The organism is Streptomyces sp. NPDC056734 (genome assembly GCF_042790455.1).
Classification (GTDB): Bacteria; Actinomycetota; Actinomycetes; order Streptomycetales; family Streptomycetaceae; genus Streptomyces.
The window spans coordinates 8,103-65,773 of the sequence record NZ_JBHTZD010000009.1 but is presented as its reverse complement, the minus strand read 5'-3'; the positions used below and the strand labels follow the sequence as shown (position 1 = coordinate 65,773).

The following is a 57,671-nucleotide window of genomic DNA, read 5'->3' as shown; positions in this document are numbered from 1 at the left end:
TCCCTGTACGGCCTGATCACCCTGCTGGTGGTGCTGCCCTTCGCCCGGATCGGCGGCTGGCTGCCGTACGCCCGCGCCCTGCTCACCGCCCGCCGGGAGCGGCAGCCGGTCGCCGGGCCCGTCGAGCCGCCCCGCTCGCAGTGGCCCGAGCTGCGCCGCGCCGGACAGCGCCAGGCGGCCGACCTGCTCACCGCCGAGGTCCACACCGGCCGGATGAACGACGTCGACTGTGCCCGTGTCGACCGTGCCTGGACCCGCGCCGGGAAGGACGGCACCGGCCAGGCGGCGTTCACGGACACGGTGCTCCGGCACGGCGCCGCCGCCTGGGCGCACCCCTCCGGCGCCCGCGACCTCCCGGGCCGTACCGTCCCGCACGATCCGCTCGCGGGGCAGGTACGGATCGGGCGGTGGAGCACCGGGGACCGGGTCCCGGCCGCCTACCGGGGCGCGGGCGCCGCGCTCGGCCCGGATGTGCTGGCCACGTCCCTGCTGGTGGTCGGCCCGTCCGGCGCGGGCAAGACCCGGCGGCTGATCGAGCCGGTCGTCGAGTCCCTCGCGCTCGGCGCGCTCACCGGCGCCGGCTCCGTCGTCGCCGTCTCGGCCGCGGGCACCCGGCTCGGCCCCGACACGTCGTACGACGTCGTGGTACGGATCGGCGACCCCGCCTCCCTGCACGACCTGGACCCCTACGCCGAGGCCGACGACCCCGACGACGCGGCCGGGATCCTCGCCGAGGCGCTCGTCGGCGACGTGGAGGCGATCGGCAACCAGAGCGCCGCCACCGCCCTCGCCCAGCTCCTCGGCCCGTACCGCGCGGTGCACGGCCGCTTCCCGCCGCTGCCGGTGCTGCGCGAACTGCTCGACGGCGAGCCCGCCGCCCTCACCGCGCTGCGGGACGCGCTGCCCGGCGAGGGACACCCGGTCATGCGGCGCGAACTGGACGCCCGGATCCGGCAGAGCGGCACGGCCGCCGACGTCGGCCCGGCCCTCGCCGGCCGGCTGGCCCTGCTGGACCGCCCGGTGTTCGCGAACTTCTTCGGCGCGGGCGGCCCAGGCGGCGAGGGTGGCCGGGGCGGCCCAGGCGGCGCCACCCCCCGCCCCTTCTCCCTGCGGGCCGTCGCCCACCACCCCCTCCGGGTCCGTATCGACCTCCCCGAACGCGGCCACGAGGAGGCGTCCCGGCTGCTCACCCGCCTGGTCCTCGCCCAGTTCACGGCGGTCGTACGGGACGGGCGGCGCGCGCACTTCGCCGCCCTGGTCCTGGACGACGCCACCGGCACGGTCACCGCCGAGTCGGTCCGCCGCGTCCAGCGGCTGCGGTCGCAGAACGCCGGGGTGGTGCTGGCGCTGCGCACCATCGGCGACGTACCGGAGCCGCTGCACGGTCCGCTGTTCGCGGCCGTCGGCTGCCGGATGGCGTTCTCCGGGGTGAGCACCTGGGACGGCGGCCGGTTCGCGCAGGCGTGGGGCACCGAGTGGGTGGAGACCCGCGAGGTCGCCAAGCACACCGTCTTCGCCGACCAGCCGATGACCCGCGCGATCCACGCCCTGCGCAAACTGGTCACCGGCCGGGCGGTCACCACGGACGCGGTCACCGTCCGCCAGGTGGAACGCGAACGCTGGTCCGCGTCCCAGCTCGCCCATGAGCTGCCCCCCGGCCACGCGGTGCTGTCCCTGACCGACGCCCGCGGCGAACACGCGCCCCCGGGCCTGGTGGAGCTGGGAGCCTGACCGGCGGCGGGGCGGGGGGCGTCTTACCGGTTGTCCTACTGGTTGTCCGGTGGGGTTGTCTTCAGGGCCAGCCAGAGTTCCATGCGGACGTCCGGGTCGTCCAAGGAGCGGCCCAGGATCTCTTCCACCCGGCGCATGCGGTAGCGCAGGGTGTGGCGGTGGACGCCCAGGTCGGCGGCGGCGGCGTCCCATTGGCCGTGGTGGGAGAGCCAGGCACGGAGAGAGGCCACCAGGTCGCCCCGGCCGGTGGCGTCGTGGTCGCGGAGGGCGCGCAGCAGGCCGTCGGCGAAGGCTCGTACGGCGTCGTCGGCCAGGAGGGGGAGGACCGAGCCCGCCGCCAGCTGGTCGTGTTCGACCAGGGTCCTGCCCCGGCGCCGGGCGACGGACAGGGCCTGCTCGGCCTGTTTGTACGCCGTGGCCGTGGCCGTGGGGCCGGTGGGGGCCGACATGCCGATGGACAGCACGGCGTCCTCGTCCCGGGCGCCGCCCACCTGGTCCGCGCAGGACGTCGCCACCACGCCCCCGTCCGCCGCGAGGACCACCAGACGCTCCCCCTCGGGGACCACGAGGATCACCTCACCGGCGTGCGCGGCGGCCGTCTCCAGGGCTTCGGGGAGCGGGGCGATGGAGGCAGGCGGGCCCTCCGCCAGGAGGAGGCGGAAGGGGGCGTCCAGGAGTGGGCCGTACAGGTCGCCCGCCACCGCCCGGGCGTGGTCCGGTTCGCCCGCCAGGAGCATGCGCAGGACCGCCGTGCCTATGCGCTGCTCCGCCGCGTGCAGGGCGCGGGAGCGTTCCGTGGTGAGGGTGAGCAGGGCGATGGCCGAGTGGACCGCGTAACGCTCGGCCGTGCCCAGGGCGGCGGCCGTGCCGACGGCGAGGGCGGCGTGCGGGCGGCGGCCGGTGCCCAGGGAGTGGAGTTCGACGCGGTCCTCGTGCTCGGGACCGCCGACGACCGCGCTCGCGGGGGCCGGGCGGTCGCGCAGGCGTTCGACGTCGGCGGTGAGCCGGGCCGCCCGGCGCCCCGCCCACCTCGGGGCCACGGCGACGACGGCGCCCGAGGCGTCGTACAGCGCCGCCCACCCGTCCAGCTGGCCCGCGAGGGCGGCGAGCAGGCCCTCGGGGCCGCCGGACAGGGCCTGGCGGGTCAGTTCGCGCTGGGCGGCGAAGCCCGCGGTGACCGCCCGGTACTGGTCAGCGGCGAGGGCCGCCGACACCGCCTTGGTGATCGCCACGAAGGGGGTACGGCGCGGCACCTCCAGCAACGGCAGCCCCTCCCGCTCGGCGGCGTCGAGCAGGGCCGGGGGGACCTCGTCGTAGTTCACGCCGACCGCGAAGCCCAGGCCGACCACACCCGCGCCGACCAGCCGGCGCACATACCGGGTCATGGCCTCCGGGTTCTCCGCGTCCAGCTTGAGGGCGGTGACCAGCAGCAGCTCGCCGCCCTCCATGTACGGCACCGGATCGGCCAGCTCACTGACATGCGCCCAGCGCACAGGGACGTCCAGCCGATCCTGCCCGGCCCGCACGGTCAGCCGGAGCGCGGAGTGCTGGGCAAGGGAGGCGAGCGTCGGTGGCATCCGGGGCCTGGCCTTCAGATCGGCGACGGGCAAGCGGTCAGCGATTGACGATTAGCCGTCATGTACGAACGACCACCCCCAATTCTGCCTCACCGTACGATCCCCCCAACCCCTCACAAGCCCACCCTGCCCCCCCCGGCTCACCCCCACCCCCTCAGGGGCGCGGGGAACTGCGCGACCAGCCCCCACGGCCCCGCACCCACACAACGACCGGCCCCCCCTCGGAGCCCGACCCCGGCTAGCCCTGAAAACCCCCGCTCACCCCACCCCCCCAGGGGCGCGGGGAACTGCGCGACCAGCCCCCACCCACCCGCACCCACCCCACAACCCACCCCACCCCCCACCCCCAGCTCCCCACCCATACGACATTCCGGCACACCCCCCACCCCCACCACTACACATCGGACAACCACCGCCCCCCACCCCCCACCCCTACGGTGGAAGCACCACGCGCACAACCCCATTCGCGGAAGGGCCGGACCCCACAATGACCGCCACGCACACCTTCTGGCTCGCCGGCCGCGAGGCCACCGGCGAAGACACCTTCGCCGTCACCTCCCCCTGGGACAACCGAACCGTCGGCACGGTCAGCATCCCCACCGACGCCCAGACAGAAGAGGCCGTAGCCACCGCCCACGCCGTCCGCGAGGACTTCGCCGCCACCCCGGCCCACGTACGCGCCACCGCCCTCGACCACGTGAGCCGCCGCCTGGCAACCCGCGCCGAGGAGATCGCGCAGCTCATCACCGCCGAGAACGGCAAGCCCCTCAAGTGGGCCCGAGGCGAGGTCGGCCGCGCCATCTCCGTCTTCCGCCTCGCCGCCGAAGAGGCCCGCCGCTTCAACGGCGGAGACGCCCAGCGCCTCGACACCGACGCCGGCGGCCAGGGCCGCCTCGCCCTGACCCGCCGCTTCCCCAAGGGCGTCGTCCTCGGCATCGCGCCCTTCAACTTCCCCCTCAACCTGTGCGCCCACAAGATCGCCCCGGCCATCGCCGCAGGCGTCCCGATCATCCTCAAGCCCGCCCCGGCCACCCCCCTCTCCGGCCTGATCCTCGGCGAACTCCTCGCCGAGACCGACCTCCCGGCCGGCTCCTGGAGCATCCTCCCGGTCCCCAACGACCGCATGCCCGCCCTGGTCCAGGACGAGCGCCTCCCGGTGATCTCCTTCACCGGCTCCGAGCAGGTCGGCTACGCGATCATGGACAGCGTGCCCCGCAAGCACTGCACCCTGGAGCTGGGCGGCAACGGCGCGGCCGTCGTGCTCGCCGATTACGCCTCCGAGGCCGATCTGGACTGGGCCGCGACCCGCATCGCGACCTTCTCCAACTACCAGGGCGGCCAGTCCTGCATCTCCGTGCAGCGCGTGATCGCCGACAGCGCGGTGTACGACCGTCTCCTCCCGAAGATCGTCGCCGCCGTCGAGGCCCAGGTCACCGGCGACCCCTCCGACGACACCACCGACGTCGGCCCGCTGGTCAGCGAGGACGCCGCCAGGCGCGTCGAGTCCTGGGTCGACGAGGCCGTCCAGAAGGGCGCGACCCTGCTCACCGGCGGCAAGCGCGACGGCGCCTCGTACGCGCCGACCGTCCTCACCGACGTACCGGCGGACGCCACCCTCGCCCGCGAGGAGATCTTCGGCCCGGTCCTCACCGTCCAGAGGACCGACGGCGAGACCGAGGCATTCACGGCCGTCAACTCCTCCAAGTACGGCCTCCAGGCCGGCGTCTTCACCCACGACGTCCAGACCGCCTTCCGCGCCCACCGCGCCCTGGAGGTCGGCGGCGTGATCATCGGCGACATCCCCTCCTACCGGGCCGACCAGATGCCGTACGGCGGCGCCAAGCTCTCCGGCGTCGGCCGCGAGGGCGTCCGCTACGCGATGGACGACTACACCTACGAGCGCGTCCTGGTCCTCACCGGCCTGGCCCTCTGACGCCCACCCCACCCCACGGCCGGAGCCCACTGTGCGGGGGCTCCGGCCGCACCCGTTTCCGCGCCCCCACCCCCGCGCGGCGGCCCGCGGACATCGGCCGAACGGCCCCGCGCAAGGTGGCCGCCCGGCCCGGGATCAGGTACCACGAACGGGTAGCACCCGTCGGTGACCCCATGGGGTCACAGCCCGCCCCATGGACCGAGATCCCGATGCACGGCGAGGTGAGCGTCATGTCCGCAGCCCCCACCCGGCCCACAGACCCCACCGATCCCACAGATCCCACCGGACCCAAAGGTCCCACCCAGCCCCCAGGACCCACCGGCCCCACCGACCCCACCGGCCCCACCGGCCCCACCCAACCCACCGTCTCCGAGCGCGAGGCCCGTCAGGTGGCGGAGGCGGCCCGGGAGCAGGACTGGCGCAGACCCAGCTTCGCCAAGGAACTCTTCCTCGGCCGCTTCCGCCTCGACCTCATCCACCCCCACCCGCTCCCGGACGACGACGACGTCCGCCGCGGCGAGCGCTTCCTCGCCGACCTGCGCACCTTCTGCGAGACCCGGATCGACCCCGCCGTCATCGAACGGGACGCCCGCATCCCGGACGAGGTAGTGAACGGCCTCAAGGAACTCGGCGCCCTCGGCATGAAGATCGACACCGAGTACGGCGGTCTGGGCCTCACCCAGCTCCACTACAACAAGGCCCTCGCCCTGGTCGGCTCCACCAGCCCGGCACTGGGCGCGCTGCTCTCCGCCCATCAGTCGATCGGCGTACCCCAGCCGCTCAAGCTCTTCGGCACCCAGGAGCAGAAGAACACCTTCCTGCCGCGCTGCGCCCGCACCGATGTCTCGGCGTTCCTGCTCACCGAGCCCGACGTCGGCTCCGACCCGGCCCGCCTCGCCACGACGGCCGTCCCGGACGGGGCCGACTACCTCCTCGACGGGGTGAAACTCTGGACCACCAACGGCGTGGTCGCCGACCTCCTCGTCGTGATGGCCCGCGTGCCGAGGAGCGACGGCCACAAGGGCGGCATCACGGCGTTCGTCGTCGAGGCGGACTCACCGGGCATCACCGTCGAGCACCGCAACGCCTTCATGGGCCTGCGCGGCATCGAGAACGGCGTCACCCGCTTCCACCAGGTCAGGGTCCCGGCCGCGCACCGCGTCGGCCCCGAGGGCGCCGGCCTCAAGATCGCCCTGACCACCCTCAACACCGGCCGTCTCTCGCTGCCCGCGATGTGCGTCGGCGCCGGCAAATGGTGTCTGAAAATCGCCCGTGAATGGTCGGCGGTCCGCGAGCAGTGGGGCAAGCCGGTCGCCCTCCACGAGGCCGCCGGCTCCAAGATCAGCTTCATCGCGGCCACCACCTTCGCCCTGGAGGCCGTACTCGACCTGTCCTCCCAGCTCGCCGACGAGGACCGCAACGACATCCGCATCGAGGCCGCCCTGGCCAAGCTCTACGGTTCCGAGATGGCCTGGCGGATGGCCGACGAACTGGTCCAGATCCGCGGCGGCCGGGGCTACGAGACCGCCGAGTCCCTCCGGGCGCGCGGCGAACGCGCGGTCCCCGCCGAACAGATGCTGCGCGACCTGCGCATCAACCGCATCTTCGAGGGCTCGACCGAGATCATGCATCTGCTCATCGCCCGCGAGGCCGTCGACGCCCATCTCTCCGTCGCCGGCGACCTCATCGACCCCGACAAGTCCCTCCAGGACAAGGCGAGGGCGGGCGCCCAGGCGGGCCTCTTCTACGCCAGGTGGCTACCGAAACTGGTCGCGGGCCCCGGTCAACTCCCCACGTCCTACGGTGATTTCAAACACGGCATCGACCTTTCGCCGCATCTTCGCTACGTCGAACGCGCGGCCCGCAAGCTGGCCCGCTCCACCTTCTACGCCATGTCCCGCTGGCAGGGCCGCATGGAGACCAAACAGGGCTTCCTGGGCCGGATCGTGGACATCGGCGCCGAACTCTTCGCCATGAGCGCGGCCTGTGTACGCGCCGAACTCCTGCGCACCCAGGGCGACCACGGCCGCGAGGCGTACCAACTGGCCGACGCCTTCTGCCACCAGTCCCGCCTGCGCGTGGAAGACCTCTTCACCCACCTGTGGTCCAACACGGACGAGAGGGACCGCAAGGTGGTGAGGAACGTCCTGGCCGGCCAGTACGAATGGCTGGAACAGGGCATCGTGGACCCCTCGGGCGAGGGCCCCTGGATCGCAGACGCAACCCCAGGAGCCTCCGCACAGGAGAACGTCCACCGGAAAATCAGCTGAGCCCGACGCCCCAGGGGCGCGGGGCTGTATCGATATGCGGCTCCGCCGCGTGGGCGCGACCAGCCCCCACGCACCCGCACCCGGGAACGGACCCGCTCAGCACCACTTGTCGCTGGGATCCCGCGTGGTCCACGAGCACGTGTCCACCTTCGACCCGTTCGCCTTGGTCAGCGTCGCCGTGTCACTGGTGTTGTTCCAGACATAGGCCCGCCGGTCCTGGTACTTGTTCGTGACCGTGTCGTTCCCCGTACCCGTACGGATCTTGATCGTCTTCCCCGCGGCGATCTTCACATTGGGGAAGACGTACTTGTGATTGGCGGCGTCCTTCAGCACCCAGCCCTTGAGCGAGATGGCGGAAGGGCTGGTGTTCTTGATCTCCACCCACTCGCCGTTCAGGCTGGCGGTGGAGCCGGTGTCCGAACCGGGGCTGTCGAACCACGCGTGGTACAGCACCACACCGCCGGCCGCCTGGGCCGGGGTGGACAGCAGGGTGCCGGTGAGCAGGACCGCGCCCGCGAGAGCGGGCACGGTCAGGGCAGCGCGTATGCGCATGGAGAGATCCCCCCAAGGATGTCTACTGCGGAGGCCGGCGGTCCACCGGCTCGCGAACTGAAGTCGTATCACACGATCTTCACCACCACTCCACAATGAGTGATTTTCGTGTATGTGCGGCGCCGGACCTTCTCCCCGGGGGCCACCCTGTCCGGCCGGACAGCGGATGCGGCAAGAATGGGGGAATGAGCGACAGTCCAGCCCGCCCCCTAGCCGACCCGTACCTCGTCCACGACCCCGTCGCGGGAGACGGCCCCAAGGACGTGGTGATCCTCGGGTCCACCGGCTCGATCGGCACCCAGGCCATCGACCTCGTGCTGCGCAACCCCGGCCGCTTCAAGGTCACCGCGCTCTCCGCCAACGGCTCCCGCGCCGAACTCCTCGCCGAGCAGGCCCACCGCCTCGGGGCCCGGACCGTCGCGGTCGCCCTCACGGACGCTGTCCCGGCGCTGCGCGCCGCCCTGAGCGCCCGCTACGGCCCCGGGGAGCCGCTGCCCGAGATCCTCGCCGGCCCCACCGCGGCCACCCAGCTCGCCGCCTCCGACTGCCACACCGTGCTCAACGGCATCACCGGCTCCATCGGCCTCGCCCCGACCCTCGCCGCCCTGGAGGCGGGCCGCACCCTCGCGCTCGCCAACAAGGAGTCGCTCATCGTGGGCGGCCCGCTGGTCAAGGCGCTGGCCCGGCCCGGCCAGATCATCCCGGTGGACTCCGAGCACGCGGCGCTCTTCCAGGCCCTGGCCGCCGGCACCCGCGCCGACGTCCGCAAACTGGTGGTCACCGCGTCCGGCGGCCCCTTCCGCGGCCGTACGCGCGCGGAGCTGGCGGACGTCACCGTCGCCGACGCCCTCGCCCACCCCACCTGGGCGATGGGCCCGGTGATCACGATCAACTCCGCGACCCTGGTCAACAAGGGCCTGGAGGTCATCGAGGCCCACCTCCTGTACGACATCCCCTTCGACCGCATCGAGGTCGTCGTGCACCCCCAGTCGTACGTCCACTCGATGGTCGAGTTCACCGATGGCTCCACCCTGGCCCAGGCGACGCCCCCGGACATGCGCGGGCCGATCGCCATCGGTCTGGGCTGGCCCGAACGCATTCCCGACGCGGCACCCGCCTTCGACTGGAGCAAGGCGTCGGCCTGGGAGTTCTTCCCGCTGGACAACGAGGCGTTCCCCTCGGTGAACCTCGCCCGGCATGTCGGCTCGCTCGCGGGCACCGCCCCGGCGGTGTTCAATGCCGCGAACGAGGAGTGCGTGGAGGCGTTCCGTACCGGCGCCCTGCCCTTCAACGGCATCATCGATACCGTCACCCGGGTGGTCGAGGAACACGGCACCCCGGATTCGGGAACTTCCCTGACGGTGTCGGACGTACTCGAAGCGGAGACCTGGGCACGGGCCCGGGCCCGGGAACTGACAGCACAGAAAGCCACCGCGGAGGCGCGTGCATGACGACCCTGATGATGATCCTCGGCATAGTCGTGTTCGCGGTCGGCCTGCTGATCTCGATCGCCTGGCACGAGCTGGGGCATCTGTCCACGGCCAAGCTCTTCGGCATCCGGGTGCCGCAGTACATGGTCGGCTTCGGCCCGACCATCTTCTCCCGCACGAAGGGCGAGACCGAGTACGGCATCAAGGCCATCCCCTTCGGCGGATACATCCGCATGATCGGCATGTTCCCGCCCGGCCCGGACGGCAAGGTCGAGGTCCGCTCCACCTCCCCGTGGCGCGGCATGATCGAGGACGCCCGCTCGGCCGCCTTCGAGGAGCTGAAGCCCGGCGACGAGACCCGCATGTTCTACACCCGCAAGCCCTGGAAACGGGTCATCGTGATGTTCGCGGGCCCCTTCATGAACCTGATCCTGGCGGTGGCGCTGTTCCTCACCGTCCTGATGGGCTTCGGCATCTCCCAGCAGACCACCGCGGTCTCCTCGGTCTCCCAGTGCGTCATCGCGCAGAGCGAGAACCGCGACACCTGCACGGCCGCCGACCAGGCATCCCCGGCCGCCGCCGCCGGACTCAAGGCCGGCGACAAGATCGTCGCCTTCGACGGAGTCCGCACCGACGACTGGAACGAACTGTCGGACCTGATCCGCGCCAACCCCGGCAAGGAGGTGCCGATCGTCGTCGAGCGCGACGGCCAGGACATCACCCTGCACGCCACGATCGCCACCAACCAGGTCGCCAAGAAGGACTCCAGCGGCCAGATCGTCCCGGGCGAGTACGTCAGCGCCGGCTTCCTCGGCTTCAGCGCCGCCACCGGCATCGTCCGCCAGGACCTCGGCTCCTCGGTGACCTGGATGGGCGACCGCGTCGCTGACGCCGTCGACTCCCTCGCCGCCCTCCCCTCCAAGGTCCCGGCCCTGTGGGACGCCGCCTTCGGCGACGGCCCGCGCGAGGCGGACTCCCCGATGGGCGTGGTCGGCGCGGCCCGCGTCGGCGGTGAGATCTTCACCCTGGACATCCCGCCCACCCAGCAGCTCGCCATGGCGCTGATGCTGGTCGCGGGCTTCAACCTCTCCCTCTTCCTCTTCAACATGCTCCCGCTGCTCCCGCTCGACGGCGGGCATGTCGCGGGCGCCCTGTGGGAGTCGCTGCGCCGCAATCTCGCCCGGCTGCTGCGCCGCCCCGACCCCGGCCCGTTCGACGTGGCGAAGCTGATGCCGGTGGCCTATGTGGTGGCCGGAGTCTTCATCTGCTTCACCTTGCTGGTACTGGTCGCGGACGTGGTGAACCCGGTGAGAATCTCGTAGCCACCAGGCGCCGGCGGCGGCCGGACCCGTACGACTGTCCGGCCGCCACCCCGGGAGCCGGTTTACCCGTGGGATGTGCCCGGCAGGGGACCGGTGCCGTAATCTCGGAGGCCGGAGCCCGCCGCTTCTCGGGACCGGATCCTGATCCACGACTTGGGGTTGCACAGCAGATGACTGCGATTTCTCTCGGCATGCCGTCCGTTCCGCTCAAGGTCGCCGAGCGCCGCCGGAGCCGGCAGATCCAGGTCGGTTCCGTGGCCGTCGGCGGCGACGCGCCCGTCTCCGTGCAGTCCATGACGACGACCCGGACGTCGGACATCGGCGCCACGCTCCAGCAGATCGCCGAGCTGACCGCGTCCGGCTGCCAGATCGTGCGGGTCGCCTGCCCCACCCAGGACGACGCCGATGCCCTGGCGACGATCGCGCGCAAGTCGCAGATCCCGGTGATCGCGGACATCCACTTCCAGCCGAAGTATGTGTTCTCCGCCATCGAGGCGGGCTGTGCGGCGGTCCGGGTCAATCCGGGCAACATCAAGCAGTTCGACGACAAGGTCCGCGAGATCGCGAAGGCGGCCAAGGAGCACGGCACGCCCATCCGCATCGGGGTCAACGCCGGCTCCCTGGACCGGCGGCTGCTCCAGAAGTACGGCAAGGCGACCCCCGAGGCCCTGGTGGAATCGGCCCTGTGGGAGGCGTCCCTCTTCGAGGAGCACGACTTCCGGGACATCAAGATCTCGGTCAAGCACAATGACCCGGTCGTGATGATCGAGGCATACAAGCAGCTCGCCGCCCAGTGCGACTACCCACTCCACCTCGGCGTCACCGAGGCGGGCCCCGCCTTCCAGGGCACCATCAAGTCGGCCGTCGCCTTCGGCGCCCTCCTCTCCCAGGGCATCGGCGACACCATCCGCGTCTCGCTGTCCGCACCCCCGGTCGAAGAGGTCAAGGTCGGCAACCAGATCCTGGAGTCCCTGAACCTCAGGCAGCGCGGCCTGGAGATCGTCTCCTGCCCGTCCTGCGGTCGCGCCCAGGTCGACGTCTACAAACTGGCCGAAGAGGTCACCGCGGGCCTCACCGGCATGGAGGTCCCCCTCCGCGTGGCCGTCATGGGCTGCGTCGTCAACGGCCCCGGCGAGGCCCGCGAGGCGGACCTGGGCGTCGCCTCCGGCAACGGCAAGGGCCAGATCTTCGTCAAGGGCGAGGTCATCAAGACCGTCCCCGAGTCCAAAATCGTGGAAACCCTCATCGAGGAAGCCATGAAACTGGCCGAACAGATGGAAGCAGAGGGCACGGAATCAGGCGAGCCCACCATCTCGGTAGCGGGCTGACCCACCCAACGCTCTCGGAGCGTATCCCGGCTGTGGGTTGAACCGAGGCGCTCGGGCCGCGGGCTGAGCCAACCGCCTCGGGCACGGGCCGACCCGAGGGCCTCGGGGTGTGGGCTGAGCCGACCGCCTCGGGCGTGGGCCGACCCGAGGGCCTCGGGGCGCGGGTTGGGTGCGGGCTGTGCCGAGGGTCTCGGGTGCGGGCTGACCTGAGGGTCTCGGGTGGCGGGCGACGGGCGGAACCCGTCATCTCGGGGCGGAGCCATCGCCCTGCCTTTAGGGGCGCGGGGAACTGCGCGACCAGCCCCCCACAACCCGCACCCGCGACCGCACAAGCCCTCCCACTTCCCTGGGCGCAAAAGCCAACCGCACAGCCAACCGCCCCCACCAAAACGCGGGGCGGCATCCCAAAGCAACCGCAGGTACAGTGCGGAGATCGGCAACCCCACTGTGAGGCCCCGTACGTGTTGACCCAGACCACCTCCCGGGTCCTCGAACCGAGCGACCTGGACGCCGCGCTCGCCGTCCTGCACCGCGAGCCGGTCGCCAACGCCTTCGTCACCTCCCGGGTCCAGATCGCCGGCCTGGACCCATGGCGACTGGGCGGCGAGATGTGGGGCTGGTACGAGGACGGCATGCTGACGTCCCTGTGCTACGCGGGCGCCAACCTCGTCCCGATCTGCGCCACCCCCCGCGCGGTCCGCGCCTTCGCCGACCGGGCCCGCCGGGCAGGCCGCCGCTGCTCCTCGATCGTCGGCCCCGCCGAAGCCACCTCCGCGCTGTGGCGGCTGCTGGAACCGCACTGGGGCCCGCCCCGCGAGATCCGCGCCCACCAGCCCCTGATGGTCACCGACCGGATGCCCGCCACCGTCGCCCCGGACCCCTACGTCCGCCGGGTCCGCAAGGACGAGATGGACACGATCATGCCGGCCTGCGTGGCGATGTTCACCGAGGAGGTCGGCGTCTCCCCGATGGCCGGAGACGGCGGCCTCCTCTACCAGGCCAGGGTCGCCGAACTCGTCGGCTCCGGCCGCTCCTTCGCCCGGCTCGACGACCGAGGCAAGGTCGCCTTCAAGGCCGAGATCGGCGCCGCGACGGACCGCGCCTGCCAGATCCAGGGCGTGTGGGTGGCCCCCGAGTACCGGGGGATGGGCCTGGCCGCCCCGGGCATGGCCGCCGTACTGAAATACGCCCTCGCGGACGTGGCCCCCCTGGTCAGCCTGTACGTGAACGACTACAACACCGCCGCGCGCAGGACGTACACCAGGGTCGGCTTCCGCGAGGTCGGCGCGTTCATGAGCGTGCTGTTCTGACCGGACCAGGGAACCCGCCGCAAACGATCACACCCAACCCGCACCCACCACCCACCGCAACCACTCACTCACCACCGCAGCCACTCACCACCGCCACCACCCACAGCCACCCACCACCAGCCCCCTGTACGCTCCCGCCATGGACCCCGTCATCGTCCCCCTCGACCTGCCGGCCCACGTGGACGAGGCGCTGTCGGTCCAGGCACTGGCCTTCGGACTGGGCCCGGAGGAGATCGCGGTCCGCCGCCAGATCGTCCTGCGCCACATGACCTACCTCGGCGCACGGGCCTTCGGCGCGACCGTCGGACGACAACTCGTCGGGTTCGTGTACGGCATGCCCAACGAGCGCACCCACTGGTGGTCCACCGTCGTGGAGCCGTACCTGCGCGCACAGCACAACACCGAGTGGCTGGACGACTCCTTCGTCATCACGGAACTCCACGTCCACCCCGCCCACCAGAACCTCGGCATCGGCCGCGCCCTGATCACCACGATCACGGACACCGCCGCCGAGCCCCGCTCGATCCTCTCCGCGATCGACACCGACAGCCCGGCCCGCGGCCTGTACCGCTCCCTGGGCTATATGGACCTCGCCCGCCAGGTCCACTTCCCCAGCGCCCCCAAGCCCTACGCGGTCATGGGCGCCCCGCTCCCGCTGCTGCGGTAGCGGATTTCCACCGGCCCATGCCCCCCGGCTAACCTCCATGCCATCACCCTTTCCTGGCAGGAGTACGAGAACGATGGCGAACGCACCGGTCCAGCGCATGTCCCAGTTGTTGGCGAAGACCCTGCGCGACGACCCGGCGGACGCCGAGGTCCTCAGCCACAAACTCCTCGTGCGCGCCGGGTATGTCCGCCGCACCGCCGCCGGCATCTGGTCCTGGCTGCCGCTGGGCAGGAAGGTGCTCGCCAATGTGGAGCGGATCGTCCGTGAGGAGATGGACGCGATCGGCGCCCAGGAGGTCCTGCTCCCCGCACTGCTGCCGCGCGAGCCGTACGAGGCGACCGGCCGCTGGAACGAGTACGGGGCCGAACTGTTCCGCCTGAACGACCGCAAGGGCGGCGACTACCTCCTCGGCCCCACCCACGAGGAGATCTTCACCCTCCTGGTCAAGGACCAGGCGTCCTCCTACAAGGACCTGCCGGTCATCCTCTACCAGATCCAGACCAAGTTCCGTGACGAGGCCCGCCCCCGCGCGGGCATCCTGCGCGGCCGTGAGTTCCTGATGAAGGACTCGTACTCCTTCGACCTCACCGACGAGGGCCTCGCCGAGTCGTACGCGCTGCACCGGCAGGCGTACCGGAAGGTGTTCGAGCGGCTCGGCCTCGACTACCGCATCTGCTTCGCCACGGCGGGCGCGATGGGCGGCTCGAAGTCGGAGGAGTTCCTGGCGCCCTCCACCGCCGGTGAGGACATCTTCGCGGACTGCCCGAACTGCGAGTTCGCGGCCAACACCGAGGCGATCACCTACGAGCTGAAGCCGGTCGACGGCTCGGCCGTCCCCGCCGCCGAGGAGATCGACACCCCGGACACCCCGACCATCGAGACCCTGGCCGCCTCCCTCGGCGTCCCGGCCTCCGCGACCCTGAAGAACCTGCTGGTCAAGGTGGACGGCGAGATCGTCGCCGTGGGCGTGCCCGGGGACCGCGAGGTGGACCTCGGCAAGGTCGAGGCGCACTTCGCCCCCGCCGAGGTCGAGCTGGTCACCGCCGAGGACTTCACCGGCCGCCCCGACCTGGTCCGCGGCTATGTCGGACCGCAGGGCCTGGCCAAGGTGACGTACCTCGCCGACCCGCGGGTGGCACCGGGCACGGCGTGGATCACGGGCGCCAACAAGGAGAACGTGCACGCGAAGAACGTCGTCGCCGGCCGGGACTTCGAGGTCGACGCGTACGTCGATGTCGTGGTCGTGCAGGAGGGCGACCCGTGCCCCAACTGCGGTACCGGCCTCAAGCTGGACCGCGCCATCGAGATCGGCCACATCTTCCAGCTCGGCCGCAAGTACGCCGACGCACTGAAGCTGGACGTCCTCGGCCACACCGGCAAGCCGGTCCGCGTCACCATGGGCTCCTACGGCATCGGCGTCTCCCGCGCGGTCGCCGCCCTCGCCGAGCAGACCGCCGACGACAAGGGCCTGTGCTGGCCCGCCGAGGTCGCCCCCGCGGACGTCCACGTGGTCGCCGCGGGCAAGGCCCTCCAGACCGAACTCGCCCTGGAGGTCTCCGAGCAGCTCGCGGCAGCGGGCGTCCGGGTCCTGGTGGACGACCGCGCCGGAGTCTCCCCGGGCGTCAAGTTCACCGACTCCGAACTGATCGGCGTCCCCACCATCCTGGTAGCGGGCCGCCGAGCCGCCGAGGGCGTGGTCGAACTGAAGGACCGCCGCACCGGCGAACGCGAGGAACTCCCGGTGGCCGAGGCCATCACCCGCCTGACAACCACCTGACAGCCACGCAAGCCAGACCGGGGCCCACGGCCCCGGCCAGCCCTGCAAGCCAACGCTGACGACACCCCCTCAGGGGCGCGGGGAACTGCGCGACCGGCCCCCACCGACCCGCACCCGAGCAACACCCTTCCCCAGCCAAGCCTGCAAGCCGACGCTGACGACACCCCCTCAGGGGCGCGGGGAACTGCGCGACCGGCCCCCACCGACCCGCACCCGAGCAACACCCTTCCCCAGCCAAGCCTGCAAGCCGACGCTGACGACACCCCCTCAGGGGCGCGGGGAACTGCGCGACCAGCCCCCACCGACCCGCACCCGAGCACACCGCCCGCACCCGAGGAAACCCCCACGCCCCCTCACAACCACCCAGCGAACTCCAACAACAGCTCCGCATCCCCCAGGCGCCCCACGCGGAGCGCCCGCACACCCGACTCCACCGCCCGGAACAGCGTCCACCCCCGCAACCGCTCCTGATCCACCTCCAGCGACTCCGCGAGCCGCTTCACCCGGCGCCGGGTCGTCGCCGCACCGGACGGACTGGCGATCAGATCCTCCACCCGGTCCCGCACCAGCCGCGCCAGATCGAACGCGCACTCCCCGGCCACCGGGTCCGGCCCCACCGCCAGCCACGGCATCCGCTCACCGGCCAGCACCTTGCTCTGCCGGAACGTGCCGTGCAGCAGCCGTCGCTCGGGCGGCGCCGCCAGCAGCGCGTCCCGGGCCGCCAGCGCCGCGTCCACCAGCGGGGTCACCGAGCCGTCCGCGTCCGCGCTCGCCCGCATCGCCGCCGCCTGCCGCCCGGTCCGCTCGGCGACCGTCTCGAAGACCACCCCGGCCGGCGGCTCCACCCACAGCCTGCGCAGCACCCCCGCCGCCTCCAGCAGCGCCTTCGCCTCCGGCAGCGACCGCACCGAGACATCCGGATGCAGCCGCTCCAGCAGCAGCGCCCCGTCCGCCGACTCCGCCTCCAGCAGTTGTACGGCGCCCCGGCCGGCCCAGTGCGCCAGCGCCGCCCGCTCGCTCTGTGGCCGGGCCCGCGGCGGGGCCAGCTTCAGTACGGCGGGCGAGCCGTCGGCGTACCGCACCAGCATCACCAGGCTGCTGCGGCCACCGGGCATCTGCACCCGTTCCATGCTCAACTCGCGTAGCGCGAGGGCCTGTCGGGCGGTCCCGGGCAGTTCGCCCAGCCAGTCGTCACCCTCCGGCGCCGTCTCGCCCAGCGCCCTGATCAGTCGCCGCGGCGGTGCGAAAGCCATACGCGAGTCGATTCCTTCCCTGCCCTGCCCTGCCCTGCCCGCCCCGGCTCGTCCCGTCCCCTGTCCCTCACGCCGGGGGCGCGGGCGACGCCGAAGCGGTCCCCGCCCGCTCGGCGAGACCAGGGAAGGCTACGCTGCCGCCCCGCCAGCGCACCGCCCGCACCGCCGCCTCGCGCAGCCCCTCGGCCGCCGTGCCCCGCAGCCCGTCCGCCGCGGCCCGCACCAGGTCGGAGTAGACGCCTGCCACCCGGTCCTCCAGCTCGGCGGCCAGCCGCAGCGCCGCCGGCGCGTCCGGCACGGCGAACGGCAGCGCGTACCCGGCCGCCGCGGCCACCGGCTCCCCGCCCCGGTCCCGCACCTCACGCGCCAGCGCGTCCCGCCGGGCGCGATGGGCGTCGTACGCCGCCCTGGCCTCCGTGACCCGCTCCTCGTGGATCCTGCCGCCCACCACGCCGTACCCGTACACGGCCGCGTGCTCGGCGGCCAGCGTCGCCTGGAGCGCGTCCAGCTCCGCCGCCTTCTCCTCCTCGGTCGCCGCCGCCTTCGCCCCGCTCATGCCTCGCCCTCCGTCAGCAGATACGCGTGCGCCGCCCCGGCCGCCGCCACCGAGGCCAGCAGCCGGGCCAGCTCGCCCGGCAGGTCCACCAGCTCCCGCGCCCGCCGGTCCGCCAGCGTGCGCTCGGCGGTCGCGAGCCCGCTCAGCGCACCCTGCTGGTCGGCGGGCACCCCGGGGGAGGCCGTGGGGGACGGCGAGCCGGTCGACCGCGCCGCGCCGCCGAACGCCTGCGCGTGCCGTACGACCTCGTCCCGCAGCGGTCCCAGCCGCTCCGCGAGCGCCGGATGGGCGGCGAGCACGGCGTCGTAGCGCCCGGCGAGGGCCAGGCTCTCGCGGGCCGCACGCGCGCGTGCCCGGTCGGCGGCGACCAGAGCGGCCGAGCCGCCGCCGGAGTCGTCGGCGGTGCAGCCCGTCAGCAGGAGCGTTCCCGCGGCCGAGGCGAGCAGGGTTCTTCTGCGCGGCCCGGAGCGGGCGCGCGACGGCAGGGGGAGCGGCACGGCAGACGTCCTCGGCAGGCTCGTACGAACAGATAGACACATCGGGCGAGCAGATAGACACATCGGGCGGCTCGCCCGCGATCACGGTACCCGCGCCGGGGGCGCACGCCCGGCAGCGGCACCACCCGTCCGCAGGTGGACGGCAACACACCCCCGGACCGGATACCCTTTGACCAGACACGAGCCCTTCCCCACAACAGCACACGCGGCCGAGGAGTCACCCGGATGAGCACCACCCAGAGCGAGAGGCTGCGAGAACTGCTGGAACCGCTCGTGACCTCCCAGGGCCTGGATCTCGAAGAGATCACCGTGGACTCCGTAGGACGCAAGCGGGTGCTGCGTGTCACCGTCGACTCCGACACCGGGGCGGACCTGGACCAGGTCGCCGAGGTGAGCCGCGCGCTCTCGGCGAGGCTCGACGAGAGCGACGTGATGGGCGAGGGCGAGTACACCCTGGAGGTCGGCACCCCGGGCGCGGAGCGCCCGCTCACCGAGCTGCGCCACTACGTGCGCGCCACCGGCCGGCTGGTGGCGTTCCAGCTCGCCGGCGGCGGTGAGGTCGTCGCCAGGATCCTGACCGTGGACGCGACCGGTCTGGACACCGAGGTGCCCGGGGTCAAGGGGCGCAAGCCCACCGCGCGCAGGCTCCCCTTCGAGGAGATCGCCAAGGCGCGCGTCCAGGTCGAGTTCGGCCGCGCGGACAAGGCGGCGGACAGGACAGCGGACGAGGCGGCGGACAGCGCAGTGGGCAGGACGGCGGACGAGACGGACATGACGGAAGAAGAGGAGGCGTAGCCGTGGACATCGACATGAGCGCCCTGCGGGGCTTGGTGCGGGAGAAGGAGATCTCCTTCGACCTGCTGGTCGAGGCGATCGAGGCGGCCCTTCTCATCGCCTACCACCGGACCGACGGCAGCCGCCGCCGCGCCCGCGTGGAGCTGAACCGGGAGACCGGCCATGTGACCGTGTGGGCCAAGGAGGACCCGGAGGACCTGGAGGAGGGTCAGGAGGCCCGCGAGTTCGACGACACGCCGTCCGGTTTCGGCCGGATCGCCGCGACCACCGCCAAGCAGGTCATCCTCCAGCGGCTGCGCGACGCCCAGGACGACGCCACCCTCGGCGAGTACGCGGGCCGCGAGGGCGACATCGTCACCGGCGTGGTCCAGCAGGGCCGCGACCCGAAGAACGTCCTCGTGGACATCGGCAAGCTGGAGGCCATCCTGCCGGTGCAGGAACAGGTCCCCGGCGAGACGTACCCGCACGGCCTGCGGCTGCGGTCGTACGTCGTCCGGGTGGCGAAGGGCGTGCGCGGTCCGTCCGTCACCCTCTCGCGCACCCACCCCAATCTGGTGAAGAAGCTGTTCGCGCTGGAGGTGCCGGAGATCGCCGACGGATCCGTCGAGATCGCCGCCATCGCCCGCGAGGCCGGCCACCGCACCAAGATCGCCGTACGCTCCACCCGCGCGGGCCTGAACGCCAAGGGGGCCTGCATCGGCCCCATGGGCGGCCGGGTGCGCAATGTGATGGGCGAGCTGAACGGCGAGAAGATCGACATCGTCGACTGGTCCGACGACCCGGCGGAGATGGTGGCCAACGCGCTGTCCCCGGCCCGGGTGTCCAAGGTCGACGTGGTGGACCTCGCCGCCCGCTCCGCGCGGGTGACGGTGCCCGACTACCAGCTGTCGCTGGCGATCGGCAAGGAAGGGCAGAACGCCCGGCTGGCCGCCCGTCTCACCGGCTGGCGCATCGACATCCGCCCGGACACCGAACAGCCCGCGGAACAGGGCTCACCCGGAGGCGGGGAGCAGCGGAGAGCGGCGGGGGAATAGATCCGAGCCGCAGGTGGCTTGGATCACGACAACGCGCGTTCGATTCTTGCCCCGTAGGGGTGAGGTCGGTGCGGGGAGGTAGACTGAGGAGTGTCTGGCCGGACGCGTGCCGTCGCACGCCCTGAGCGCACCTGTGTGGGGTGCAGGCAGCGAGCGGCCAAGATCGAACTGCTGCGGATCGTGGTGGTCGAGGGCGCTTGCACCCCTGATCCTCGCGGTACGCTGCCCGGCCGGGGTGCCTATGTACACCCCGCCCAGGTCTGTCTGGACCAGGCGGTGCGCCGCCGGGCGTTCCCGCGGGCGTTCCGCGTCCCGGGGCCGCTCGACGTAAAGGCGTTGCGCCACCACGTCGAGCGGACACACAGTTGCTGAGCAGGCAACACGGTAAGAAGACATGTCGCGCGGAAGCCCCCGTGCGGCCTGGTACCTCGCGAGTCGAAAGCAGGTCGAGATTGCGATGAGCACTCGATGAGTACGCGATGAGTACGCCCATGAACTAGCGACGGTCCGGCCGCAACCCGGACCTCAGAGGAGCGAAGTGGCTAAGGTCCGGGTCTACGAACTCGCCAAGGAGTTCGGCGTCGAGAGCAAGGTCGTCATGGCCAAGCTCCAGGAACTCGGTGAATTCGTCCGTTCGGCGTCTTCGACGATCGAAGCGCCCGTAGTACGCAAGCTGACCGACGCCTTCCAGCAGGGCAGTGGCAACGGCAGGTCCGCCCGCCCCGCCCCCCGGAAGGCCACCCCCACCCCCAAGCCCGGCGCGCCCACTCCGGCGCAGTCGGTCCGTCCCGGTGCCCCCAAGCCCGGCGCCCCGCGCCCGGCCCCCGCGCAGCCCGTGGCCCCGGCGGCCTCCGCCGCCCCCGCGGCTCCGGCCGCACCGGTGACCCCGGCGTCCTCGGGTTCCCCGGTTTCCACTCCTGCCCAGGGCTCGCGTCCCACGCCGGGCCCCCGGCCCGCGCCGCGTCCGGCCCCGGCCGCCCCGGAGTTCACCGCTCCGCCGGCGCCCAACCCGGCCCCGGCGGCGTCCAAGCCCAGCAGCGGTCCGCGCCCCGGCGCCCCGCGTCCCGGCGGGCGGCCCTCCGGCCCCGGCCAGGGGCAGGGCCAGGGTCAGGGCCAGTCGCGTCCGGACCGGGGCGCGCCGCGTCCCGGCGGTGCCCAGGGCCAGCGCCCCGGTGCCCGTCCGTCCGGCCCGCGTCCGGGCAACAACCCCTTCACCTCCGGTGGTAACGCCGGTATGGCCCGTCCGCAGTCGCCGCGTCCGCAGGGCGCGCGTCCCGGCGGTCCCGGCGGCGCTCCCGGCGGTGGCGGTCCGCGTCCCCAGGCGCCCGGCGCCCAGGGCGGCGGTCCGCGTCCGCAGGCCGCAGGCGGTTCCCGGCCGAGCCCCGGCTCGATGCCGCGTCCGCAGGGCGGCGGCCCGCGGCCCGGCGGTGGTCCCGCCGGTCCGCGTCCCAACCCCGGCATGATGCCGCAGCGTCCGGCGGCCGGTCCGCGTCCCGGCGGCGGTGGCCCCGGTGGCCGCGGTCCCGGTGGCGGTGGCCGTCCCGGTGGCGGTGGCGGCGGTCGTCCCGGCGGCGGGTTCGCCGGTCGTCCCGGCGGTCCCGGTGGCGGTGGCGGCGGTTTCGCCGGCCGTCCCGGTGCTCCGGGTGGCGGCGGCGGTTTCGCCGGTCGTCCCGGTGGTCCCGGTGCGGGTGGCGGCGGTGGCCGTCCCGGCTTCGGCGGCCGTCCCGGCGGTCCCGGTGGCCGCGGTGGCACGCAGGGCGCCTTCGGCCGTCCCGGCGGTCCGGCCCGGCGTGGCCGCAAGTCGAAGCGGCAGCGGCGCCAGGAGTACGAGGCCATGCAGGCGCCCAGCGTCGGCGGTGTGATGCTGCCGCGCGGCAACGGCGAGGCCATCCGGCTCTCCCGCGGCGCGTCGCTCACCGACTTCGCGGAGAAGATCAACGCCAACCCGGCGTCCCTCGTCGCGGTCATGATGAACCTCGGCGAAATGGTCACGGCCACCCAGTCCGTCTCCGACGAGACGCTGGAACTCCTCGCGGGCGAGATGAACTACACGGTTCAGATCGTCAGCCCCGAGGAGGAGGACCGTGAGCTGCTGGAGTCCTTCGACATCGAGTTCGGTGAGGACGAGGGCGGCGAGGAGGACCTCGTGGTCCGTCCGCCGGTCGTCACCGTCATGGGTCACGTCGACCATGGAAAGACCCGGCTGCTCGACGCCATCCGCAAGACCAACGTCATCGCGGGCGAGGCCGGCGGCATCACCCAGCACATCGGTGCCTACCAGGTCGCGACCGAGGTCAACGCCGAAGAGCGCAAGATCACCTTCATCGACACCCCGGGTCACGAGGCGTTCACCGCCATGCGTGCCCGTGGTGCCCGCTCGACCGACATCGCGATCCTGGTCGTCGCCGCCAACGACGGCGTCATGCCGCAGACGGTCGAGGCGCTCAACCACGCGAAGGCGGCCGACGTCCCGATCGTGGTCGCGGTCAACAAGATCGACGTCGAGGGCGCCGACCCGACCAAGGTGCGCGGCCAGCTCACCGAGTTCGGGCTGGTGGCCGAGGAGTACGGCGGCGAGACCATGTTCGTCGACATCTCCGCCAAGCAGGGGCTGAACATCGACTCCCTGCTGGAGGCCGTGATCCTCACCGCCGACGCCTCGCTCGACCTGCGGGCCAACCCGCACCAGGACGCGCAGGGCATCTCGATCGAGTCCCGGCTCGACCGCGGTCGCGGCGCCGTCTCCACGGTCCTCGTCCAGCGAGGCACCCTGCGGGTCGGCGACACGATGGTCGTGGGCGACGCCTACGGCCGGGTGCGCGCCATGCTCGACGACAACGGCAACAACGTCGCCGAGGCGGGCCCGTCGACGCCGGTCCAGGTCCTGGGCCTGACCAACGTCCCGGGCGCGGGTGACAACTTCCTGGTGGTCGAGGAGGACCGTACGGCCCGCCAGATCGCCGAGAAGCGCGCCGCCCGCGAGCGCAACGCGGCCTTCGCCAAGCGCACGCGCCGTGTCTCGCTGGAGGACCTGGACAAGGTCCTGAAGGCCGGCGAGGTCCAGCAGCTCAACCTGATCATCAAGGGCGACGCGTCCGGATCGGTCGAGGCGCTGGAATCCTCCCTGCTCCAGCTCGACGTCGGCGAAGAGGTCGACATCCGGGTCCTGCACCGCGGTGTCGGTGCGGTCACGGAGTCCGACATCGACCTGGCCATGGGTTCCGACGCCATCGTCATCGGCTTCAACGTCCGCGCGGCCGGCCGTGCCGCGCAGATGGCCGAGCGCGAGGGCGTGGACGTCCGCTACTACTCGGTCATCTACCAGGCGATCGAGGAGATCGAGGCGGCCCTCAAGGGCATGCTCAAGCCGGAGTTCGAAGAGGTCGAGCTGGGCACGGCGGAGATCCGCGAGGTCTTCAAGTCGTCCAAGCTCGGCAACATCGCGGGTGTCCTCATCCGCTCCGGCGAGGTCAAGCGCAACACCAAGGCCCGACTGGTCCGCGACGGCAAGGTCATCGCGGAGAGCCTCAACATCGAGGGCCTGCGCCGCTTCAAGGATGATGTCACCGAGATCCGCGAAGGGTTCGAGGGCGGTATCAACCTCGGCAACTTCAACGACATCAAGGTCGACGACGTCATCGCGACGTACGAGATGCGCGAGAAGCCGCGGGTGTAACACCCAGGCATGAGCTGGCCGGTGGGACGAGAGTCCCACCGGCCAGTGCCGTGTCGGTGCCTAGTGCCGCCGCTCGCTTTTTGAGGGGCGCGGGGAACTGCGCGAGCAACCCCCACGACCCGCAGACGCACTCCTGCGAAACCCGCCACGGCGGCCTGCGCAACCGCCCGCCCGCAGGGCAGGGCAAAACCCGGTCGAGCCCACGGCGACCCCGCGGTACCGTTTCCGGACACCGATCCCGACCCGGCGGGTGAACCGGTACACACATGTACGTGGGGACTCTGTCCTTCGACCTCCTCCTCGGCGACGTCCACTCGCTGAAGGAGAAACGCTCCCTGGTCCGCCCCATCGTCGCCGAGCTGCAACGCAAGTACGCGGTCAGCGCGGCCGAGACCGGTCATCAGGACCTGCACCGCAGGGCCGAGATCGGACTCGCGGTGGTCTCCGGCGACCCGGGGCACCTCAGCGACGTACTGGACCGCTGTGAGCGGCTCGTGGCGGCGCGGCCCGAGGTGGAACTGCTGTCGGTCCGCCGCAGACTGCACGGCGACGAGGACTGAAGCGGCGCACACTGAAACACGAAGAAGAAAGCACTAAGGAGACGGACCAGTGGCCGACAACGCGCGCGCCAAACGGCTGGCGGACCTCATCCGAGAGGTGGTGGCCCAGAAGCTCCAGCGCGGGATCAAGGACCCGCGACTCGGCTCGCACATCACCATCACGGACACCCGGGTCACGGGTGACCTGAGGGAGGCGACCGTCTTCTACACCGTGTACGGGGACGACGAGCAGCGGCAGGAGGCGGCCGCCGGCCTGGAGAGCGCCAAGGGCATCCTGCGCTCCGAGGTCGGCAAGGCCGCCGGGGTGAAGTTCACCCCGACCCTGGCCTTCGTCGCCGACGCCCTCCCGGACACCGCGAAGACCATCGAGGACCTCCTCGACAAGGCCCGCCAGTCCGACGAGAAGGTACGCGAGGCATCCTCCGGCGCCACCTACGCCGGGGACGCCGACCCGTACAAGAAGCCCGGCGACGACGAGGACGACGCCGCCGAATGACCGAGAAGCCCACCCCGCCCGACGGCCTGGTCATTGTCGACAAGCCGTCGGGCTTCACCTCGCACGACGTGGTCGCCAAGATGCGCGGCATCGCCAGGACCCGGCGCGTCGGCCACGCCGGCACGCTCGACCCGATGGCGACCGGCGTCCTCGTCCTCGGTATCGAGCGCGCCACCAAACTGCTCGGCCATCTCGCGCTGACCGAGAAGGAGTACCTGGGCACGATCCGCCTGGGCCAGAGCACCGTCACCGATGACGCCGAGGGCGAGATCACGAGGTCGGCCGACGCCTCGAAGGTCACCCGCGACGCCGTCGACACGGGGGTCGCGAAGCTCACCGGCGCCATCATGCAGGTGCCGTCCAAGGTCAGCGCCATCAAGATCAACGGCGTGCGCTCCTACAAGCGGGCCCGCGAGGGCGAGGACTTCGAGATCCCGGCCCGCCCCGTCACCGTCTCGTCCTTCGGGGTGTACGACGTCCGGGACGCGGTCGCCGAGGACGGCACGCCCGTGCTCGACCTGGTCGTGTCCGTCGTCTGCTCCTCCGGCACCTACATCCGCGCCCTCGCCCGCGACCTGGGCGACGGCCTCGGCGTCGGCGGACATCTCACCGCGCTGCGCCGCACCCGGGTCGGGCCGTACAAGCTCGACGCGGCGCGGACGCTGGACCAGCTCCAGAAGGAGCTGACCGTGATGCCGGTCGCCGAGGCCGCCGGTGCCGCGTTCCCCCGCTGGGACGTTGACGCCCGGCGGGCGAAGCTGCTCGCCAACGGGGTGCGGCTGGAGATGCCCGAGGAGTACGCGGGCGCCGGTGCGGTGGCCGTCTTCGGGCCCGGGGGCGGATTCCTCGCGCTCGTGGAGGAGCAGCGGGGGAAGGCCAAGAGCCTGGCCGTCTTCGGGTGAGGACGGACGCGTGAGCGGGGGCTGTGTGCCCGTGGAGCGGCGGTCACGGGGTAGTGCCTGCCCGCCGCTCCACGGTCCCCCCTCGGTTCCCCCACCCCTAGGGTTATCCAATGGGCGGCGTCTGTTCACCCGTTCAGGCGGGCGCTTGGAGTGAACCCGGGGAGTGGAAGGGGGCGCGTTCGCCGCACGCCGTGTTTCCCCGATCACCGCCCGCCTACCGTCGTACACAGGTACGTGGTGGGTGGGGAGGTTCGACCATGGCGGGACGGCCCGGTCCCACCCCCTCCGGTGAGGCGCTCCGCGCGGCGGACGGCCCCGGCTCCGCCCTCGTGCATCTCCACGATCTCGCCGGACGCCCCCGTGGCCTCGGCTTCCTCGCCGACCACCACGGCACCCTGATCACCAGCCACGAGGCCGTCGACGGACTGCGCCGGCTGGTGCTGCGGTCCGCCGGGGACCGCGCCTGCACGGTGACCGCCGACGACATCACCGCCCTGCCCGGCCGTGATCTGGCGCTCGTACGGACCGACGGACTCGGCGTGGACCCGCTGCCCGTCACCGCGCGCGAGCGGATCGGCACCGGCAGCTATGCGCGGCTCGCCGCCGGATGCTGGCGCGAGGCCCGGGTGCTGGGCACCGCCGAGGTGACCTACACCGCCACCGACCGCCTCCATCTCCTGGACGACGCCCTGGAGCTGGCCATCGGCACGGCAGGGCGGGACGCGCTGCGGCTCGGCGGCGGCGCGGCGGGCGGCCCGCTGCTCGACACCGCCACCGGCACGGTGATCGGCGTGATCGGCACCGCCCTGCGCTCCGGCGCGCGCGACAGCGGCTTCGCGGTGCCGTTGCGCCCCGCCGCCGAAGGCCCCCTCGCCGACCTGCTCGAACGCAACGCCGCGACCGTCCCCGCCTACGGCGCCGACCTCAATCTCGCGGGCGTCCTGGAACTGACGGCCACCTCGGTCGGCTCCGACGGCCCCACGGGAGCGCTCACCGGGCGGGCGAGGGTGGTCCCGGTGGAACGGGCCGCGGTCGCCGCCGAGTTCGCCGCCTTCACCGCGGGCCGCGCCGATGTCCTCGCCCTGATCGGAGCGCCCGGCAGCGGTCGTACGACGGAACTGGCGGCCCTCGCCGCCCGCCGCGGCAGCGGCAGCGCACCCGCGCCGACCCTGTGGCTGCGCGGCGCCGATCTGCAGAACTGGGACGCCTCGGTGGCGGACGCGGCCGACCGCGCACTGGCCCGTGCCGCCCGGATCGTCGGCGCCTCCCGCCCCGAAGTCCCCGTACGCCCCGTACGCCCCGTACGCCCCGAACTCCCCGAACTTCCCGAGCGGTTCGGCGACCTGACGCTCCAACGGCTCGCCCGGCTGGCCCGCGCCGCCGGCCGCCCGCTGCTGATCCTGCTCGACGGCCCGGAGGAGATGCCGCCGGTCCTCGCCCACCGGCTGGCCGAGTGGACCCGGGACACCGCCCGTCGGCTCGCGGAGAGCGGGGCACGGATGGTGGTGGGGTGCGGGGCGGAGTACTGGGAGGGGGCGGGGGAGGGGTTCACGACGGGGGGCGGGTATGGGCGGGTGGGGGGTGAGGAGGGCTCCGCGGGGGGCGTCGGGTACGAGCAGGGCGTGGCGTATGAGCAGGGCGGGGCCTACCGGCAGGGCGGGATGTGCGAGCAGGGCGGGACCCACAGGCAGGGCGGGACGTACGGGCGGGGCGGGACCTACAGGCCGCACGGTGTCGCCGTCGACGTGCCGGTGCTCGTGCCGCTCGGTGATCTCACCCGGAGCGAGGCCCGCGAGGCGCGGTCCCGGTACGGCATTCCGGAGGACGCCCTGGTGCCCGCCGACGCCCGCCACCCGCTCACCCTGCGCCTGCTCTCCGAGGTACGGGCCGCCCTGCCGGAGGCCCCCGAACCCCGGGCGCTCGACCGGTACGACGTGCTCGCCGCCCACCTCGACCTGATGTGCCTGCGCATCGCCGTACGGATCGCCGCCGAGAACGGCGTGGCGGGCCGGGCCGTCCGCCGGCTCGCCACCAAGGTCGCCGGGCAGGTCCACGAGGCCGCGCGGGGCAGTCTGGGGCCGGGACAGGGGGAGCTGGACCGGGCCGCGTTCGAGGCGGTGTTCCCATGGGGGCCCGCGCCCCGTGGGCTCGGCGGGGGCACCGGCTGGGCGTCGGCCGTGCTCGCCGAGGGGCTGCTCGTCCCCGCGGGCGGCGGCTACCGCTTCGCCCACGAGGAACTCGCCGACTGGATCCAGGGCATGCACCTCGACCTCGACGAGGCCCTGCACGCCCTGGTCCACCGCAGCCGCGAGCCCGCCCTCGCGCCGAACCCCTTCCCCGTGCCCCACCATCGCATCGGCCCGGTCGTCCAGTCCCTGCTGCTCCTCGCCCGCCAGCAGGGCACCTACCGACTCGGCCTGAAACTGGAGGAGTTGGTGCGGGCGCTGGACGCCGACCCCGACTCCTGGTGGGCGGCGCGGCTGCTCGGCGAGGTGCTGCGCCAGGTGCCCGACGCGACCCCGTACCTCACCGTGCTGCGGCTGCTGGCCGACCGGATCGTGCGGTGGCGGGGGTACGGGCGGGCGGTGCCCGTCGAGTTCGGGCCCGGCTTCTGGACCGGGCTCGCGGTGCCCGGCGCCGAGCGGCTCGACCTGCTGCGCCGGCTGGTGCTCGCCGACCCGGCGCCGGACGGGAGCGAGGGGCCACGCCATCTGGACGCCGTGGCCGCGCTGCTCGCCGCCGACCCCCACGCCGTACAGCCGCTGCTCATGCGGTGGTTCGACGACGAGCGGGCGCTGCCCGCGACCCCGCACGCCACCGTGGCGACCGCCGCGCAGGCGCTGCTGCACACGCACCGGCGGCGCGCGCTCGACGAGCTCACCGAGGCGCTCGCCGAGCGGGCGCATCCACGGGCCGAGGAACTGCTGGCCGTGCTGGCGGAGGAGGAGCCGTCGGCGAGCTGCCGGGCCGTGGACCGCTGGGCGCATGACCCGCGTCCGGCCCGGCACGAGAGCGCCATGGTCCACGGGCTGCGCACCGGCCCGCACGCCCGCTCCGCCGCCGACCGCGACCTCCTGCGGGACGCGGCGCTGTGTGTGCTCGCCGCCCCCGCCGACGCCCCCCTGCACGGAGCCGCGCTCGGCATCCTGGTCCGCGACCCGCGCAGTCGGGCCCGGCATCTGCCGAAGGCGCTCGCCCGGTTCGGGGCGGGTGATCCCCGGCTGCCCGCCGCCGCCCTGCTCGCGGCGCTGGACACCCATCCGGAACCGGTCCTGGAGGCGTTCCGGACCCGGCTGGCCACCGGCGGCGGGCCGGTCGCCGCCGACGGGGGCGTGGCCGAGGCACTGTGGACCCTCCTCGACGCCACCCCGGCCGCGCTCGCCCGCCGGGTGGCCGTGCTGGTGGGGGAGACGGTGGAGCGGCGGCCCGCGTGCGCGGGTGTGGTGGCCGAGTGGGCGGACGCCCGGATCGACCTGCCGGACGTCGGCCGCGCGGTGGTGTTTCCGCTGGTGGCGGAGTTGCTGGCGGGGGGCTGCGAGCGGGCGCGGGGGGCGCTGGCCGGGGTGCTCGGCGAGGGCGGGGCCGCCGCCCGTTCGTCCGCCCGCTCGTCCGCCCCTTCGTCCGCCCGCTCGTCGCGCGCGGAGCTGCGCGAGGCTCTGCTGGCCAGGGAGCGGGAGCCGGGGGTGCTGGACGCGCTGCTGCGCGGGGTGGTCGCGAGCCACCCCGGCCTCCCGGTCCGGCCTGACCGGCCGGACCGGGAGCTGGGCGCGCTGGTGCGCCGGATCGGTCTCCTGCTGGTCCGCACCCCCGAGGGCGCCGCGTGCTTCGACCGGGGCCTGGTCGACCTGGGGCGGCAGGTGCCCGGCTTCGCCGCCCAGGTGGCGGGGTGGCTGACACAGGCGCCGCAGGAGTGGGCGGCGATGGTGGGGCCCAGCACCCGTCGGATGATCGGGAGCCTGGCGGGGGTGCGGGTGCCCGCGTGAGCGGGCCCGGGGGAGGGGGTGGGCGTGCGCCCGGTCACAGCGTGGACGCCGATGCGGGGCCGGGGCATCCGGCATGGCACCCTTAGACCTGCGTAAGAAGCATCCGTTAACACAGACACGGGTTCGAGGAGCGGTCACAGTGCAACGCTGGCGTGGCTTGGAGGACATCCCCGAGGACTGGGGACGCAGCGTCGTCACCATCGGCTCCTACGACGGAGTACACCGCGGCCACCAGCTGATCATCCGGCATGCCGTGGAGCGCGCCCGCAAGCTGGGCGTGCCGTCCGTCGTAGTCACCTTCGACCCGCATCCCAGCGAGGTCGTCCGTCCGGGCAGTCACCCTCCGCTGCTCTCCCCGCACCACCGCCGTGCCGAACTGATGGCCGAGCTGGGGGTGGACGCGCTGCTGATCCTCCCCTTCACGGCCGAGTTCTCGAAGCTCTCGCCCGCCGAGTTCATCGTGAAGGTCCTGGTGGACAAGTTGCACGCCAGGGCGGCCGTGGAGGGCCCGAACTTCCGCTTCGGCCACAAGGCCGCGGGCAATGTCGAGTTCCTCGCCGAGCAGGGCAAGATCTACGACTTCGAGGTCGAGGTCGTCGACCTGTGCCTCACCGGGGAGGCGGGCGGCGGACAGCCGTTCTCCTCCACCCTGACCCGGGGCCTGGTCGCCGCGGGCGATGTGGCGGGCGCCGCCGAGATCCTCGGACGTCCGCACCGCGTCGAGGGCGTGGTGGTGCGCGGCGCCCAGCGCGGGCGGGAGCTGGGCTATCCGACGGCGAACCTGGAGACCCTGCCCCACACCGCGATCCCGGCCGACGGGGTGTACGCGGGGTGGCTGCACGCCCAGGGCGAGGCGATGCCGGCCGCGATCTCGGTCGGCACCAACCCGCAGTTCGACGGCACCGAGCGCACGGTCGAGGCGTACGCCATCGACCGGGTGGGGCTCGATCTGTACGGGCTGCATGTCGCCGTCGACTTCCTCGCGTTCGTGCGCGGACAGGCGCGGTTCGACTCGCTCGACGGGCTGCTGGAGCAGATGGCGGTGGATGTGAAGAAGTGCAGGGAGTGGGTGGCGGAGGCGGAAGCCGAGGCCGCGCGGGGGGAGTAGCTCCCCGGGGAGGTGCGGGGCGAAGGGCGGCCGGTGCCTGGTGGGCATCGGCCGCCCTTCGCGTTTGTCGCTGCCGGGGTGGGTTACTGCTGTGGCGGCGGGGTCCGGCCCTGATCCTGGCCCTGGCCCTCGGGGTGGTGGGGCGGCTGGGCCCGGTGCGGGGGCTGGGGGTGGACCGGCTGGCTCTGTGGGGGGTAGGGCTGGGCGGGCAGGCCCGGGTGTCCGGGGTGGGCGTGGGGCTGTGCCGGGGGGTACGGGTGGCCAGGGTGGGCCGGGGGCTGGCCGCCGGGGTGGGCCTGCTGCTGGCCGGAGTATGGGGGCTGGGTCTGGCCGCCGTACGGGGTCGGCCCGCCGTACGGACCGGGCACCGGGGGTTGGCCGGGCATCGGCTGCCCCGGGAACTGCCGGCCCTGGACGGGCGGTTGGGGCTGACCTGGCACCGGCTGCCCGGGGTACGGCTGATCCGGCGTCGGCTGGCCCGGGTACGGCTGCCCCGGCACCGGCTGGCCCGGCATCGGGGGCGCCACCACGGGCGGCGGGTTGCCGTCGCTGGTCCACAGGCCGTGCATCTGCTGATGGCGTACGAAGTCCTCCGCGACCATCGCCGCCAGGTTGAAGTACGCCTCGCGCACCTTGGGCCGCATCATGTCGAGGTCGACCTCGGCACCGGCGGACAGATGCTCGTCGAAGGGCACCACGATCACTCCGCGGCAGCGCGTCTCGAAGTGCGCCACGATGTCCTCGACCTTGATCATCTTGCCGGTCTCGCGGACCCCGGAGATGACCGTGAGGGAGCGCGAGACCAGGTCCTGGTACCCGTGCGCCGACAGCCAGTCCAGTGTCGTACTGGCGCTGGACGCCCCGTCCACGGACGGCGTCGAGATGATGATGAGCTGGTCGGCGAGGTCGAGCACCCCGCGCATGGCGCTGTAGAGCAGACCGGTGCCGGAGTCGGTGAGGATGATCGGGTACTGGTTGCCCAGCACGTCGATCGCGCGGCGGTAGTCCTCGTCGTTGAAGGTCGTGGAGACGGCCGGGTCGACGTCGTTGGCGATGATCTCCAGCCCGGAGGGCGCCTGGGAGGTGAACCGCCGGATGTCCATGTACGAGTTGAGGTACGGGATCGCCTGGACCAGGTCCCGGATGGTGGCCCCGGTCTCGCGCCGGACCCGGCGGCCGAGCGTGCCCGCGTCCGGGTTGGCGTCGATCGCCAGGATCTTGTCCTGCCGCTCGGTGGCGAGGGTGGAGCCCAGCGCGGTGGTCGTCGTGGTCTTGCCGACACCGCCCTTCAGGCTGATCACCGCGATGCGGTAGCAGGACAGCACGGGTGTGCGGATCAGCCCGAGCTTGTGCTGCCGCTCGGCCTCCTCCTTCTTCCCGCCCAGCTTGAAACGCGACCCGCTGCCGGTCGGGCGGCTGCTCTTGGGCTTCTGCCGCCGGTTGTTGAGCAGCCGGTCCGAGGACAGCTCCACGGCCGCCGTGTAACCGAGCGGCGCCGCACCGGGGTTGGTCGGCTGCCGCTGATCGTGCTGGAGCGGCTGCGGCCAGGCGGTGCCGGTGCGGGGGTCGATAGGGGGGTGGGGGTGGGTCTGTGGGGGCTGTTGGGTTGGGGGGTGGTGCTGGCCGCCTTGGGGGTGAGGTTGCGGCTGCTGGCCTTGGGGGTGCGGGGGGTGCTGGGGGGGGATCGGTTGGGCCGGTTGTGCCGGTTGGATCGGCTGTGCCGGGGGCTGGGGGAAGCCGTATCCGCCCTGGGGGGTCGGGGAGACGGGCGGTTGCGGGAAGCCGTAACTGCCTTGGGGATCGGCGCCGACGGGGGCGGCCGGGACGCCGGGCTGCTGCGGGGGCTGAGGCTGCTGCGGGATGGGCGGCTGGGGTTGGGCCGGGTGCGCCGGGGGCTGGGGGAAGCCGTATCCGCCCTGGGGGGTCGGGGACACGGGCGGTTGCGGGAAGCCGTATCCGCTTTGGGGGTTGGGGGATACGGGCGGCTGGGGGAAGCCGTAACCGGCCGGCGGTTGTGGTTGCGGCTGGGGCTGGGCCGGAGGGGGCGGGGAGACCGGCTGTACTGGTTGTCCCGGCTGGACCGGCTGGACCGGCTGGACCGGCTGGTGTGGCTGCACCGGCCACTGGGCGGCCGGGATGGGCGACGAGGGCTGGTACGTCGGCGGCAGCGGCGGTACGCCGGTCGGTGGGGTCGGCGGGGGAGCCCAGGCGGGGGGCTGGCTCTGCGGAGGCTCGGGCGTGGCGGCGGGCTCGATGGCGGAACCGGTACTCGCGTCTGCGCCGGAGTCAGGGCCCTCGGAGTGGGCCGGGGTGTCCTTGGAGTCGCCGTCGGCCGGGGAGTCGGACGCGTCCGGCGTCTCCACGGCCTCGGGTGACTCGTCGTCGCCCGCGGAGTCCATGGCCGGGGATTCCTGCGCGGCCTCGGGCGGCTCGGCCTCGGTATCACCGGACGACGACGGTTCATCGCTGTCGCCGCCGCCTACCTCGGCCGTCGCCGTACCGGCGGCAGGCTCTTCCTCTTGCGCGGATGCCTCGGACGCCACAGAAGCCTCAGACGCCTCGGGCTCCTCGGCGGCGCTCTCACCGGACCCGCCCTCGGACCGAGCCTCCGCCCCCGCCGTCAGCTCCGCGAACTCGCGCTTCAGCGAGGCGGCGGAGAATTTCATCGTGGCGTTGCTCTCCAGATCCCCGTTGTCCGCCCCGGCGGTGGCCCCGGACGTCCAGGACTCCGGGAGCCCACCGGGCTGCGGCGTCTGCGGCACGAACCCACTGCCCTCCGGCAGCCGGGGCACGTCGACCGGCGGGGGAGGAGCGGTGAACGGCGTACCGGCGCCGGGCGTGTGCGCGGGCAGGGACGGCGGCAGGGACTGCGGCACGGGAGCCCCCGACAGCTCACCGGCCCCACCCGCCCCGGCAGCTCCAGCAGTGCCGACCGCCCTCGAAGTCCCCGTAGGGCTCGCAGGCCCCGCCACCCCGGCGATCCCACCCGCACCAGCATCCCCACCCGCGCCGACGCCCCCGCCGACCCCGGGCTGAGCCCCCGTCACGGGCTGAGCCCCGGTCCCGGACGCGTTCTGCGTGTACCAGGCGGGCGGTGCGTAGTCGATGGTGAACTCGCCCGTCATCTCCACCGAGGCATCCGTATCGGGCTGGTCATCGTCGGGCGACGCCCAGCCCCCGCGGATCCCGTCCCGATCGCTGCTCACAGTTCCTCCTGATGTGGTCGAGCACCCTCGTGCCGTGCCGGGGCGACCCTTGCTGTCGTCCGCATCACCGCGCGGTCCCCCCGGGGCGTGCCCGGAACGCGCGTCACCCGCCGACCGGGTGCCCGCGATGTGCCCCACCCCAGCCTAATCATGAAAAGGACGACCACGGCAGGCCCGCCCACCCCCGGGTGCGCGTTCGGCGCTTCCCGCGCCGCTCCCACCACGTACTGCCGCGACGGGCGGTGCTTCAACCCTGCCCCGGGAGGCGGCGCCCGTCCCGCTCACCGCACTTCGCCGGTGCGCCCCTCAATCCATCCGCCGGGCCACGCCCAGCAGTCCGATCTCCGCGTCCGTGGGCTGGGTCATTACGTACTGCCGGTCCCGTTCGGTGCACCACAGGGTGACTCCGTCGGCGAGGGTGGGCAGGGACTCGTACTCGGGGCGGGGCAGACCTATCACCCGGCCGATCTCGGTCGCCTCGTCCGGGGAGACCCGCTGCACGCCCACCAGCCGTGCCTGGCGCATCAACCGGGGTGCCACCGGGCTGAGATACGGCAGCAGGGTCAGCACCGACTGCCAGGGCGCCGACACCACCCGCCCGCGCGGCGGGCGCATCCCGCAGTCCCGGATCACCAGCACCGGCCCGCCCGCCGAGGCGCCCAGCGGCGGTACCCGGCCCACGTCGTGCACGGTCATCCCGGACTGGCCGCCGCCCACCGCCTGCACCACCTGCGTCCAGTGCGCCGCGCGGCCGGTCTCCACGGCGACCCGCGCGCCCGTGGCCGCCGCCCGCAGCGCCAGCACCTGGGCCGTCCACAGACCGCCGATGAGCAGGATGTCGTACGGCGTCGGGCGGTTCACGCCGAGGACCGCCGGCTGGCCCTCGGCGTTGACGCCGACCACGACACCGTCGTCCCCGATGGGCAGGGACAGCGCGTCGAGCTGGTCGGCGGTGAGCGAGTGCCGTGGGTGGCGGGGCCCGAGCAGCCCGAAGCCGGTGCGCAACCGCTCCGCGAGGCCGGGGCGCTGACCTTCTCCGCCGGGCCCGGCGGGGGACGTACGAGGCGATCCGGATGCCGTACGAGGCGTTCCGGGTGTCGTGCGGGACGAGCCGGGTGTCGTGCGGGACGACGCGGAAGAACCCGTCGTGGCCATCAGCGGGCACCTCCGAGCGGCAGGGTGGCGAGAACGCCGGGAAGCTGGTCACGGTCCAGCCGGGCCAGGCCGGTGCGCGACTGGCGGGCCGCGCGCTCCAGATCCCGGCGGGAGGTGGCCAGTTCGCTGCTGCTGCGGCCGGTGATCCGCACATGGCCGGTGACCGTGACATCCCGGTGCCCGCCGCCCGCCAGGGTCAGACTGAACGTCGTCGCCAGCGCGGGCACGGCCGTCAACTGGGCCACCAGCTGCGGCAGTCCGATGCCGTCCCCGCCCAGCGGGGGCCAGCGGCGCACCCAGTACGTGGTGTGCCGGCGGTTGTCGCACCGCCAGCTGCGGCTGGACTCCTCCGTGCGCCGCCGGGGCGCGTCGCTCTGCCCGGCCTGCGCGGTGACCATCGGGTTGGCGCAGGCCGAGGTGGCGACGGCGGAGCTGATCTCCTCCTCCGTCAGCACATGGACCCGGAAACCCGCGCCGGTCAGCCGGCTCGACAGATGCTCCGCCGACCGCACCAGGCACTTCTGCGCCCCGATCAGCCCGCCGCCCCGCGCGGCCACCGCCTCCGGGCACAGCTCGGGGTCCAGCTTCAGCGCGATCCACATGATGCGCACGGCCGGGGCGGCGGTCTGCGCCTGGAGCTGGGTGTAGTTGGTGACCACCACGGACTGCTGGGGCAGATGCGGCGCGGGGGCGGGCTGGGTGTGCACCACGATCTGCGCGGACTCCAGCCGGATGCCGTCGACGTCGAGGACATCGCGCACCAGCGCGACGGGCAGCGGTCTGCGACCGCGCTCCGCGCGCAACGCGCCCGCGTCCGCCTCCACTTGGAGCAGCGCGGTGACGAAGCCGCCGTCGCCCACCATGCCCACGGGCGGCCGGTCCTCGCCCCGGCCGAAGCTGTAGGTACGCAGGGTCGGGTCGCACTCGACCGCGGGCGCGAGACCGGCGTCCGTGCCCGGCGGGACCGTGCTGTCGGCCGCGCGGCGGCGCCGGGCCCGCAGCGCCTGCACGCCGCCCAGCCACTCGGGCAGGGAGCGCCCCCGGCGCCGTACCAGAGCCAGCGCGAGCAGCAGCGCGGCGGCGATGGCGGCCGGGATCATCGCGTACATGTCGATGAGCCAGCCGCACACCACCAGTGCGGCGGCCAGTTCCAGCAGCACCAGACGCTGTACGGCGAACGAACCGCCGCGGCCCGAACGGGACCGCGGCTGCGGTGTGACGGCGCTGCCGCCGGCCGTCGCCGTGGACGGTGGGGCGGTGCCGCCGCCCGATGCTGCGCCCGGTTGCGATCGCGACCGGGTCCGCCGTGCGGAAGCCATCACTGCAAAACCCCCGAAGTATCCCGAAATCCCTCGCGCCCAGGTCCTTTCCAGCTCTGGGCACCCTACCCATGGCGCACGTACGGCCACGCAACAGGCATAGTAGGGGCCGGGTCTGACAACCGAGGCACCAGAAGGCACCAGAGTCAACCGAGGGCGGGGGAACGGCTCTTCACGGGTCCCCCATGGCTCCGCACGGGGAGTGAGCGGACACAGATGGCATCACGGCGCGATGAACTCAACGCCTACACCTTCGCGAAGCGCCGCACCTTGGCGTCGTTCCTGCGGCCCTCGCCGTCGGGCTCCGAGGAGGGGGCGCCGAAGCCCCTGAGCGCGGTCTGGCCGGGCGTGGTGGTGGGGATCGTGATCCTGGCGGTGTTCGGGGCGATCGGCCTGTTCAGCCCGACCGCGCCCAGTGGCTGGGACACTCCCGGCGCCCATGTCATCGTGGCGAGCGACTCGACGACGCGGTACGTGGTCCTGGAGACGGGCGGCGACAGCCAGCTCCACCCGGTGCTCAACATGGCCTCCGCCAAGCTGCTCCTCGACCCGGACCAGGACAGCGTCATCACGGTGGACGAGGAGGTCCTGGACAGCGGTGAGCCGCCGCACGGCGCCACCATCGGCATCCCCTACGCCCCCGACCGGCTGCCGTCGGCCGAGGAGGCGGAGGAGGCCAAGCGCTGGGCGGTGTGCGAGAGTCCCGCCGAGGGCGGCCGGACCATCCAGAAGGCGGCGTTCGTGCTCGCCGAGAAGGAATGGGCCAGGACCGAGGGCGACAGCCGGCTCGCGGGCGGCGATCTGATGTACGTCGTCGGCCAGAGCGGCGAGACGCCGTACGTGGTCGACGCGGGCGGCGCCGCGTACGAGATCGGGGACCCGGCGGACAGCGAACTCCTCAAGGCCCTCGACACCCAGGGCCGCGACCCGCAGCGCGTCTCCCAGGAGTGGCTCGACACCCTGCACGAGGGCGACCCGCTGGCCATCCCGGACATCGAGGGCACACCCGGCGAGCCCGCCGACGCCTTCGCCGACGCCGCCCTCGACGACCTGGACAAGGTCGGCATGGTCATCCGGGCGTTCGAGGGCCAGCGGATGCAGTACTACGTCGTCCAGCCCGGCGAGGTCGCCCGGATCTCCGAGTTCACCGCCACCCTGCTGCTCAACAGCAGCGCCCTGCTCGCCGTCGGCCAGGCGGGCGAGGCCCAGCAGGTCAGCCCGGGCGCGGTGGCCGACAGCACGGCGTTCGAGGGCGAGCGCGACTGGCCGCAGTACCGGCCGCGCATGGTCAACGACACGGCGTCCGCCACGGGCCGCGACACGGTCTGCAACGTCCTGCGCTCGGTGGACGCGGACAGCGGCGCCACGACCCTCTCCACCTGGGCCGGCACCGACTTCCCCGCCCAGCTGCCCACCGGCTCCTCCAGCGCGTACGTCACACCCGGGTCCGGCCAGCTCTACCGCCAGTTCCAGGGCACCGAGACCGGCGCGGGCAGCCTCTTCCTGGTCACCGACACCGGGCTGCGCTACGCGATGCAGTCCAACAGCGACAGCGCCACCGACGACCAGGGCATCGGCAGCTCCGAGGAACAGCGCGAGCAGGCGCTGAACGAGGCCGAGATCGCCCAGACCAGGCTCGGCTACGAGAAGGTCGCCCCGGCCCCGATCCCCGCGCAGTGGTCGACGTTCCTGCCGACGGGCCCGCGCCTGTCGGAGGCGGCGGCACGCCAGCCGCAGGGTTCGTGAACGTGCGGAGGCGGAGTCCGGTGAGTGGGATGCGGAGGCGGAGTCCGGTGAGCGGGCGGTGGGGGAGCGGACGGATGCGGAACACGAGCGAGACGGTGAAGGGCGAGCGGGCGGGGGGCCGGCGCGCGGCCGCCCTCCTCGCCGCCACGGCCTGCACGGCGACCACGGTGCTGGCCCTGCCCGCCCCCACCGCGCGGGCGGACGACAGCGGCCAGTGCACCTTCCCGTCGGAGCAGTACGAGGGCCGTCCCTGGGCCCTGCAACGCGTCAACCTGGACGAGCTGTGGGCACAGTCGACCGGCGAGGGCGTGCAGGTGGCGGTGATCGACACGGGCGTGGACATCAAGAACCCGCAGCTCAAGGAGGCGGTGGACGCGTCGAAAGGGCGAAGCGTCCTGCCGCCCCAGGACGCCGAGGCCGATGAGGAGGAGAAGCTGGACTGGGGCGCCGCGAACGGCACCACGGACACGGTGGGCCACGGCACGCGCGTGGCGGGCATCATCGCCGCCCGCCCGGCCGAGGGCACCGGTTTCGTCGGCCTGGCCCCCGAGGCGACGATCATCCCGATCAAGCAGAACGACGCCGAGGGCAACGGCACGGCGAGCACCCTGGCCGACGCGATCCGCCACGCCGTCGCCGAAGGCGCCGACGTCATCAACATCTCCCAGGACACGGCGAACGCGGTACGCCCCGACGAGGCCCTCGAAGAGGCCGTCCAGGCCGCGCTGAGCGAGAACGTCGTGGTCGTCGCCTCGGCCGGCAACGACGGCCTCGGCGGCGATGTGCAGATCACCTACCCGGCGTCGTACGAGGGTGTCCTGGCGGTCGCCGCCTCCGACCGCAACAACGAACGCGCCCCCTTCTCCCAGTCCGGCGAGTTCGTCGGCGTGGCGGCCCCAGGCGTCGACATGATCTCCACGGTCCCCGGCGACGGCCACTGCTCCGACAACGGCACCAGCTTCTCGGCCCCGTACGTGGCCGGCGTGGCGGCCCTGCTCAAGGCGAAGTACCCGCAGTGGACGGCCCAGCAGGTGGTCGCCCAGATCGAACAGACCGCGGAACGCACCATCCCCGGCCACGACCGCCTGGTCGGCTGGGGTGTGGTGGATCCCCTGAAGGCCCTGACAGACGTCGACCCCGCGAACCCGGTCGACACCCCCCAGCCGGACACCCCCATCGCCGCAGGCGAGGCCCCATCGGTGTCCCCGGTCCACTTCGGAGAATCCCCGGACGAACGCAATACCCGCCTCGGCACGTATGTGGTGGTGGGCGGTCTGGTGCTGGTGGCGGGGTTGACGGGGGCGGGGGTGGCTGTTCGGGACTCTCGGGGGAGGCGGCGGGGGCGGGATTCCGCGTCGTGACGCATGCCGTCACTGGCAGATGCCGGAGTCCCCGGGCTCCTCAACGGCCCGACTGTAGGCCGCGACGAGTTTCGTGACGGCTTCCTCGTCGCTGATGCCGTCTCCGTAGACCTGAATCGAGGTGAAGAGGGTCTGATCGGGGTGCTCGGTGCTCGAACAGGACGCCACTCGTTGCAAGGCCCCCGTGTCGGACGTGAGCAGAGATGCGTCATCGCCGAGCACGGCCGATTCAAGTTCCGGAACAGACCTGGCGACTGCGGCGATGGAGTCGCCGGGCTTTTCCCACCACATCTGACTGACGATCAGAGCTAGCTCACCGTCGATGTCCACCTGACAGCGCGTACGAGTAGACCCGGGCTTTCTCTCGTTGACATCGATCGAATCACCGCCTGGCAGTAGCGAAGCGACCAACTCCGGATCCACTTCAACTCCGCACAGCGCCGTGGGAGCGTCGTACGCCTTCTCTTCGCTCGGCTCCTCGCCGCCTGAACAGGCGACCAAGGCGCAGAAGGCCGAAATCGATACCGAAATCTTCGCGAACCGTCGGACGACCAACTGGGTGCCTCTTCCTTCTTCATGGCAGAGGCCGACGCGACCCTGGAACTGGCCCGAGGCGCCGACCTTTGCGGTAGACGGCGGGGGTTCAGATCTCCGTGAGGAGTTCCGGGGCGACGCGCTCCATGTATTCCCCAGCGGCCAGGAAGCCTCTAGGTGACTCAGTCTCAGCCCAGGTCCCGACGGCATTGGGGTCCGGATACTCGTGGGCTCGCGCAGCCTCCGTAGCGGCTCGGGTCGTGTACGACATATTGCTGTCCTGGCCGTTCTCCCAGTTCTCGCCCATTGTGGGACCGGCATCCTCTGCTGCGTTTCCTTCGGCGCCGCTGAACAACTCCTCCAGGACCATGCTCGTTACGGTTCCAGTAGCACCGGCAACGCCGGCACCGACCACGGGAGATGCGATGAACGACGCGCCAATCCCAACGCCCAACCCGATCGTTCCCGACGCAAAGTTCTTCCACTGAGAAACCGACTGGTCGTAGGCCGCATCACTTTCCACTGCACCGGACGCGACGGCCTGGTTACGCCCCATGGCCAGCGTCCCGGAAGTTTCACCTGACTGATAGGCGATTGCCCTCACGGTGAGTTCTCGATCGCTGTCCGGACGCTGGTTCGCTGGTAGTTCTGGATCGAGATGGTAGTCCATCAGATTGGCCATGTATTCAGTCTGGGCCACTTCGACCGCCGCATATCCCTCGGGATTCTGTCCGATGGTGAAGAGGAAGCGCGAGACATCACGGTGGTTCAGTTCTGCCGCGGAACCGGCGATGGGGAACAGGTTCTGGGCGCGCTCCCAGCGCTCCTGTCCTGTTAGGTCGTCACTGTCCGGGTTCTGGTCCACGTCCGTCGCCGCGCGATTGATGTCGGGCAGGTATTCGGCCGCGATCTGCCCCATGCTGTCTGACATGTAGCTGTCCTCGGTGAGTCGCGTACTGTCGTCCGCGATGGATGCCACCAGGCTCTCGAAGAGCCTGGTCTGCCCCTCGTTGTGCGCCGGCGTGTCCGCCGTAGGCATCTCCCCCGCCGGATGCCCCGTGGTGGCCGCCTCCAGCGCCAGCGCCAGATTGTTCTTCCCCGTGTTCAGTTCCTCGCCTGTCAGGCTGGTCTCCTGGGGCCAATTCCGTTCCTCGAAGAGGTACTGGAAGTTGGACAGGGTGAACGTGCCCTTCTTGTCGTCGCCGTCCGTGTCCCGTTCGAAGGGGTTGTCCGGGTCGTCCCGGGCGATGAACTCCTGGTTGAAGAAGGCCGTCGCGGCGTCAGGGCTGTTCGAAAGGCCCTTCAGGAAACCGGTGAACGGGTCCGAGCCGCTGTCCTCGCCGATCCGGTTCAGCCACGGGTCCATACCCGAGTACTCCCACGCCAGATTGGAGTGCTCGCCGTTGCCCGTCAGTTCACGCTCGGTGGCCATGAGCTTGGTGCCGTACTCACCGAGGAACCGGTCGTCGTAATCACCCGTCCGCATCAGGTTGCTCATCACCTGGAAGCCCATCGGGCTGCCGACCCCGCCGCCGACCGGCTTGTCGCCGATATCGATCATCGTGCGCTTCCATTCCGCCATCGCGGCGGAGTCGCTCTGCGTGGCGTTCGCCAGCGTCGTACCCAAGGAGCGCTGCAGATCGTCGAAACGGTCGAGGCGTTCCTGGCCCAGCTCGTAGTTCCCCCGGTAGGTATCGCTCACCCCGGCCCAGAATTCCAGCGTCTTCTCCGGCCCGAGCGCGGTCGCGAACCGTTCGGCGAACAGTTCGTCGTCCCCGTACTCCTCGAGCCCCCTCAAGAGCTGGTCGAATTCCTCCACGCTGAGATCCTGCGGGTCCTGCGCGGCCAGCCGCGCCAGAGTCTCGGCCTGCTTCAGAGCTTCCTGCGCCGCGTCCCGGTCCCCGTAACTGACATCGGAGAAACCCAACTCGCTCTGATCGGCAACGGCCTTCAGAACCTGCCGCGCCGAATCGTCGCTCTCCGTCGCCTGGTCCAGAATTCCCTGGATACGGTCCCGGAGACTGTTGATCTGGGTCTGGTTGTCATCGTTCTGCTGGGCCCCTGCCCCCGGCGGGCCACTGTTGGTGACCAGGAAGCCACCCTCGCTCCCGATGACCGTCAGCCCTTGATTCCGGCCGTCCTCGATGGCCTCCGTCAGCTGCCGGTGATAGTTCTTCAGCTCGCCGCGGGTGTCTTCGAGAATGCCGTGAATGGTCCTTGCCTGGATATGCGCGTCGGTGAACTCAACGGCCGTCTTGCCGATGAACTCCTTGGTCACCTGCGCGTTCACCCCGGCCCAGTCCGCGCTGTTGGCCTTCTGACGCAACTGTTCCTCGGCGTCCCGTTTCAGGGTTTCGAGATTGCTGACCAGCGTCGACCAGTCCGTCACCGCCTCGTCGAGCAGTGCGAAGCTGGCGTTGCGGAGACTGTCGAGATCCATGGGTGTTCGTCCCTAGCGGTGGTGGGGGCGTGAGAGAGGGGAGGTGAGGGGGCGAGGGCGGCGGGCGCCGCTCCTAATCCCCTCCCCTAATCCCCTCCCTCCGCCTCACTCGGCGTCCCGTACACCGGATTCGCCTCGCCCGGCTGTCCCACCCGCTCGTCGAAACCGGCGTCCAGCGTGGCGATGCTGCTCATCTGGCGCACGATGTAGTTCTCGTCACCGGCATGGATGTTCCTGGTGACCTGGAGATGGTTCGTGATCTGCGCGCAGGCGTCCATCAGCGACCTGAGCTGCTCCTCCCAGCGGTTCGACACATGCTGGAGGCCGTCACCCAGGGCGAAACCCTGTGTCGTCAGATTGCCGGCCGCCTTGTCGCTGCTCGGGACGGCGACCCGGGCCTTGTCCCACAGCTGGTTGTACAGCGTGTGCGCCGACCCGCTGATGTCGGTCAGCGAGGCGTTCGCGACCTTGAGGTCCCCGGCCCGGGAGGGCGCGCCGGTCGAACCGTCCCCGGCGTCCAGCTGGTTCAGCTGCATCCCCGTCGACTGCCGCTCGGCCGCCTCGGCCTTGAGCTGCTCCCACTCGTCCCACGCCATGGGCGATCCCCGTCCCCGTCATGCCTGGCCGCAGGCACGTACGCAGCGTGTGCGACCGCTAGCCCCGTGTTTTGGACGCGGGACAAATTAGCAGGGCACCCTGAGAAGCCTTTGCGGGAGAAAGGTTCTGTCGGGTATGTCCGGCGTGAAGGTTTGGGGGAGATGCACGGGCTGCCGCCCGTGCCGGAAGCAAACCGGCCAACCGGGCAATTCGCTGGGGGCGGCACCTGCTTGTAACTGAGTTAGTGCACGCGCCGGTTGGAGTCATTGAGGGTGTTGTCTACAGTGGTAAAGCCGTTGTTGGGTGCGGTTCTGTTTGCGATCGTGTGGCCGGTGACTGGTTCCGCCGGCGGGACGAGGCCGCAGCGACACAACGGGGAACACGGGTGGACGCAACGGGGAAACGGGGGCGAGGCACCATGCTGCTCGCAGAGGTGATGGACACGTGACGGACCTTCAGGTCGATGAGGCGTTGAGGGTGTTCGTCAGCCGGGTGGACGAGGTTCTGCGGGATCTGGAGCAGTCGGCCGGAAGCCCCACGAAGGTGGGCGGCCAGACGATCAACGCGTCGTCGCTGGGCAACGGCTCCTCGATCTTCAGCGAACCGACCGAGCTGTACACCCAGTACAACAGGGTGCACAACGAGCTGACGACCCTGTCCAAGACGCTGCATCTACAGATCGAGGCGTACGGGATCGCCGCCAAGGGGGCGGCTGACGGCTTCCAGAACCTCGAAGAGGAGCAGCGGCGGCGGTTCTGGGAGATCCAGCGGCAGATCCGGGAGCTGGGCCGCGACGACAGCACGGGCGGCCGTACGGAGACCAGTGACGACCGGAGCGGGGTGGCGTGACGATGTCGGACGAGCAGTACCAGGACGACCTGGAACGCGCCTCCGATCAGAACTCCTTCGCCGACCTTGCCCGCGCCTACGAGGAGCCGAGGGACGGGGGGCTTTTCACCCGTCTGGTCAGCGGGGCCACCAGGACCACGGTCGGGGCCACCAAACCGGGGCAGGCCGTGTTCGACAGCACGGACTTCGGCGGCACCAGCCTCGGCCTCAACCAACTGCGGGAGTTCATCGAGCAGGCGAACCCGGAGGACCTGGAGGGGTCGGGCAAGGCGCTGTGGGATGCCCGCGACGCGATCATGGCCGCGGCCAAGGACCTCGAAACGCACATCGGCACGGTCTCGTTCTCCTGGATGGGCGAAGCGGCCGGGGCGTTCACCACCTGGAGCAAGAATCTCCTCACCAGCACCAGAGAACTGAGCGTCTTCGCCGGAAGCGCCGGCGACGAGATCTCCGCCGCCGCGATCGGCCTGGCCTCGGTGCGCTCCTCCATGCCACCGCGCGACCCCGCCAACCGGAAGCGCCCCGAGCAGTACAGCGAGACCGAGAAGGCGGCCAACGAGGAGGAGTACGAGGACGCCGTCCGAGTGGAGCGGGACCGCCAGGAGGCCATCAACCAGATGAACCGCCTGGCCTCGTACTACTCCGTCTCCCATCAGCAGCTCCGGGATCTCGTTCCGCCGACGTTCAACAACCCTCCGACCGTGGACGTACCCCAGCCGCAGCGAGAGAGCGGTGTTCCGGAATCAGGGCCCGGTGAGAGCGTGCGTCAGACTCCCACCAGTACGTACACGCCCCCGGCGGAGGAGAACGCAGCGCGAACCGCTGCCGACGCGCCGGGTGCGACGAGCAGGCCCCCGGCCGAGGTCAACGCGCCGGTCGAGGTCAACGCAAGGGTCACCGACCCCGGCGAACCGGTCCGCACGGACATCAAGGAACCTCCCGTACGTACCAATATCGACGGCGTCGACACACTGACCCCACCCGCCACCACGACCACCACCGGCCCCGCCCAGCCTGCGACCGGCAACCCGCCCTCGAACAGCACCGGTCCGTTCGGCCCTTACGGGCCGGTCGGCAACAGTGCCGTCGGGCGGACTTCCGGTACGGCCGCCGGTGGGCGGACCTCCGGCACCTCCGGCTCGCGCACACCCCTGTCCGCCCAGGGCCGCCCGACCCCCGGCCCCCTCGGCACGGGCTCCGGGTCCGGGACCGCGCGCGGCTCCGGACCGGCCTCCCAGGGGCTGTTCGGCCGCCCCGGTCAGCCCGGGGCGACGGGACCCGCCTCCGGAGCCAGGGGGTCCTTCCCCATGGGCCAGGGCATCACGGGCGGCACACCCCGCCCCGGTGGTACGCCGTCGCAGCGCCCCGGCGCGGGCCCCGCGACCGGCGCCGGACGGGCCCATGGAGTGGTCGGGGGACAGCCGGCGAACACCGGCGGGACCGGCAACAACCGCAACGGGTCGAGGATCCCGCGCGGCACGGTCATCGGATCGAACCCGGTCGGCAACGCCCGCTCCGCACCCGCCGGCCAGCCCGGACAGCGCGGTGGCGTCTTCGGGGCACCACCCGCCACGAACCGTCCCGGCACAGGCACGAACCCGCTTGCTGGCCGGGGCACACCCCCGCCCGTCACCGGCAGTCCCTCGGCCCGGAACTCCGCCACCGGGGCCGAGCGCAACGGCATGACCCGCGGCGGTTCCGGACTCGTCCGCGCGCCCGCCACCAGGGGACGCCCCGACGACGAGAGGGACCAGCGGGGAACCCCACGTCCGGACCACGTGGTCGAGGACGAAGAGACCCACCTCCCGAACAGGCCGCGGCGCGATGTGCCGCCGGTCGTCAACTGAGCGCGAGCGAGGACTGAGAACACCATGACGTCAGGGACCAGCCGACGAGCCGAGCGGACCGTGTTCCTCCGGACACGGGGCACGGGACGAGTACGTACGGTGAGTGCGCTCGTCGGCGCCCTGGCCGCAGTCGGCGTCGGGCTCGCACCGGGGGCGACGGCGGTCGACACCCAGAACCCCTGGTACCTGGAAACCATGCAGGCCGAGCAGATGTGGCAGACCAGCACGGGGGAGGGCGTGACGGTCGCGGTCATCGACACCGGCGTGAATCCCGAGACCTCCTCCCTGAAGGGCCAGGTCCTGACCGACGAGGTGCCTGAGTCCGTCGCGTACGGAGCCACGGACGACTACAGCGGTCACGGTACGACGATGGCCGAACTGATCGCCGGAACGGGTGAAGGGGGCGGCATCCAGGGCCTGGCGCCCGGCGCCAAGATCCTCCCCATTCGTGTGGCGCTCGAAGGACTTGAGGTGGGACCGGAGTTCGAGAAGGCCCCCGAGCCCTCGGAGGCGCTGCGGGCGGCGGCCGACACCGACGCACAGATCATCAGCATGTCCTTCGGGGGCATGACGACCGACGAGGACGACGCGGCCGTCCGGTATGCCGCGTCCAAGGGCAAACTGCTGGTCTCCGCGCTCGGGAACGACGGATTCACCGACAGCCCGGCCGACACTCCCTACGTGATCGGTGCCGCGGCCGTCGATTCCTCCATCAAGGTGATCGAGGGCTCCCCCGAGGGGCAGTACGCGGACCTGGCGGCACCGGGCGCCGACACTCCGGGCTGGTGCGACGCCACCTTCCAGGCGTACTGCGCCAAGAACGGCTCCAGCTCCGCCACCGCCCTCACCTCCGCGTCCGCCGCCCTCATCTGGTCCGCGCACCCCGACTGGACGGTCAACCAGGTCACCCGGGCCCTCGTCGACACGGCGGGCCGTGACTGGCCCAAGGAGAAGCCGAGTTCCTACCTCGGATACGGCTTCGTACGTCCTCGTCTCGTGCTCGCGGAGCCCGACTACGACGCGGGCCCGGCGAATGTCGACCCGCTGGCCAAGGAGAACGGCGGCGATCTGCTGGCCAAGTCCGCCGAGCCGGCCGGGACCGAGGCATCGCCGTCCCCGTCGGGCTCGTCATCGGCCCCGCAGGAGGGGTCGAACGGCGGCACCTCCGCGGCGGGGCCGAGCGCTTCGGAGGCCGGCGACAGCAGCACCCTGTGGATCACCGTGGGCGCCGCGGCGGCGGTGATCGTGGTCGGCGGAGCGGGCTTCGCCGTCCTGCGCGCGCGGCGCACGAGGTGACAGTGCCCGGCCACTCCAGGGCGGCGCACGGCCACACCGAGAACAACAACACATAGAGAAAGGGCAGGTCACCATGGCTACCGACCAGAAACTCGAAGATGCCGCAGTAGTCCAGCTACAGAAGCAGATGGTGGAGAAGTACGAGGGCATCCGCAAGCGGGTGAGCAGCCTTCAGGGCGTCATCGACGGGCTGGAAGGCCAGTGGCAGGGCATCGGCCGTGCCGAGTTCGACCGGAAGCAGTACGAGATCAACGAGTCCCTCAAGGGCATCGGGAACATCCTCGCCGAGGTCATGGAGGCCATGACCACGGCACGCAACATCAAGGACACCAAGGAGGACGAGGTCCGCGCCTCCGTCAACCGGATCGATGTCAACCAGGGTGCGCCCACGGTCCAGTCGTCCGCCTTCAACTCCATGTGAGCGCCGTTCGGCACGGCGTCGGCCGGCCGCACGGCACCACCGCACCCACCACTGAGACGAGGGAGACAGCATGCGTAACAACGAGGGGCTTTCCGTCACTTATGACGGACTCGACATCGCCGCCACCACCATCGGCAACGAGGCCAAGCAGCTCGAACAGGACCTCCAGGAACTCCGGCAGATGGTCGAGCGGAGCCGCGAGTACTGGGCGGGCCAGGCCCAGGACCAGTTCGGCGAGAAGCTGCGCCGCTGGGACAAGGAGGCCAACGACATCCACACCGCGCTGATGGGCATCGGCCAGGTCGTCGGCCAGTCCGGCGGTACGTACATGGAGGGCGACCGCAAGGCCGCCAGCTACTTCATGTAGCCCTACGCAGGTAGGAGCACGGCGAACCGGCCTCCCGGAAGCCGGCGGTCAGGAGCAACTCCAGGGTGGGCGCGCGCGGGAGGCGCCCACCCTGTGGTGTGTCGGGGACGCCGGGGCAAGCGGACCTACGCCCCGCCGGTGTTCCGCGCGAGCGCGCCTCACCGCCCGGCCGCGTCCCCCGCGTCCCCCACGACCCCCACCTGAACCAGCGGCTTGCCCCGCTTGCGGGACACGAAGACGCCCCGCCCCGGCGGCATCGTCCGAGGGCGGATGCCGCCCAGCAGATCCCCTTCGCCGGGGTCGCCCGCGAGGACGACGCCCTGGGCGCCCAGTTCCTTCATCCGCTGGATGAACGGCTCGTAGCCCGCGCGTCCCGCGCCCGCCGTGGAGCGGGCGATGATGAAGCGGACGCCGACGTCACGGGCGAAGGGCAGCAGTTCGGTGAGACCCGACAGCGGGTTGCCGCTCGATGTCGACACGAGGTCGTAGTCGTCGATCACGATGTACACCGTCGGGCCGTGCCACCAGCTGCGGTCGCGCAGTTGCTCCGCGGTCACGTCGGCCGTCGGGGTGCGGCGCTGCATCAGGTCGGACAGGGCGTCCATGTGGTGCTGCATCTGGTTCGACATGGGGATGTACTCGGCGAGGTGCGAGGGCGGTGTCGCGCCCAGCAGGGAGCGGCGGTTGTCCACCACGAACAGCTTGCAGTCATTGCCGTCATAGCGCTTGGCCAGCTGGTTGACCAGCAGCTTCAGCAGGTTGGACTTGCCGGACTCGCTCTCGCCGTAGACGAGGAAGAACGGGTTGGTCTCGAAGTCGATGAACACCGGCTCCAGGTTGTCCTCGTCCAGCGCGAAGGCGATGCCGCGCTCCGGGAAGCGGTCGCCGGGCGGGAGCTGCGCGGCCGGGAACTCGCGCGGCAGCAGCCGCACCTTGGGCGCGCCCGGCAGCTGCCAGTGCCGGGTCACCTCGGCGGCCAGCGCCTGGGCCGCCTCCGCGAGGTCGGTGTCGGACGACAGGCCGTCGATGCGCGGCACCGCCGCCATGAAGTGCTGCTTCTGCGGGGTCTGGCCCCGGCCGGGCACGCCCGTCGGGACGTTCGCCGCCACCTTGCGGTCGAACTCCGAGTCCATGGGGTCGCCCAGGCGCAGCTCCAGGCGGTTCCCCAGGTGGTCCTTGAGGTTCGAGCGGACCTCCATCGACCGCGACGCCGTGAGGATCACATGGACGCCGTACCCCAGGCCCCGCGCCGCCATGTCCAGGACGAACGGCTCCAGCGTCTCGTAGTCCGTACGGAAGTTCCCCCAGCCGTCGATGACCAGGAACACATCGCCCCACGGCTGGTCCGTCACCTGGATGTCGCCCCGCGCGCGGCGGCTGCGGAACTCCGCGATGGAGGAGATGCCCGCCGTACGGAAGTACTCCTCGCGGCGGGTCAGGATGCCGTACACCTCGGCCGCCGTACGCCGGACCTTCTCCGGGTCCAGACGGGACGCCACACCGCCCACGTGCGGCAGCCCGGCGACCGCCGAGAGGCCGCCGCCACCGAAGTCCAGCCCGTAGAACTGCACCTCGTGCGGTGTGTGGGTGAGCGCGAAGGACGCGATGATCGAGCGCAGCAGCGTGGACTTGCCGGACTGGGGGCCGCCCAGGATCTGCATATGGCCGGCCGCGCCGCCGAAGTCCGCCCACAGCGGGTCGCGCCGCTGCTCGTACGGCTTGTCGACGAGGCCGACCGGGATGACCAGCCGCCCCGCGCCCTCGTACCCGGGCTGGGTCAGGCCGCGGCCCGGCACCGCCGCCAGGCCCGGCAGCAGCGAGTCCAGCGACGGCGGGCTGTCCAGCGGCGGCAGCCACACCTGGTGGGCCGCCGGACCCTGCGCCTCCAGGCGGCGCACGATCACGTCCAGCACGGTGTCCGCGAGCGCGTCGTCGGTGCGCTCCGGCTCCTCCTCGCCGCGCTGCGGCGGCACCGCCACGAACCGCACCGGGACCTGCGCCGCCGTGAACAGCACCGGCCTGCGGTCCATCGGGAGCGGCCCGCCGTACGACGCCGCCTGCTGGGCGCTGGTGCGGTACACCCCGGAGACGTACGCCGCCTTGAAGCGCAGCATTTCGTCCGTACCGAACTTCAGGAAGCCCGAACCCGGCACGTTCGGCAGCTCATAGGCGTCCGGGACGCCGATCGCGGCACGCGACTCGGCCGCCGAGAACGTCCGCAGACCGATCCGGTACGACAGATACGTCTCCAGGCCGCGCAGCCGGCCCTCCTCCAGGCGCTGCGACGCCAGCAGCAGATGCACGCCCAGGGAGCGGCCGATGCGGCCGATCTGGACGAACATCTCGATGAAGTCCGGTTTCGCGGTGAGCAGTTCGCTGAACTCGTCGATGACCAGGACCAGGGAGGGCAGCGGCTGGAGCGGGGCGCCCGCCGCGCGGGCCTTCTCGTAGTCGTGGATGTTGGCGTAGTTGCCCGCGTCGCGGAGCATCTCCTGGCGGCGGTTCAGCTCACCGCGGATGGAGTCGCCCATGCGGTCGACGAGGGTCAGATCGTCCGCGAGGTTGGTGATGACCGCCGCCACATGCGGCATCTGGGCCATGCCCGCGAAGGTCGCGCCGCCCTTGAAGTCCGCGAGGACGAAGTTCAGGGTCTCCGAGGAGTGCGTCACGGCGAGACCGAGGACCAGCGTGCGCAGCAGCTCCGACTTGCCGGAACCGGTGGCGCCGACACACAGGCCGTGTGGGCCCATGCCCTCCTGGGCGGCCTCCTTGAGGTCCAGCATCACGGGCCGGCCGTCCTCGCCGACGCCGATCGGCACCCGCAGCCGCTCGGACTGCGAGCGCGGGCGCCAGGTACGCCGCGGCTCCACCGAGGCCGCGTCGCCCAGGTTCAGCAGATCGGTGAACTCCAGGTTCGCCAGCAGCGGTTCGTCGTCGTCCCCGCCCGAGGCCACCCGCAGCGGCGCCAGCTGCCGGGCCAGCGCCTCTGCGCCCTCGTAGGCCAGCACATCGGGCGCCCCCTCGTAGACCATCCCGTGCGCCGACTCCAGCCGCAGCTCGCGCGGGTGCACGACGATGGAGAGGTCGCCGCGCCCCGCGGTCAGCTCGCCCGGCACCACCTCCAGGACGGTGACGCCCTGGAGGCCCTCGGGAGCGGCCAGGAGCGAGGTCGGCGGCAGGGAGACGCCGTCGAGGACCACCACCACATGCGGCTGCTCGGGCACCGGCGAGCCGTCCGGGTGGAAGCGTGGGCGGCCCTGGAGCCGGGTACCGAGCAGCTCCTCCAGTTCCATCGGGTTGGTGGTGATCAGCCGCAGGCTCCCGGCGCCGTCCGCGGTGCCCCGTGACTGCGCGTGCGGCAGCCACTTGGTCCACTCCCACTCACCCGCCGCGTCCCGCGCGGTGGCCACCGCGATGACCAGGTCCTCGGGGGACTGCAAGGAGGCGAGCGAGGCGGTCACCGCGCGGGCGGCACCGCGCACCGTGCCGGGCTCCCCGCTGATCGTCACGTGGTAGAAGGCGCGCAGCGAGACCGCCATCGGCAGGCCCTCCACGGTGGAGTGGGTGGCCAGAAATCGCTGCATCGCGCCCGTGGTCAGCGGCTCCAGCTGGTCCACCGGCCCGCTCTGCGGCGGCAGCAGGGGAGTGGCCAGCGACTGCGGGCCGAGGCCGACCCGCACCTGGCCGAAGTCCTCGTCACCCGTGCGGCGTTCCCACACCCGGCTGCCCTCGGCGACCAGTGCCCACAGTTGCTCCGGCGAAGGGTGGAGGTAGTACTGGGCGTCCCGCTGGGCCTTCGCGGTGTGCTGCGCGTCCCGGCGGGTCTGGGACAGATAGCGGAGGTAGTCGCGGCGCAGATCGGCCATCTGGCCCTGATTGCCCCGCCGGTAGCGGATCAGCATCGCGACGCCCATGGCGATCGTGGAGGCGATCATCACCATGCCCATGATCTTCATGAAGGGCTGGGCCTGCGGGTTGAAGAAGAACACCACCGAACCGCCCATGCCGAGCATGGGCAGCAACTGCATCAGCGCGCCCTCCATCTGCCCGCGCGGCAGCTCCGGCGGCGGCTGGACCACGACCTCGCTCGTGGGCACTTCCTTCGGCAGCGCCCGCGGCGGGCGCTTGACGACGATGTGGCTCACTTCGCACCAATTCCCTTGCCGGCCCGATCCGTTCCGCCCGCCGCCCCGTGTCCGGCGAACGTCGATCGCGCAGCGCGATCCTACTGACACCCACTGACAACGGCGGGCGGTAGGGTGCCCGTGAGACACGTGAACAGTTGCGAATCGGACCGGGAAAACCGGGCAATCCGCAATGTTCGCGCCGCGCGCTCCCCGCCTGCTCCCGGGCCCGGCGGCGTACCGGACCGGTGAAGCGGGCGGCGCGGCACCACGTACGCAGAACGTACACAGGATCGCTACAGGCGGTCCCGCGCCCGGCCCCGCGCCCGGCGCCGGCCCGCCGCCAGCGATGCACACCATGACAGGGGGAACAACAGGTGAGCATGACGGCCTCCGCGCCGGCCGGCCGGACCGGCACAGCGGGCAGCGCGGCCCCGTCCGGGGCGGGCACGGGCACCGGCTTCGGCTTCTGCCGGGTCACCATCGTGGCGCCCGACAGCCGCATCGACGTGGCGCTGCCCGACGACGTCCCGGTCGCCGACCTCTACCCGGAGATCCTGCGCCTGTCGCAGCAGCGCCCCACCGAGGGCGCCCCGGTCGGCTACCACCTCGTCCGCCGGGACGGCACCGTCCTCGACGGCTCCCGCTCCTTCGCGGCCCAGCGCATCCTGGACGGCGAGCTGCTGACGCTGCGTCCGTTCGCCGAGTCGCTGCCGCCCGCCGTCCATGACGATGTCTCCGAGGCGGTGGCCTCCGCGGTCACCCAGGACCGCACCCTGTGGAGCGCAGATCTCACCCGCGCGGCCGGCCTCGTCGCCGGCGGCGTGCTGCCCGCGCTGCTCGCCTTCGTGGTCTGGAGTTCTGGGCTCGGCCACGACATGCACGGCCTCCAGGGCATCCTCGCCGCCGTCACCGGCATCCTCCTGGTCACCATCGCCTGCGTACGCGCGCGCGTGTACGACGATCGCGGTTCCGCCATCGCCCTGGGACTCGGCGCGCTCCCCAACCTGGCCGTCGCGGGCTCCGGGCTGCTGCCGCTCGCCGACGGACAGGGCATCGGACGGCTCCAGTTCCTGCTCGCGTGCGCGGCCGTGCTGGTCGCCGCCGTCGTGCTCACCCTGCTCTCGCCGGGCGGCGACGGCCCGTTCGTGGCGTTCGCCTTCGCCTCGGTGATCGGCCTGCTCACCACGTTCCTTGCGATGCTCACCCACCTGCGGCCCATCGAGACGGCGGCCGTCGGCGCCCCGCTCGCGGTCTGCGCGCTGGCCTTCCTGCCCGGAATGTCCATGCGCTTCGCCCGGCTCCCCATCGGCTTCGAACCACCCCACCCCGCCCGCGGCTACAGCACCGACGAGCCCGACGCCCCGGAGCCCGTCGACGCCGAGCGCATCGCCGCCCAGGCCCGCCGAGGCCATGAACTCCTCGTCGGACTCGTCGGCGGCTGCGCCCTGGTCACCGTCGGCGCGGCGATCGTGCTGAGCTTCTCCGGCGACCTGTGGGCCCAACTGCTCGCCCTGGCCACCGGCATCGCGATGCTCATGCGCGCGCAGCTCTTCCGCTACACCGCCCAGGTCGCCGCCACCCTCACCGCCGGGCTCGCCTGTCTCGTCTTCCTCGGCCTCGGGCTCGCCCTCGACCCGCCCGCCGAGTACCTGCGCGACGCGCTCGCCGGCGACACCACCGCGCTCGACATCCGCACCGTCTGGCTCGCCGCCGCCCTCGGCGCCGCCACCGCCCTGGTGACGGCGATCGGCCTGATCAGCCCACGCCGGGGCGTGACGCCCTTCTGGGGCCGCTTCATGGAGATCGCCGAGGCATTCGTCCTGCTCACCCTGGTGCCGCTGGCACTGGCGGTGTTCGACGTCTACGCGTCCGCGCGGTCGATGGCGGGGGACTGAGAGCGGCGCCTCTGATCGCCGTGGGGCGCCCGGCTGTCCCACGGCGGTCGTGATCGCTCTCCCTCACTGACACGGCCGCCAAAAACCGGAGGGGGAGGGCACGCGCGCGTGCCCTCCCCCTCCGGGATCGTCTCGATGAGCGCCTACTCCTGCGCAAGCCCCCCATTGTGCGGCGCCGGGGTCACATCGAACTCCCCGTCGCGCGCGCCCAGCACAAAGGCCCGCCACTCCGCCTCGGTGTAGCGCAGCACCGTGCCGGGATCCAGCGAGGACCGCATCGCGACGGCGCCGTCCGGCAGATAGGCGATCTCGACGCGCTCCTCGTCCTGCTCGGTGCCCGGCGCGCTGTGCCACTCCACGCCGGAGATGTCGAGCGCGTACAGCTCGTCCCGCTCCCGCTCCTTGCGCGCCTTGACGTCCTCGTGCACTTCCTCCGCCATGGCGAAGCGACCCCTTCCCGACGTGCGGACATTCCCACGGCTCACCCTAGTGGGCGTACGGCAGCCGTCGGCGGGGTTCGGCCACGGCGGTCGGGGGCGTCGCCGCCTGCTGGTACTCTGGCTGATGGCCGTGTGTGTACGCATCCCCGGAGCCCGCGCTCCGGAGGTCGCGCCCAGCGGACCCCGCCACCCGAGTTGTGGAAGCTTCCCCGAGAAAGAGACCGGGGGCACTCGGTGGCCTTTCACAGACTACGAGGAGTACGCGTGTCGCTCGACGCCGCTACGAAGAAGCAGATCATGGCCGAGTTCGGTACCAAGGAGGGCGACACCGGCTCCCCCGAGGTACAGGTCGCGATGCTGTCCCGGCGGATCTCGGACCTGACCGAGCACCTCAAGACCCACAAGCACGACCACCACTCCCGCCGGGGTCTGCTGATCCTGGTCGGTCAGCGCCGTCGCCTGCTTCAGTACCTGGCGAAGAAGGACATCGCCCGGTTCCGTACGCTGGTCGACCGCCTCGGCATCCGCCGCGGTGCGGCGGGCGCCAAGTAAGACGCCGCAGAAGGGAGCGGTTCCCAGGACCGGGGAGCCGCTCCCTTTTGCCGTACGTACGGTTTCGCGACCCCCGCGGAAGCCTTACCGTCCGTACCGGAGCTTCACCGTCCGTACGGAAACGTGCGTGTTGTCACTGCCGCTTTGTAGTGTGTTAGCACAACGTGTAGCAGTACCGAGCACGTCGGACGAAGCACCGCGTATGAACACAGCGTGATGTCCCGCACCCGCCCGGGTGGGCGACATCACGGGACGCATGAGACGAGACAAACGAACGAGGAGAAGCGCGCCTCGCCGCCGCCGGTCCTCGGTAGTGGCCCCCGGGGGCGACAACCCCGGGTGCTTCGATCGAAGACCGGCCCGCACCAGACGGAGCGCTTCTCCGCAGCCGTCCCCCTGCCATACGGGCGTGGAGGGACGAAAGACGACAAGTATCGGAGAAAACGCTAGTGGAGAACGAGACCCACTACGCCGAAGCCGTGATCGACAACGGCGTATTCGGCACCCGCACCATCCGCTTCGAGACGGGCCGGCTGGCCAAGCAGGCCGCCGGTTCCGCCGTGGCGTACCTGGACGACGACACCATGGTGCTGTCGGCCACCACCGCCTCCAAGAACCCCAAGGACCAGCTGGACTTCTTCCCGCTGACGGTCGACGTCGAGGAGCGGATGTACGCCGCGGGGAAGATCCCCGGCTCCTTCTTCCGCCGTGAGGGCCGGCCCTCCGAGGACGCGATCCTCACCTGCCGCCTCATCGACCGCCCGCTGCGCCCGTCCTTCAAGAAGGGCCTTCGCAACGAGATCCAGGTCGTCGCCACGATCATGGCGCTCAACCCCGACCACCTGTACGACGTCGTGGCGATCAACGCCGCCTCCGCGTCCACCCAGCTGGCCGGTCTGCCCTTCTCCGGCCCGATCGGCGGCGTCCGCGTCGCGCTGATCCGCGGCCAGTGGGTGGCGTTCCCGACCCACACCGAGCTGGAGGACGCCGTCTTCGACATGGTCGTCGCGGGCCGCGCCCTGGAGGACGGCGACGTCGCGATCATGATGGTCGAGGCCGAGGCCACCGACAAGACCATCAAGCTGATCGAGGGCGGCGCCGAGGCCCCGACCGAGGAGATCGTCGCCGCCGGTCTGGACGCCGCCAAGCCGTTCATCAAGGTCCTGTGCAAGGCCCAGGCCGACCTCGCCGCGAAGGCCGCCAAGCCGACCGGCGAGTTCCCGGTCTTCCTGGACTACCAGGACGACATCCTCGACGCCCTGTCCGGCGCCGTCCGCCCGGAGCTGGCCTCCGCGCTGACCATCGCCGGCAAGCAGGAGCGCGAGGCCGAGCTGGACCGCGTCAAGACGCTCGCCGCCGAGAAGCTCCTGCCGGAGTTCGAGGGCCGCGAGAAGGAGATCTCCGCCGCGTACCGCTCGCTCACCAAGCAGCTGGTCCGTGAGCGCGTGATCAAGGAGAAGAAGCGCATCGACGGCCGCGGTGTCACCGACATCCGCACCCTGGCCGCCGAGGTCGAGGCCATCCCGCGCGTGCACGGCTCCGCGGTGTTCGAGCGTGGCGAGACCCAGATCCTGGGCGTCACCACCCTCAACATGCTCCGCATGGAGCAGCAGCTGGACACCCTCTCCCCGGTGACCCGCAAGCGCTACATGCACAACTACAACTTCCCGCCGTACTCCGTCGGCGAGACCGGCCGCGTCGGCTCCCCCAAGCGCCGCGAGATCGGCCACGGCGCCCTCGCCGAGCGCGCCCTCGTGCCGGTCCTGCCGACGCGCGAGGAGTTCCCCTACGCGATCCGCCAGGTCTCCGAGGCGCTCAGCTCCAACGGCTCGACGTCCATGGGCTCGGTCTGCGCCTCCACCATGTCGCTGCTGAACGCCGGTGTGCCGCTCAAGGCCCCGGTCGCCGGCATCGCCATGGGCCTGATCTCCCAGGAGATCGACGGCGAGACGCACTACGTCACCCTCACCGACATCCTCGGTGCGGAGGACGCCTTCGGCGACATGGACTTCAAGGTCGCCGGCACCAAGGAGTTCGTCACCGCCCTCCAGCTCGACACCAAGCTCGACGGCATCCCGGCCTCCGTGCTCGCCGCCGCCCTCAAGCAGGCGCGCGACGCCCGGCTCCACATCCTCGACGTGATGATGGAGGCCATCGACCGGCCCGACGAGATGTCCCCGAACGCGCCGCGGATCATCACCGTGAAGATCCCGGTCGACAAGATCGGTGAGGTCATCGGCCCCAAGGGCAAGATGATCAACCAGATCCAGGAGGACACCGGCGCCGAGATCACCATCGAGGACGACGGCACCATCTACATCGGTGCCGCCGACGGCCCCTCCGCCGAGGCCGCCCGCTCCACGATCAACAGCATCGCCAACCCGACGATGCCGGAGGTCGGCGAGCGCTACCTCGGTACGGTCGTGAAGACCACCACCTTCGGTGCCTTCGTCTCCCTGCTCCCGGGCAAGGACGGCCTGCTGCACATCTCCCAGATCCGCAAGCTGGCCGGCGGCAAGCGCGTGGAGAACGTCGAGGACGTCCTCGGTGTGGGCCAGAAGGTCCAGGTCGAGATCGCCGAGATCGACTCGCGCGGCAAGCTCTCCCTGATCCCCGTGATCGAGGGCGAGGACAGCGCCGACAAGAAGGACGCCGTGTCCGACAGCGGCTCCGCCGCGGGCGACCAGTGACGGCTTCCCCTGGCTCCCAGGCGACGGCCCCCCCCACCCCCGAGGCGCCGGCCCTCGCCCCAACCCCAAACC

The 57,671-nt window shown here is 71.9% G+C and carries 41 protein-coding genes (1 of these 41 only partly in view); 28 read left to right on the top strand and 13 right to left on the bottom strand.

Annotation, left to right across the window (positions count from 1 at the left end):
• On the top strand, positions 1-1,731 hold the 3' portion of the coding sequence (locus ACFRFC_RS15550; protein WP_382690027.1) for an ATP/GTP-binding protein. 864 nt of this gene lie to the left of the window's left edge; only the last 1,731 of its 2,595 coding nucleotides appear in the window; the start codon falls outside the window, past its left edge; the stop codon is at positions 1,729-1,731.
• Between the two features lie 35 nt (positions 1,732-1,766).
• Here ACFRFC_RS15550 and ACFRFC_RS15545 read toward each other — a convergent pair whose 3' ends face one another.
• The gene (locus ACFRFC_RS15545; protein ID WP_382690135.1) at positions 1,767-3,308 is read right to left on the bottom strand and encodes a PucR family transcriptional regulator; all 1,542 of its coding nucleotides are present in this window, start codon (positions 3,306-3,308) and stop codon (positions 1,767-1,769) included.
• A gap of 487 nt (positions 3,309-3,795) precedes the next feature.
• Here ACFRFC_RS15545 and ACFRFC_RS15540 point away from each other — a divergent pair, with 487 nt between their 5' ends.
• Both ACFRFC_RS15540 and ACFRFC_RS15535 read left to right on the top strand, forming a co-directional pair.
• Positions 3,796-5,241, top strand: a complete 1,446-nt coding sequence (locus ACFRFC_RS15540) for an aldehyde dehydrogenase family protein (RefSeq protein WP_382690029.1) — start codon at positions 3,796-3,798, stop codon at positions 5,239-5,241.
• A 230-nt stretch (positions 5,242-5,471) separates the two neighbouring features.
• On the top strand, positions 5,472-7,511 hold the full coding sequence (locus tag ACFRFC_RS15535; protein ID WP_382690031.1) for an acyl-CoA dehydrogenase family protein: 2,040 nt from the start codon (positions 5,472-5,474) through the stop codon (positions 7,509-7,511).
• A gap of 96 nt (positions 7,512-7,607) precedes the next feature.
• Here the strand turns inward: ACFRFC_RS15535 and ACFRFC_RS15530 are convergent, their stop codons facing one another.
• On the bottom strand, positions 7,608-8,063 hold the full coding sequence (locus ACFRFC_RS15530) for a lamin tail domain-containing protein (RefSeq protein ID WP_382690033.1): 456 nt from the start codon (positions 8,061-8,063) through the stop codon (positions 7,608-7,610).
• 185 nt (positions 8,064-8,248) lie between these two features.
• On the opposite strand from ACFRFC_RS15530, the gene dxr reads away from it, so the two are divergent.
• The 6 genes from dxr (at position 8,249) to ACFRFC_RS15500 (ending at position 15,897) form a co-directional block, all read left to right on the top strand.
• Positions 8,249-9,514 carry a 1-deoxy-D-xylulose-5-phosphate reductoisomerase gene (gene dxr / locus ACFRFC_RS15525; RefSeq protein ID WP_382690035.1) on the top strand — a complete coding sequence of 422 codons (1,266 nt, stop codon included), beginning with the start codon at positions 8,249-8,251 and terminating at the stop codon, positions 9,512-9,514.
• A gap of 8 nt (positions 9,515-9,522) precedes the next feature.
• Positions 9,523-10,815, top strand: coding sequence for a M50 family metallopeptidase (locus tag ACFRFC_RS15520; protein WP_382690137.1), 1,293 nt, complete (start codon positions 9,523-9,525; stop codon positions 10,813-10,815).
• A 170-nt stretch (positions 10,816-10,985) separates the two neighbouring features.
• Positions 10,986-12,143 (top strand): flavodoxin-dependent (E)-4-hydroxy-3-methylbut-2-enyl-diphosphate synthase, encoded by a 1,158-nt coding sequence (gene ispG, locus ACFRFC_RS15515; RefSeq protein WP_382690037.1) that lies wholly within the window; start codon positions 10,986-10,988, stop codon positions 12,141-12,143.
• Positions 12,144-12,604: 461 nt separating this feature from the next.
• Complete coding sequence (locus ACFRFC_RS15510) at positions 12,605-13,453, top strand: GNAT family N-acetyltransferase (protein ID WP_382690039.1); 849 nt, start codon at positions 12,605-12,607, stop codon at positions 13,451-13,453.
• Positions 13,454-13,592: 139 nt separating this feature from the next.
• Positions 13,593-14,120 (top strand): GNAT family N-acetyltransferase, encoded by a 528-nt coding sequence (locus ACFRFC_RS15505; RefSeq protein ID WP_382690041.1) that lies wholly within the window; start codon positions 13,593-13,595, stop codon positions 14,118-14,120.
• Between the two features lie 73 nt (positions 14,121-14,193).
• Entirely contained in the window at positions 14,194-15,897 is a 1,704-nt protein-coding gene (locus ACFRFC_RS15500; protein ID WP_382690044.1) for a proline--tRNA ligase, read from the top strand.
• Between the two features lie 353 nt (positions 15,898-16,250).
• Here ACFRFC_RS15500 and ACFRFC_RS15495 read toward each other — a convergent pair whose 3' ends face one another.
• The 3 genes from ACFRFC_RS15495 to ACFRFC_RS15485 form a co-directional block, all read right to left on the bottom strand.
• A complete protein-coding gene (locus ACFRFC_RS15495) occupies positions 16,251-17,150 on the bottom strand; it encodes an aminoglycoside phosphotransferase family protein (protein ID WP_382690046.1) in 900 nt (299 codons plus the stop codon).
• A gap of 67 nt (positions 17,151-17,217) precedes the next feature.
• A complete protein-coding gene (locus ACFRFC_RS15490) occupies positions 17,218-17,706 on the bottom strand; it encodes a ferritin-like domain-containing protein (RefSeq protein ID WP_382690048.1) in 489 nt (162 codons plus the stop codon).
• Complete coding sequence (locus ACFRFC_RS15485; RefSeq protein WP_382690050.1) at positions 17,703-18,203, bottom strand: hypothetical protein; 501 nt, start codon at positions 18,201-18,203, stop codon at positions 17,703-17,705. Before ACFRFC_RS15485 ends, ACFRFC_RS15490 begins: the two co-directional genes overlap by 4 nt.
• 225 nt (positions 18,204-18,428) lie before the next feature.
• Here ACFRFC_RS15485 and rimP point away from each other — a divergent pair, with 225 nt between their 5' ends.
• The 9 genes from rimP (at position 18,429) to ACFRFC_RS15440 (ending at position 30,757) form a co-directional block, all read left to right on the top strand.
• Positions 18,429-18,998, top strand: a complete 570-nt coding sequence (gene rimP / locus ACFRFC_RS15480; RefSeq protein ID WP_382690052.1) for a ribosome maturation factor RimP — start codon at positions 18,429-18,431, stop codon at positions 18,996-18,998.
• Positions 18,999-19,000: 2 nt separating this feature from the next.
• Positions 19,001-20,032 carry a transcription termination factor NusA gene (gene nusA, locus ACFRFC_RS15475; protein ID WP_382690054.1) on the top strand — a complete coding sequence of 344 codons (1,032 nt, stop codon included), beginning with the start codon at positions 19,001-19,003 and terminating at the stop codon, positions 20,030-20,032.
• A 90-nt stretch (positions 20,033-20,122) separates the two neighbouring features.
• Entirely contained in the window at positions 20,123-20,404 is a 282-nt protein-coding gene (locus tag ACFRFC_RS15470; protein WP_382690056.1) for a YlxR family protein, read from the top strand.
• Positions 20,405-20,570: 166 nt separating this feature from the next.
• On the top strand, positions 20,571-23,708 hold the full coding sequence (gene infB / locus ACFRFC_RS15465) for a translation initiation factor IF-2 (RefSeq protein ID WP_382690058.1): 3,138 nt from the start codon (positions 20,571-20,573) through the stop codon (positions 23,706-23,708).
• A gap of 266 nt (positions 23,709-23,974) precedes the next feature.
• Positions 23,975-24,268 carry a DUF503 domain-containing protein gene (locus ACFRFC_RS15460; protein ID WP_382690060.1) on the top strand — a complete coding sequence of 98 codons (294 nt, stop codon included), beginning with the start codon at positions 23,975-23,977 and terminating at the stop codon, positions 24,266-24,268.
• A 49-nt stretch (positions 24,269-24,317) separates the two neighbouring features.
• Entirely contained in the window at positions 24,318-24,764 is a 447-nt protein-coding gene (gene rbfA / locus ACFRFC_RS15455) for a 30S ribosome-binding factor RbfA (protein ID WP_382690062.1), read from the top strand.
• Positions 24,761-25,666, top strand: a complete 906-nt coding sequence (truB, locus tag ACFRFC_RS15450; RefSeq protein ID WP_382690064.1) for a tRNA pseudouridine(55) synthase TruB — start codon at positions 24,761-24,763, stop codon at positions 25,664-25,666. The genes rbfA and truB overlap by 4 nt, the downstream gene beginning before the upstream one ends.
• A 257-nt stretch (positions 25,667-25,923) precedes the next feature.
• The gene (locus ACFRFC_RS15445) at positions 25,924-29,649 is read left to right on the top strand and encodes a serine protease (RefSeq protein ID WP_382690066.1); all 3,726 of its coding nucleotides are present in this window, start codon (positions 25,924-25,926) and stop codon (positions 29,647-29,649) included.
• Between the two features lie 139 nt (positions 29,650-29,788).
• Entirely contained in the window at positions 29,789-30,757 is a 969-nt protein-coding gene (locus tag ACFRFC_RS15440) for a bifunctional riboflavin kinase/FAD synthetase (protein WP_382690068.1), read from the top strand.
• An 83-nt stretch (positions 30,758-30,840) separates the two neighbouring features.
• On the opposite strand, the gene ACFRFC_RS15435 is transcribed toward ACFRFC_RS15440, so the two are convergent.
• The 3 genes from ACFRFC_RS15435 to eccE form a co-directional block, all read right to left on the bottom strand.
• A complete protein-coding gene (locus ACFRFC_RS15435) occupies positions 30,841-33,963 on the bottom strand; it encodes an SCO5717 family growth-regulating ATPase (RefSeq protein WP_382690070.1) in 3,123 nt (1,040 codons plus the stop codon).
• Between the two features lie 306 nt (positions 33,964-34,269).
• On the bottom strand, positions 34,270-35,118 hold the full coding sequence (locus tag ACFRFC_RS15430) for a hypothetical protein (RefSeq protein WP_382690072.1): 849 nt from the start codon (positions 35,116-35,118) through the stop codon (positions 34,270-34,272).
• A complete protein-coding gene (gene eccE / locus ACFRFC_RS15425; RefSeq protein WP_382690074.1) occupies positions 35,118-36,437 on the bottom strand; it encodes a type VII secretion protein EccE in 1,320 nt (439 codons plus the stop codon). The genes ACFRFC_RS15430 and eccE overlap by 1 nt, the downstream gene beginning before the upstream one ends.
• A gap of 216 nt (positions 36,438-36,653) precedes the next feature.
• Between eccE and eccB the strand changes: the two genes are divergently transcribed.
• Together eccB and mycP are read left to right on the top strand one after the other, a co-directional pair.
• A complete protein-coding gene (gene eccB, locus ACFRFC_RS15420; protein ID WP_382690077.1) occupies positions 36,654-38,183 on the top strand; it encodes a type VII secretion protein EccB in 1,530 nt (509 codons plus the stop codon).
• Positions 38,184-38,257: 74 nt separating this feature from the next.
• Positions 38,258-39,544, top strand: a complete 1,287-nt coding sequence (gene mycP / locus ACFRFC_RS15415) for a type VII secretion-associated serine protease mycosin (protein ID WP_382690079.1) — start codon at positions 38,258-38,260, stop codon at positions 39,542-39,544.
• A 9-nt stretch (positions 39,545-39,553) separates the two neighbouring features.
• On the opposite strand, the gene ACFRFC_RS15410 is transcribed toward mycP, so the two are convergent.
• From ACFRFC_RS15410 to ACFRFC_RS15400, 3 genes are all read right to left on the bottom strand, one after another.
• Entirely contained in the window at positions 39,554-40,099 is a 546-nt protein-coding gene (locus tag ACFRFC_RS15410; RefSeq protein ID WP_382690081.1) for a hypothetical protein, read from the bottom strand.
• Between the two features lie 88 nt (positions 40,100-40,187).
• Positions 40,188-42,518 carry a hypothetical protein gene (locus ACFRFC_RS15405; protein WP_382690083.1) on the bottom strand — a complete coding sequence of 777 codons (2,331 nt, stop codon included), beginning with the start codon at positions 42,516-42,518 and terminating at the stop codon, positions 40,188-40,190.
• Positions 42,519-42,604: 86 nt separating this feature from the next.
• Positions 42,605-43,114 (bottom strand): hypothetical protein, encoded by a 510-nt coding sequence (locus tag ACFRFC_RS15400; RefSeq protein ID WP_382690085.1) that lies wholly within the window; start codon positions 43,112-43,114, stop codon positions 42,605-42,607.
• Between the two features lie 445 nt (positions 43,115-43,559).
• On the opposite strand from ACFRFC_RS15400, the gene ACFRFC_RS15395 reads away from it, so the two are divergent.
• The 5 genes from ACFRFC_RS15395 to ACFRFC_RS15375 all read left to right on the top strand — a co-directional run bounded on the left by ACFRFC_RS15395 (position 43,560) and on the right by ACFRFC_RS15375 (position 47,895).
• Positions 43,560-43,964 (top strand): hypothetical protein, encoded by a 405-nt coding sequence (locus ACFRFC_RS15395; RefSeq protein ID WP_382690087.1) that lies wholly within the window; start codon positions 43,560-43,562, stop codon positions 43,962-43,964.
• 2 nt (positions 43,965-43,966) lie between these two features.
• Positions 43,967-45,811 (top strand): hypothetical protein, encoded by a 1,845-nt coding sequence (locus ACFRFC_RS15390; RefSeq protein WP_382690089.1) that lies wholly within the window; start codon positions 43,967-43,969, stop codon positions 45,809-45,811.
• Positions 45,812-45,910: 99 nt separating this feature from the next.
• Positions 45,911-47,107 carry a S8 family serine peptidase gene (locus ACFRFC_RS15385; protein WP_382690091.1) on the top strand — a complete coding sequence of 399 codons (1,197 nt, stop codon included), beginning with the start codon at positions 45,911-45,913 and terminating at the stop codon, positions 47,105-47,107.
• Positions 47,108-47,180: 73 nt separating this feature from the next.
• Positions 47,181-47,528, top strand: coding sequence for a WXG100 family type VII secretion target (locus ACFRFC_RS15380; RefSeq protein ID WP_382690093.1), 348 nt, complete (start codon positions 47,181-47,183; stop codon positions 47,526-47,528).
• Positions 47,529-47,598: 70 nt separating this feature from the next.
• Complete coding sequence (locus ACFRFC_RS15375; RefSeq protein WP_382690095.1) at positions 47,599-47,895, top strand: WXG100 family type VII secretion target; 297 nt, start codon at positions 47,599-47,601, stop codon at positions 47,893-47,895.
• Positions 47,896-48,053: 158 nt separating this feature from the next.
• Here the strand turns inward: ACFRFC_RS15375 and eccCa are convergent, their stop codons facing one another.
• Positions 48,054-52,040 carry a type VII secretion protein EccCa gene (gene eccCa / locus ACFRFC_RS15370; protein ID WP_382690097.1) on the bottom strand — a complete coding sequence of 1,329 codons (3,987 nt, stop codon included), beginning with the start codon at positions 52,038-52,040 and terminating at the stop codon, positions 48,054-48,056.
• Between the two features lie 362 nt (positions 52,041-52,402).
• Between eccCa and eccD the strand changes: the two genes are divergently transcribed.
• Positions 52,403-53,917, top strand: a complete 1,515-nt coding sequence (gene eccD, locus ACFRFC_RS15365; RefSeq protein WP_382690099.1) for a type VII secretion integral membrane protein EccD — start codon at positions 52,403-52,405, stop codon at positions 53,915-53,917.
• A 143-nt stretch (positions 53,918-54,060) separates the two neighbouring features.
• Here eccD and ACFRFC_RS15360 read toward each other — a convergent pair whose 3' ends face one another.
• Positions 54,061-54,357, bottom strand: coding sequence for a DUF397 domain-containing protein (locus ACFRFC_RS15360; RefSeq protein ID WP_382690101.1), 297 nt, complete (start codon positions 54,355-54,357; stop codon positions 54,061-54,063).
• 264 nt (positions 54,358-54,621) lie between these two features.
• Between ACFRFC_RS15360 and rpsO the strand changes: the two genes are divergently transcribed.
• Both rpsO and ACFRFC_RS15350 read left to right on the top strand, forming a co-directional pair.
• Positions 54,622-54,909: a 30S ribosomal protein S15 gene (rpsO, locus tag ACFRFC_RS15355; RefSeq protein ID WP_382690103.1), complete on the top strand. Its 288-nt coding sequence runs from the start codon at positions 54,622-54,624 to the stop codon at positions 54,907-54,909.
• A gap of 449 nt (positions 54,910-55,358) precedes the next feature.
• Positions 55,359-57,599, top strand: coding sequence for a polyribonucleotide nucleotidyltransferase (locus tag ACFRFC_RS15350; RefSeq protein ID WP_382690105.1), 2,241 nt, complete (start codon positions 55,359-55,361; stop codon positions 57,597-57,599).
• Positions 57,600-57,671: the final 72 nt, after the last annotated feature.

Bases quoted from the DNA above. Each gene is read 5' to 3' on its own strand.
- ACFRFC_RS15545 (WP_382690135.1), bottom strand. From the start codon at position 3,308: ATGCCACCGACGCTCGCCTCCCTTGCCCAGCACTCCGCGCTCCGGCTG.
- ACFRFC_RS15540 (WP_382690029.1), top strand. From the start codon at position 3,796: ATGACCGCCACGCACACCTTCTGGCTCGCCGGCCGCGAGGCCACCGGC.
- ACFRFC_RS15535 (WP_382690031.1), top strand. From the start codon at position 5,472: ATGTCCGCAGCCCCCACCCGGCCCACAGACCCCACCGATCCCACAGAT.
- ACFRFC_RS15530 (WP_382690033.1), bottom strand. From the start codon at position 8,063: ATGCGCATACGCGCTGCCCTGACCGTGCCCGCTCTCGCGGGCGCGGTC.
- dxr (WP_382690035.1), top strand. From the start codon at position 8,249: ATGAGCGACAGTCCAGCCCGCCCCCTAGCCGACCCGTACCTCGTCCAC.
- ACFRFC_RS15520 (WP_382690137.1), top strand. From the start codon at position 9,523: ATGATGATCCTCGGCATAGTCGTGTTCGCGGTCGGCCTGCTGATCTCG.
- ispG (WP_382690037.1), top strand. From the start codon at position 10,986: ATGACTGCGATTTCTCTCGGCATGCCGTCCGTTCCGCTCAAGGTCGCC.
- ACFRFC_RS15505 (WP_382690041.1), top strand. From the start codon at position 13,593: ATGGACCCCGTCATCGTCCCCCTCGACCTGCCGGCCCACGTGGACGAG.
- ACFRFC_RS15500 (WP_382690044.1), top strand. From the start codon at position 14,194: ATGGCGAACGCACCGGTCCAGCGCATGTCCCAGTTGTTGGCGAAGACC.
- ACFRFC_RS15495 (WP_382690046.1), bottom strand. From the start codon at position 17,150: ATGGCTTTCGCACCGCCGCGGCGACTGATCAGGGCGCTGGGCGAGACG.
- ACFRFC_RS15490 (WP_382690048.1), bottom strand. From the start codon at position 17,706: ATGAGCGGGGCGAAGGCGGCGGCGACCGAGGAGGAGAAGGCGGCGGAG.
- rimP (WP_382690052.1), top strand. From the start codon at position 18,429: ATGAGCACCACCCAGAGCGAGAGGCTGCGAGAACTGCTGGAACCGCTC.
- ACFRFC_RS15460 (WP_382690060.1), top strand. From the start codon at position 23,975: ATGTACGTGGGGACTCTGTCCTTCGACCTCCTCCTCGGCGACGTCCAC.
- truB (WP_382690064.1), top strand. From the start codon at position 24,761: ATGACCGAGAAGCCCACCCCGCCCGACGGCCTGGTCATTGTCGACAAG.
- ACFRFC_RS15445 (WP_382690066.1), top strand. From the start codon at position 25,924: ATGGCGGGACGGCCCGGTCCCACCCCCTCCGGTGAGGCGCTCCGCGCG.
- ACFRFC_RS15430 (WP_382690072.1), bottom strand. From the start codon at position 35,118: ATGGCCACGACGGGTTCTTCCGCGTCGTCCCGCACGACACCCGGCTCG.
- eccE (WP_382690074.1), bottom strand. From the start codon at position 36,437: ATGGCTTCCGCACGGCGGACCCGGTCGCGATCGCAACCGGGCGCAGCA.
- eccB (WP_382690077.1), top strand. From the start codon at position 36,654: ATGGCATCACGGCGCGATGAACTCAACGCCTACACCTTCGCGAAGCGC.
- mycP (WP_382690079.1), top strand. From the start codon at position 38,258: ATGCGGAACACGAGCGAGACGGTGAAGGGCGAGCGGGCGGGGGGCCGG.
- ACFRFC_RS15405 (WP_382690083.1), bottom strand. From the start codon at position 42,518: ATGGATCTCGACAGTCTCCGCAACGCCAGCTTCGCACTGCTCGACGAG.
- ACFRFC_RS15400 (WP_382690085.1), bottom strand. From the start codon at position 43,114: ATGGCGTGGGACGAGTGGGAGCAGCTCAAGGCCGAGGCGGCCGAGCGG.
- ACFRFC_RS15390 (WP_382690089.1), top strand. From the start codon at position 43,967: ATGTCGGACGAGCAGTACCAGGACGACCTGGAACGCGCCTCCGATCAG.
- ACFRFC_RS15380 (WP_382690093.1), top strand. From the start codon at position 47,181: ATGGCTACCGACCAGAAACTCGAAGATGCCGCAGTAGTCCAGCTACAG.
- ACFRFC_RS15375 (WP_382690095.1), top strand. From the start codon at position 47,599: ATGCGTAACAACGAGGGGCTTTCCGTCACTTATGACGGACTCGACATC.
- eccD (WP_382690099.1), top strand. From the start codon at position 52,403: ATGACGGCCTCCGCGCCGGCCGGCCGGACCGGCACAGCGGGCAGCGCG.
- ACFRFC_RS15360 (WP_382690101.1), bottom strand. From the start codon at position 54,357: ATGGCGGAGGAAGTGCACGAGGACGTCAAGGCGCGCAAGGAGCGGGAG.